We start from the raw sequence: 57,671 nt of genomic DNA on the forward strand, positions 1-57,671 counted from the left end.
ATCAACATCAAATATAACAGCAACATACATGGATGTATGGGATAGCAACATACTTGCTAAAAGTGCTACTTCATTAGATAACATATTAGATACATTATCTGCTGAAACACAAAACGTAAACGAAGAAATTAAAATATTCCCTGGAAAAGTTGTAGTTGCTGCTATGCAAGCTGAATCTTTAAAAGAATTCATAAGTGAAGGTGATATCGCAATAGCTGGTGATAGATCTGAAATACAAGCTGAATTAATAGAATTAAATGTATCTCTATTAATAATAACTGGTGGTCATAAACCTTCAGAGGAAATAATAGCTCTTGCTAAGAAAAATAACATAACTGTTATTACAACTCCTCATGATTCATTTACTGCATCAAGATTAATCGTTCAAAGTTTACCTGTAGACTATGTTATGACTAAAGATGACTTAGTTTCAGTATCTACTGATGATTTAGTTGAAGATGTAAAAGTAACAATGAGTGAAACTAGATACAGTAACTATCCTGTAATAGATGAAAATAATAAAGTGGTTGGTTCAATCGCAAGATTCCACTTAATTTCTACTCATAAAAAGAAAGTTATTCAAGTTGACCATAACGAAAGAGGTCAATCAGTACATGGTTTAGAGGATGCTGAAGTATTAGAAATCATAGATCACCATAGAGTTGCTGACATACAAACTGGTAATCCTATATACTTCAGAAATGAGCCTCTTGGAAGTACTTCAACAATAGTTGCTAAGAGATTCTTCGAAAATGGCATAAGACCGTCAAGAGAAGCTGCTGGACTTTTATGTGGAGCTATAATTTCAGACACATTATTATTTAAATCACCAACTTGTACTCCACAAGACGTGAAAATGTGTAGAAAACTTGCTGAAATAGCAGGAATAGTTCCTGAAACATTTGCTAAAGAAATGTTTAAAGCGGGTACTTCATTAAAAGGAAAATCTATTGAAGAAATATTCAATGCTGACTTCAAACCTTTCACAATCGAAGGTGTTAAAGTAGGTGTTGCTCAAGTTAATACAATGGATATCGAAGGATTTATGCCTTTAAAAGATGAAATGTTAGCTTACATGAATCAAAAAGCTGAATCAATGGGATTAGAAATGATTATGTTATTACTTACTGACATAATCAATGAAGGTTCACAAATATTAGTGGCTGGAAGAAGTCCTGAAATTGCTGAAGAAGCTTTTAAAGTTAAATTAGAGGATTCAACTACTTTCTTACCTGGAGTTCTTTCAAGAAAGAAACAAGTTGTACCACCATTAACTCAAACTATAACAACAAGAGTTAGTAAATAATTTAAAATAAATAAAAAGCAATCTCAAAAAGAGATTGCTTTTTTTATTTCCAATTTAAAATTTTATAATTATCATTCTTCTTCTTGTAATTTATTAAATATGCATTTCCTACTAAGTCTAATAAAGGTTTATCTGATAATGAATCAGAAAACATATATGAGTTTTTATAATCTACTTCTATATTATTTTCTTTTAAATACTCTTTAAGTCTTCTAACTTTCTCTTCTCCCTTACAATTTTCACCTAACATTTTTCTTTCAAATTTTCCTTCATTAAATGAAAATCTTGTTCCTATTATAACATCTACTTCCTTTATATTATAAAGTTCATTTAAATAAAACTCTGGTGAAGCTGATATCAAATAAATTTTATACCCTTCTGACTTTAACTTTCTCATCATATCAATGGAGTCCTTATAAATGATTTTACTTAAAACTTCATCATAATATTTTTTTACAAGAATTTTTAAATCCTTCTCCTCTACTCCATCTATGAATTTAAGAAATGATTGCTTAACTTTCTTCTCATCATAAAACTTTAATCCATACATAAGACCTGAAAAAGCAGCTCTTGGTATAAACTTCAAATTTTTCTTATCTTCTTTTATTAGAAATCTAAATAACTGCAGTAAAGTTTCCTTGTTGGTTAAAGTAAAGTCAACATCAAATATAGCTAATTTTTCCATGTTATTCCCCACGTTTCACGTAAAATTTATCAAGAGTATTATAAACTAAAAAAAAGATGATGTAAAACATCACCTTTTTTTTAATTATTCTGCTACATTTTCTTCGTAGAATTTAACAACTTCATCAAACTCTTCTTCTGAAGGAAGAACTAATTCTCCTTCTTCACCTTGAGATTTGAATAAGTAAACTGATTCATCAGGATGTTGTACTAAAACGTACTCTTCATCTTTATATTCAAAAGCATCAATAACATCACAAGTTATTGTGTTTCCTTCTTCATCTTCTAAGTCTACAACGAAATGCTCTACATGCTCTTCTCCGCATCCGCATCCTTCATGATGTTCATGTCCATGATCGTGACCGTGTCCACCACATCCGCATCCTTCATGCTTTTCTTCTTTTTCGCTTCCACAACCACAGTTGCCTCCGCAGCATTTGTTTAAATCTTTATCTGACATAATCTTTCCTCCCTTGTGGAAAATTTACTTTATACTAATTGTAACCTTAAATACAAAATAATAAAAGTACTTTCTTTATAATATTTAATTATATTCTTAACACAATACAAAATTATAATCAATAAAAAAAGTTATATTTATTTTTTTTATAAAATTTTAACAAAAAACTCTCTTTAAAGCAATTACTTTAAAGAGAGTTTTCATTAAATCCTAGTGAGTAAATCCTTGTACTCCAGTTTTAGCTTTTTTATTTAAAATTCTTGCATTATCTAAATCTTTTATAGCTGCAGTTAAGTCTCTTATATATAATTCAGCTAAGTTATGGCTAAAGTCTGCACGACAAACAACTCTTTGAATTATTGTATCTTGTAAGTTTTCTGGTAATGGATAAGCAGGTACTTGCCATCCTTTCATTAATAATTTATCTGCTAAATCATATAATGTCCATTGAACATTTGCATCATCTTTTAATTTATAACAAACTATTGGTAAGTTTTCACCTCTGTTGTATATTTCAAATAAACCTGTTTTTTCAAGTTCATCTGATAGATACATAGCAACATCTTTTGTTCTTTGATGTATTTGTCTATATCCTTCAAATCCATATCTTAAGAAGTTATAATATTGACCAATAATTTGGCTAGCTGATCTTGAGAAGTTTATTGCCATTGTTGGCATTTCACCACCTAAGTAGCTTACTTTAAATATTAATTCTTGTGGTAAGTATTCTTTATCTCTCCATAATACCCAACCTATACCAGGATAAACTAATCCATATTTATGTCCTGATGCATTTATTGAAACAACGTTTTTAAGTCTGAAGTCCCATTCTAAGTCTGGTTCTATAAATGGTGCAAATAAACCACCTGAAGCTCCATCAACGTGAATTGGAACTGATATTTTTGCTGTTTTGTTATACTCTTCTAATTTTTTATCTAAAGCTTTTATATCATCATATTTTCCTGTATAAGTTATTCCTAATATACCAACTACACCAATTGTGTATTCATCAACATAATCTAAAACTTTATCTACATTTATGCTCATATGTTCTTCATCTAATGGAACTAATCTCATTTCTATATCCCAGTAAACGCAGAATTTTTCCCAACATACTTGATATCCTGAAGAAATTACTAAGTTAGGTTTTTTTGAATTAACATCCATTCCTAAAGCCTTAGCTCTGTTTCTCCATCTAAATTTCATAGCCATACCACCAAGCATACATGCTTCTGATGATCCTACTGTTGATGTTCCTATGAAACTTTCATCTTTTTGTGCATTCCATAAATCTGCTATTATATTTACACAACGATTTTCTAAATCAGTTGTTTGAGGATATTCTGATTTATCTATAGCATTTTTTTCTAATGTTTCTGACATTAATTTTACTGCTTCGTCATCCATGTATGTTTGACAGAAAGTACATAAGTTTTGACGAGCATTACCTTCATCTAATAAATCATCTTTTATAAGTCTATAAGCAACATCTGGAGCTATTGAGTCTTTAGATAACTCATATTTTGGAATAGATTCGTTACTAGCTACTGTTCCAAATATTGGTGTTGTGAAATTTTTTCCTAATCCTTCATTTCCATTTTTTCCAAAAAGCATTTCAAAAACCTCCTAAGTTCACCTAAAAACCATTCTTAATTTCTTCAACGTGACCTCAAGAAATTAAGATTAATTTTTAGTAACCATTCATATTATTTTTTCTTTTGATGATTGCCTCATCAAGTTATTTATATAATACACCTTTTATTAATTAATTAAAATTCTTTAATTCGTTACATTTTGTTAATATTTTATTATCTTTTTGTTCATTTTTAAATTACCTCGTTAGTTCTTTAAATTTCTAATTATTTCTTCATTTTTCTTCATAACATAATGAACTTTTATTTTTATTAGTATAATATTAATAAAAGCTCTATCTTTTTATTAATATCATTTATAATAGTATATTTTTTTGTATTTATATCAAAATGATATTATTAAAATTCAATATATTTTACTAATAAAAAAATAGAATCACAAAAAATAGCACACAATTAATTAACATTTTATTCAAAAACTCAAATTAAGAATGTATTTATATTCTTTTACTATTTATAAAATCATTTAATATACTTCTTTTACTTATCTAAATAATAAAAATTCATCAACTTAGATAAAACTCTCCTAATCCATTTGCATAATAAATAGTTTTTCTTAAACAAAAATAAGAGTGAATAAAATTTTTATTCACTCTTATAAATTATAAAACTATATTTAACTTTCTGTACCATCTTCTAGTATTGATACTATTGAAAATAAGGTAAAACATATTGCTCCTAATCCAATCATAACATGAGCTGGCACAAAATATGATACATTAACTAATTCAGCTTCTGATAAATAAACACCTAAAAATAAACATATTAACGCTGTTATAACTGGAATTAGAGGAATTCTTTTAGCTAATTCACTTTTCCTTCTCCAAACAGATGCAAGTAACAAAACTTTACTAGATATACTGTAACAAACTAAGCCTAATCCAATTAAAACATAGCCAGGTGCTATTAATGCTTGATTTTTACTAATTAAAAGAATACATATACCTAGAATTGCATTTATACTTCCTAAAACTAAAACCCATATAGACCATTTCCACCGCTCTTTCTCTGTAAATGTATTTTGTATTTGTCTAGCTACACTAGCCACTAATGATATTAAACTAGCACATACTAATGATATACCAAATACAACAAATCCAGCAACTAAACTAGAAATATTCTTTGTATCACTTAAAAGATATGCTGAAACTGATAATCCAATAATTGTACATACTATAGGAATAGCAATTAAAAATTTTGAAAAACCTTCTGTAAAACATCCATCTGGTTTTTCACCTTCTTTTAAATTTTTACTATTATTAGGGATAAGTAAAAACTTTGTTGATGATAATGCTACTGTTGAAATGCAACAAGAAATTAGACCTATACCAAAGGCTATACTTCCGGATACAAAATATGCAGAATTTCCACCATCATTTAAAGCAAAATATAATCCACCAATCATACTTATAGCTGAAAATGAATATCCTATTGTTGGTAAAATAAATTTAAAAAAAGAATTATATTTATTTGTTAGTTGTCTTATTATTGTTGCAGCTGTAGCAAATAAGGCTATACATATTGCTGTAAAAAATATTATTACATGACTAGCAACTATATATCCTGATCCTAATTTATCTCCTAAAGTATTAATATATAATCCATAAGTAAGACATATGGCTCCCATAAATAGCGGTATAGCTCTGAATAATATACTCATATAGTAGTTCATAACTTTAACCTCATTTCCTACTATAAATAAAATCAAGAAAATTTATTTATAAATTTCCTTGATTTTATTTATATTTATATTTATATTTAATTTGCTTTTCTTAATACTGTTGCTTCATTTAAATCTTTAATTGCAGCATTTAAATCTCTTATGTATAAATCGGCTAAATTATGACTAAAATCTGCACGACAAACTACTCTTTGAATTACTATATTTTCTAAGTCTTTAGGTAATGGATATGCTGGCACTTGCCATCCCTTCATTAATAATCTATCTTCTAAATCATATAATGTCCATTGAACATTTGCATTATCTTTTAATTTATAACAAACTATTGGTAAGTTCTCACCATTATTATATATTTCAAATAAACCTGTTTTTTCAAGTTGATTTGATATGTACATAGCAACATCTTTTGTTCTTTGATGTATTTGTTCATATCCTTTGAATCCATAACGTAAGAAGTTGTAATATTGACCTATAATTTGGCTAGCTGATCTTGAGAAGTTTATTGCCATTGTCGGCATATTTCCACCTAGATAACTTACTTCAAATACTAATTCTTTTGGTAGGAATTCCTCATCTCTCCATACTATCCATCCTATTCCTGGATAAACTAAACCGTATTTATGACCTGATGTATTTATTGAAACAACATTTTTAAGTCTAAAATCCCATTTTAGGTCTGGTTCTATAAATGGTGTAAACATTCCACCTGAAGCGGCATCAACATGAATATGAACTTTTAAATCATGATCTTTATTATATTCTTCAAGTTTCTCATCTAAAGCTTTGATATCATCAAATTTACCAGTATAAGTTATTCCTAGTATTCCTACTACTCCAATTGTATTTTCATCAACATAATCTAAAACTTTATCTACATTTATACTCATATGATCTTTATCCATTGGAACTACTCTCATTTCAACGTCCCAATAAACACAGAATTTTTCCCAACACACTTGATATCCTGAAGAAATTACTAAGTTAGGTTTTCTTGAAGTTACATCCATTCCTAAAGCCTTAGCTTTGTTTCTCCATCTAAATTTCATAGCCATACCACCAAGCATACATGCTTCTGATGATCCTACTGTTGATGTTCCTATGAAACTTTCATCTTTTTGTGCATGCCATAAACCTGCTATTATATTTACACAACGATTTTCTAAATCAGTTGTTTGAGGATATTCTGATTTATCTATAGCATTCTTTTCTAATGTTTCTGACATTAATTTTACTGCTTCGTCATCCATGTATGTTTGGCAGAATGTGGCTAAATTCTGACGTGCATTTCCCTCATCTAATAAATCATCCTTTATAAGTCTATATGCTACATCAGATGCTATTGATTTTTCTCCCATCTTATCACTTGGCATAGATTTGTTACTTGCACTTGTCCCAAATATAGGTGTTGTAAAACTCTCTCCTAATTTTATCTCTTTCTCATCTGTAGATTTCATTTTTAAGTCCTCCTTAGGGTCACTTTAAATATAATTTAATTTTTTTACAATTTAATTTTTCGTTAATATATAAAGATAAATTATTTGAAGTAGTTTAAATTAATAAACTACTTCAAAATAAATTTAATTTGTTTTATTACCATTCCATTTATTATGTAGAGCATATATTATAAATGGAATTAAAACTGTTATTATAAAACTTATTGATAATATAGTTAAGTATTCTGAAACACTATTACCAGTTAATTGTGATGGTGGTACAAATGAAATTACTAAAGCAAATACTGAAACTAAGAATCCAACAATCGCTACTATCATTTTGAATGTTTTACCACCTGGAACTTGATATGCACGTTTTAAATCTGGATGTTTTATTATTAGTGTTAAATATCCAATGAAGAATAATAAATATCCAACTAAGTATATAACAACTGTTAATGATATAGCAGTAAGGAATGAAACGTTATTTCCACCGCCACCGAATGTTAATACAGCGGCCCATATAGTAACAACTAAACCTTGAACTAATACTAATGGTACTGGTACATCATGTTTATTAACTTCTGTTAATTTTTTAGGTAATAAGCCTTTTTTAGCTGCTACATACATACCTTGTGAAGGTCCAACAACCCAAGCACTAACCTCTGCCATAACACCTACAGCTAATAATAATGCAACTACTCTTGTTATCCAATCAAAACCATCTCCAAAGTTAATACTTACTAATTGATGGAATGTTTGAACAACCCCAGCACTTAAGTTTAATTGATCTGCTGGTATAACTGCTGCTACTGTTAATCCACCTATAGTATTAAGAATTATTGCTACTACAACAAGTACAAACATAGCCAATGGATAGTTTTTACTTGCATCTTCTAATTCATTAACATGTGAAGCTGAAGCTTCAACTCCCATATAAGCTAATATAAATGAAACAAATACAACTAATGTATTTACTTTTGAGAAGTCAGGTATAAGAGTATGAGCACTCATATCAACATGTACTGGATTACCTTTTGCTATGTACATTATACCTAATATAAATAATATAATTGCTGGAATTACTACTCCAAATATGAATCCTGCTTTAGCTATCTTAGCAGTATTTTTAGTTCCTCCAAATTGTGAGAATGTTAATCCCCAGAAAATAATTAAAACACCAATGAATTTTATTAATGGATTGCTATTTAATGCAGGCCAATTAAAAACATAAGAAAGGGCTCCTAATATGAAATAAATCATTGTAACGAATCCAACTGTTATTTGGAACCATTGAAAGAATATTGCTGCAAATCCCCATCTTTCACCTAAAGTATTACCTACCCAGGCAAATATGCCTCCTTCTTGCCAACCATCTACAGTTGCCATTTCTGCTGCACATAATGCAACTGGTAAGAACCATAAAATTCCACCAACAATTAAGAAAAATACTAAATGAAATCCTGATGTTGCAAATGTAGGATACTCGTAGACAGTCATTACCATAGATGCTGTCATTGCAAAGAATCCAAACAAACTAAGTTTTTTTGCATTTGCCTTTGAATTATTTGGCATAATAAACGCCTCCTTGTTGTTATTGTTTAAAATAGATTTTAACAATTAACAACTATTATCTAAGACAAAGATTTATTATCTCCTAAATTTTTGTCTTGAATAATAGCTACTAACTATGTATAAATCATAAACCTTGTTAACAATTTATTCAAAACTTTCATTCTTTTATTTTAAGCTATTAACATTTTTCAGTTTAATTTTTAGTAAGTTTTTCTCTTTAAATCTCTCTTTTCCTCTTATTATCTAACAAATTAATTCAATATCAGTGTAAACCGTAAACTTTTTAACATTTCGTTAATAATCATTAATAAAAATATATTTTTATCATATTTTTATTAATAATTTTATTTTTTTTAATAATCTAGTTTTTTATTTTAATTTAAATCTTATTAATATTTTAAATAAAAAATTATCTTTTCTAATAAAAATTCACAAATTTAGTTAGTGATATTTTTTAGCTCTATAAAAATCCCATAACTATTCTGAATCTTAAGATGTTTGAACTATTCAGTCATCAATATACTTTTCTATTTACTCTTCTTAAAAGGTTCTATATGCTTACTTAAGCAACTAGTTCTTGCTTTCTTATATACCTTTCTGCAGTATTAATATAAAATACGCCGGATCAATATATCTATTTCCATACTTGCAATTTTAAATTTTGAAACTGCTTTCATTTCAACAAAGGAAGTTTTTATTACATCACTAAAATCCTTCTGAACACATTTTGATATCAAATAGTTTTCATTAGACAAAAAAATAAGAGCTAGAATATTACTATTCTAGCTCTTATAATTATACTTCAATCTAAATTTATATCTAACCGTAATTAGTTATCTACTATTTCTTACTTTCCAGCAAGTTTTTTGTAGCCTTCTAATCTTTCTTTAGCATCTCTTTCAGTCTTCTCGAATAAAGCTTCAGCAGCTTCTGGGAATGCTTTTGCTAATGCAGCATATCTAACTTCTCCCATTATGAATTCTCTGAAGTCACCAGTTGGTTCTTTAGAGTCTAATGAGAATGGGTTTTTACCAGTTTCTTTTAACATTGGGTTAAATCTGTACATAGCCCAGTATCCACATTCAACAGCTCTCTTCTCTTCTAATTGAGAGTTACCCATACCAGCTTTTAATCCGTGGCTGATACATGGAGCGTAAGCTATTATTAATGATGGTCCTTTGTATGCTTCAGCTTCAGCTATAGCTTTAAGAGTTTGGTTCTTATCTGCACCCATTGATATTTGAGCAACATATACATAACCATAGCTCATAGCCATCATTCCTAAATCTTTCTTCTTAGTTCTCTTACCTGCAGCAGCAAACTTAGCGATAGCAGCAGTTGGAGTTGATTTAGAAGCCTGACCACCAGTGTTTGAGTAGATTTCTGTATCCATAACAAGTATGTTTACATCTTCTCCACTAGCTAAAACGTGGTCAACTCCACCGTAACCGATGTCGTAAGCCCATCCGTCTCCACCGAAGATCCATTGTGATCTCTTAGCTAAGTAGTCTTGGTCTTTTAATATTTCTTTAGCGAATTCGTTAGTTTCACCTTGTAATGAAGCTATAACAGCATCAGCTCTATCTCTAGTTCCTTCTCCGTTATCAACTTCAGCTATCCAAGCTTCTAAAGCTTCTTTAGCTTCTGGTTTAACACCAGCTTCTATAGCTTTTCCAGCAAGATCTACTAATCTTTCTCTTATAGCTTTAACTCCTAAGAACATACCTAATCCAAACTCAGCGTTATCCTCGAATAATGAGTTAGCCCAAGCTGGTCCATGACCATTGTGGTTAGTTGTGTATGGAGTTGAAGGAGCTGATCCACCCCAGATTGATGAACATCCAGTAGCGTTAGCTATCATCATTCTGTCTCCGAATAATTGAGTTATAAGTTTAACGTATGAAGTTTCTCCACATCCAGCACAAGCTCCTGAGAACTCGAATAATGGTTGCTCAAATTGGCTACCTTTAACTGTATTCTTGTTCATTGGGTTTTTCTTAGGTGCTACTTCTTCTACACAGTAATCCCAAGCTTCTTGTTGATCTGCTTGAGTGTGTTGTGGTTTCATAACTAAAGCTTTTTCCTTAGCAGGACAAACTTGAGCACAGTTTCCACATCCAGTACAATCAAGTGGACTTACAGCCATAGTAAACTCCATTGGCTCTTCAGTTTTTAATCCTTTAGCAGGTATTAATTTAGTTGAAGCTGGAGCATTCTTAACTTCTTCCTCAGTTAATAAGAATGGTCTTATTGTAGCATGAGGACAAACGTAAGCACATTGGTTACATTGGATACAATTGTCTGCTATCCATTCTGGTATGTTTATACCAATTCCTCTTTTTTCGTAAGCAGCAGTACCTTGTTGGAAAGTACCATCTTCCATTCCATTGAATGCAGATACAGGAAGTTTATCTCCTTCTAATCTGTTCATTGGTTCAACGATATTTTTGATGAATGCTGGAACTTCTTTAGTCTCAACTACTTCATCTTTAGCGTTAGCCCACTCAGCTGGAACACTGATCTCAACGATAGCGTCGATTCCTTTGTCTATAGCAGCGTGGTTCATGTTAACAACTTTTTCACCTTTTTTACCGTATGAAGTTACAACAGCGTCTTTTAAGTATTTAACTGCGTCTTCTACAGGTATTATGTTAGCTAGTTTGAAGAATGCTGATTGCATGATCATGTTGATTCTTCCACCTAATCCAACTTCTTGAGCTATTTTAACAGCATTTAAAGTGTAGAACTTAATGTTGTTTTCAGCTAAGAATCTCTTATAACTTGCTGGTAAATGTTCAGCAACTTCTTCTGGAGTCCAGATTGTGTTTAATAAGAATGTTCCGTTTTTCTTTAATCCGTCTAAAACGAAGTATTTTTGAACGTATGATTGGTTATGACAAGCAACGAAATCAGCTTTATTTATTAAGTAAGGTGATTTTATTGGTTGTTTACCAAATCTTAAGTGAGAAATTGTTACCCCACCTGATTTTTTAGAGTCATATGCAAAGTATCCTTGAGCATACATATCAGTATGATCTCCGATGATTTTGATAGCACTCTTGTTAGCTCCAACAGTTCCGTCTGATCCTAATCCCCAGAACTTACAAGCTTTAGTTCCTTCTGGAGTAGTATCAACTTCATGAGCTTCTGCTGATTCTTCTAATGAAGTGTTAGTTACGTCATCAACTATAGCTAAAGTGAATCCATTTTTAGGTTCTTCTTTGCTTAAGTTTTCGTAAACAGCAATGATATGAGCTGGTATAGTATCTTTTGATCCTAATCCGAATCTACCACCAACTATTTCAGGAGCATTTTCTAATCCGTAGAATGCATTCTTAACTTCTAAGTATAGAGGCTCTCCTGCAGCACCTGGTTCTTTTGTTCTATCTAAAACAGCAACTCTCTTAACAGTTTTTGGCATTGCTTTTATTAATCTTTCATTTGAGAATGGTCTGAATAATCTTACTTTAACTAATCCAACCTTTTCTCCTTTAGCGTTTAAGTAATCTACAGTTTCTTCTACTAAATCAGTAACTGATCCCATAGCTACTATAACTCTTTCAGCATCTTCTGCTCCATAGTAATCGAAACAGTTGTACTCTCTTCCAGTTAACTTAGTTATTTCTTTCATGTAGCTTTCAACTATTTCTGGAACTACATCGTAGAATTTGTTTACTGCTTCTCTTTCTTGGAAGTAGATGTCTGGGTTTTGAGCTGTACCTCTTGTTACAGGTTTGTTAGGGTTAAGAGCTCTTCTTCTGAACTCTTCTACAGCTTCCATATCTACTAATTCTTTTAATTCATCGTATTGTAAAAGTTCAACTTTTTGTATTTCATGTGATGTTCTGAATCCATCGAAGAAGTTTACGAAAGGTATTCTTGATTTAATAGATGCTAAGTGAGCAACTGCTGATAAATCCATAACCTCTTGAACTGATCCTTCTGCTAACATAGCGAATCCAGTTTGTCTTGCAGCCATAACGTCTTGGTGATCACCGAAGATGTTTAATGCTGAAGTAGCTAATGCTCTAGCTGATACATGGAATACTGATGGTAATAATTCACCAGCTATTTTATACATGTTTGGTATCATTAATAGTAAACCTTGTGAAGCTGTGTAAGTAGTAGTTAAAGCTCCAGCTTGTAATGAACCGTGAACTGCTCCAGCAGCACCTGCTTCTGATTGCATTTCCATTACTTTTACTGTTTGACCAAATATGTTCTTTAATCCTCTTGCACTATTTTCATCAACCCATTCTGCCATTGGTGATGATGGTGTGATAGGGAATATTGCTGCAACATCAGTGAACGCATATGATATATAAGCGGCAGCTGTGTTACCATCCATAGTTTTCATTTTTCTCATTGCCATTGAGATGACCTCTCTTTCATTAATTTTGTAGATATATAAATTAAATATTAAAAATTATAATATATTTAAAGTAATTAATTAAAATTACTTATTAGCATATTGAGTCTTATTTTATTAGTTTTTTTGCTAACTCTTTAGCTGAATTAATTTCATCATCATTTGGTGATTCATTTACAGCTAAGCTACCAACAACATCGAATCCATAATCTTTCATTCTCTCAACCCATGCAGTCATGAATTCTCCATTATCCCAACCATATGATCCAAATAGAATCATCTTTTTATTGTTATTTGGAGTTAATTTAAATTGATTAACAAATGGTTCCATATCGTATTGTTCTATTCTATTATTATCCATTGAAGGGCTACCTAAAGCTACTGCATCCGCTTCAGTTACATCCTCTAATTTAGCGTTTGAAACATGCTTTATTAAAACATCTGCTCCTAAATCAGTTAATTCATCTGCAATAGTGTTTGCTAATACTTCAACATTTCCACCATTACTCCAATATATTACTGATACTTTACTCATAAAAAACACCTCTTATACATGATAATATAGTTTATCTAAAATCCCAATATTATTTAATACAAAACTAATTTTACTCGACATTAATAATTATACTCTTTGGAAAAAATTTTTCAAGCTACATATTTTGATATTTTAAAACATATTTTAATAATTTATTATTATTTGCTATTAAACATCTCTGTTATCCTAAGGATTAGCGATAAAATTTTACATATTTGCTGATTTCTTTATTATATCTATAATATTATCCACTCCATTGCCTATTTTGCTTGTTTTCATAGAGCTTAAATATTTTTCTTTGTTTTTTGTTACTTCTTTAATAGCATTTAGTAAAACTTCTGAAGTTAAATCTTCTTCTTTTATAACCTTAGAAAAACCACTTTTTTCAAATGAATTAGCATTTAAAACTTGGTCTCCTCTTGAGGCATTTGCTGATAAAGGTATTAATATATTTAACTTTCTAAGTGATAATAATTCAAATATAGTATTTGCACCTGCTCTAGATATAACTAAATCTGCTAAAGCCATTAAATCTGGAAGCTCATCTGATATATATTCATATTGTCTATAACCTTCTAATACTGTTAATGATTGATCTAGATTTCCTTTTCCACATAAATGTATAACATTATAATCTCTTAATATTTCCTTTAGAATTTTTCTAACATTATCATTTATAACTTTAGAACCTAAACTTCCTCCAACTATCATAAGAACTTTTTTATCTTCTTTGAAGTTACAGAACTTTCTTCCTCTTTCTTTATTACCTTTTAAAAGTTCTTCTCTAATCGGTGTTCCTGTTAATTCACCCTTATTATCTTTTATATATTTTAGGCTTTCAGGGAATGTAACACAAAGCTTATCACAAAATGGTGAAGCTATTTTATTTGCTAATCCAGGAGTTAAGTCTGATTCATGCGATACTACAGGTATCTTTTTCATTGAAGCTGCCATAACAACAGGAACAGTAACAAATCCACCTTTTGAAAATATAACATCTGGTTTTTCTTTTGATAATATTCTTGAAGCGTCTAAAACACCTTTTAAAACTTTAAAAGGGTCAGTAAAATTTTTTATATCGAAATATCTTCTTAATTTTCCTGATGATATTGAATAATAAGGTATATTTTCTTTAGTTATTATTTCTTTTTCTATACCATCTTTACTTCCTATATACTTTATTTCAAAACCTAATTCTCTTAATTTAGGTACTAATGCTAAATTTGGGGTAACGTGACCAGCTGAACCTCCACCAGTCATCATTATTTTATACTTTTTCAAAAAATCAACTCCCTTATTAATCTATGGTTTTGTAAATATTTTTTTGTAATAACTCCTTTAATTCCCTCTCATATTTTACTCTATTCTGCACAATATATAAATGCAAACTCAATTAATAACTAAGGAGGAATTCAAAATGGCACAATTAGTTCCAGAAGCAAAAAACGGATTAGCAAAATTCAAAAATGAGGTAGCAAATGAAATGGGAGTACCATTCTCAGATTACAATGGTGACCTTAGCTCAAAACAATGCGGAAGCGTTGGTGGAGAAATGGTTAAAAGAATGGTAGAACAATACGAAAGAGGAATTTAATTAACAATTAAATTCTACAACTAAATAAATAAAACTTAATATTGATACTGTATATAATTAATTTATGCCTAATTATATACAAAACACTGGAGCAATATTTTTTATATTGCTCCTTTAATTTTATAATCTAAAATATTTTACATTAGCTTGAATAGTTTTATTCCCATTAAACTCATTTATATTGGGATAATAAATTAAATCAACACTAAAATTACAGCTTCCACCATCTAATACTCTTAACAATTCTTCCTTTCCATACTTATTAGAAAAATCCTCTTTGAATTCCTCAACCTTGTTCCCAAAAGCTATGGCATCTATTGTTTTATAGCTATTTCTTAATTTGCACCTAAATTTAATTACATTCTGTTCCTTTCCCATTATCCATACTCTGCTTACCTTAACGTCCTTCTCTCCAAATAAAGGACTAGAATTTCCTTTTCCAAAAGGTTCTAATCTATCTAAATTATCTATTATTCCATAATTTAAATTCTCCAAAGGTAATTTTACATCAATTCTAACCTTAGGTATTATATCATAATCTGTTAAATTACAGTTTTCTAATAACATATTTCTTAATATAGGTATATTTTTTTCTTCAACCGATAATCCTGCAGCCATAGGATGACCACCAAACTTACTTATGACCTCTTTGCACTTAGATAATTCTTCAAATATATTATATTCCTCAATAGATCTTGCAGATCCCTTTGGCATATCTTTTCCTTTAGTCATTATTATTGTAGGAACATTGTATTTTTCTTTTATTCTTCCAGCAACTATTCCTGCAATACTTTCATGTATATATGGATTATAAACTAAAATTACCTTATCATTTTCCATATTATTATCCTCTATTTGCTTTATAACCATATCTACACTATCTTTAGTTAAATCTTGTCTTCTTTGATTAAGTTCAAAAAGTTCTTTAGCTAACATATCTGCTTTTTCCTCATCTTCTGTCAGAAGCAATTCCACAGATAAATCAGCTGTTTCAAGTCTTCCTGTAGCATTTATACAAGGTCCTATAACAAAGCCTAAATGATATTGTGCGATTTCCTTATCAGTAAGCCCTGTGTACTTCTTTAAAGCTATTAGTCCTTTATTTGATGTGTTGTTTAACATTTCTAAACCTTTTTTAACTATTATTCTATTTTCACCTAGTAGATCAACTACATCACAGACTGTTGCAATAGCGCAAATTTCTAAAAGCTTCAAAGCCTCCTCATGTGGTATTCCTAGCTCCTTATATAAGGCACATATTAATTTAAATGCAATCCCTGCTCCACATAAAGATTCAAATGGATAATTACAATCCTCTTGCTTAGGATTTATAACCGCATAAGCTTTAGGAGTTTCCTTATTAACTTCGCCTTCTTCATTTTTAACTAAAGGAATATCATGGTGATCTGTTAAGACAACATCCATTCCTAAGTCATTTGCTAATGCTATTTCTTCAAAGGCAGCGATTCCATTATCGCATGTTACAATCAATTCAGTCCCTTCTTCTTTTAAAATTCTAACTCTATTAGAATTCATACCATATCCTTCATCTTCTCTATCTGGTATATGATAATTAAAATTAGCTCCACATCTTTTTAATCCCTTATATAATATTGAAGTACTTGATACACCATCACAGTCATAATCACCATATATAGTAATTTTGCTTCCGTTTTCTATGGCCTCTTTTATTCTCATGACTCCCTTTTTCATATCTTTCATTAGATATGGATCATTTAAATTCTCTATTTCTCCAAATAAAAATTCTTTTGCATTTTTTTTATCCCTTATATCTCTATTCACTAAAAGAATAGATGTTAATAAATCTATATTTAATTCTTCTTTTAAATTCTCTATTTCTTCTCTATTTCTTTGTTTAAGTAGCCATTGCTCTCTCACACCATCACCCCTTAATTAATTATTTGCACAATGGATTTTTTTAAAACTCTTTCTATTAAATTTTTCATATCTTTTAAATTTAAATTCTCAATTAAGCTTAACTCTTTAAAAATATAGTCTCCCTTATTAAACATAGTTTCATATATAGACATTCTATTTGCCATAACTATACTTTTTTCTAGATCCAATGAATTTTTAAGCTTAAATCTCTTTATTAGTTTATTTAAACTACCTTTATCCAAGTAATTTTCTATATCTTTAGCCTTTGATATACACTTTTTAATTAATTCTAAAGCTTGCTCCTCCTTATCCTTTGAAGTTCCTAAATAAATTTTAAATAATCTTATTCCTTTTTCATATTTAACTTCACTATAGACTTCATAGGCAAGTCCATTTTTAGTTCTAATCTCATCATATAATACAGAACTAACTCCTTCACCAAACCAAAGATTAAATATTTTAAGCATGGTAACTTCCTCCATACTTAATGAATCTATATCAAATAAACAACATATCTTAGAACCACTGTTTCCTTCTATTTTTTCAGTGAAAACCTCACATTCCATATTTCTTTTTACATGTTCTTTAAAAACTCTTCCCTCTCTAGCCTTACTAAAGTTTTTTTCTACTATTTCTTTCACCTTTTCTATAGGCAGTGAAGTAACAACTGAAACAACCATATTCTCACTAACATAATTTCTATTATAAAAATCTTTTAATTTCTGTAAGTTTATTTTTTCTATGTGTTTCTTCTCTCCTATTATTAAATTTCCTATTCTCTCCTCTGATAATCCATTCATTAAAGCAATATCCTCGACATGTTGCTCTAAATCCTCTTTCCACTCATCACTTTCTTGTTTTATAACATTTAACTCTTCTGAAAATCCACTTTTCTCAAAGGCCGGATGTAGCACTATATCCGTATATAAAGAAAATCCTTCTTCAAAATCTTCCTTAGCAGTAGTACCATAATAAATGACATATGGAAAATTAGTCATAGCATTACTGAAGCCAAATAAATCATCTAACTTTTCATTTATTTCATCTTCTTTAAGTTCTTTAGTACCTTTAAACAAAATGTGCTCTAAAGCATGAGCCATACCAATTTCGTCTTTTCTCTCCGAATTAGCTCCACTTTCTAAACTTATACAAAAAGATGTATGTTCTATGTCTTTAAACTTATATAATAATCTAACTCCGTTATCTAAAGTTATCCTCTTCATATCATCACTCCAAAATAATATTTTAAATAAAAACTCTACTATCTATAATAAAAATATTTTCATTCACTCTAAATCTCATTATATTTTAACATATATAATTAATTTTTATAAAACCTTATTGAATATAAAAAAAGTGTATTTCTACATACTAGAAATACACTTTTTAAAGTTATTTTTAATTAATGCTGATTTTTAGATAGAACTGTAAGATTATCTTAATTATAAATACTTTGTGAAATTAAGTTAGGTCTGAAGGACTAGCCAAAAATCAATATTTAACTTAAATAAATCTTATTAAAATATTATTTTTTTCTTTTTCTAAGAAAAAGTTAATAAGCATTCCTTCTCTTATTTCATCTGCTTCTTTTCCATATCCTAATTGCTTTAATATTTCTAATCCAAATACTAATGCAGTTGCAGGCCCTCTACTTGTTATTATGTTTCCATCAACAACTACTGTCTCATCTTCAACATAATTAACATTTCCAAGTTCCTCTTTAAATCCAGGATAACTTGTAATTGTTTTTCCTTCAATAATTCCAGCCTTAGCTAATGCTATTGGTGCTGCACATATTGCTGCTACAATTTTATTTTCTTCATTATATTTTTTAATTAATGATTGTACTTTTTCATTATCTCTAAGATTTCTTGAGCCTGGCATACCACCTGGAAGTACTATTGCATCATATGTTTCTAAATCTGTATCTGATATTAACTTATCACAAAGTACCATTGTTCCATGAGCACTATTAACGGCTCTGTTTTCTGTAAGACTACATGCATGACAAGTTACATTAGCCCTATTACAAACATCAACAACAGATAAAGCTTCTATAGTTTCAAAACCTTCTGCTAAAAATACTAATACTTTTTTCATGACTATACCTCCTATTTAATAATTACATCCTTGATATAGTCTTCTAATACTACAATCATTAAACTACTTCCTCTTCCCGCTCTATTTTGCAGTTTAATATCATCAATATTAACATCAGCTTTTTCTTTTTGCTTAGACTCTAAAACAAGTTTTTCGTAATTATTAGATAATTCTTTTTTATAGTCATTATACGCCTCTAAAGTTGCACTATCAACACCTTCACCTGAAGATATTGCCTTACCAAAAATAACTTTGTTATCATCTTTTAAGCTTATTCCTGTTACTCCAGAAGCCACTTTCCCCATTGGATTAATAGACGTAGCTGAGAATTTAATTCCCATACCATTTTTAGTCACTAATATTATTGTGGCATCCTCAAAATTGATATCTACGTTCACTAATTCATCATTTGAAGTCTTAAATTTATATGCAACTTGATTGCTAAATTCTCCTAAGAATTCTCTTAAAGATGTTTTCTTAACTAAACCTTCCCTTGAGAAGAAGTAAACAAATAAATCTTCGCCTATTCTTCCAAACTCATTTATAGAAGCAACTTTTATTATATTTTCATCTTTTTCAAATCCATCTACTAAATCTGAAATATTGCTTTCCTCTGTATTTTGAAGTAGATATGATGGGAACTTATACACTTTTCCTTTATTTGAAAAAGCAATTATATTCCTAAATGAATTAACTTTGACCTTTTCATAAGCACTACTATTCATATTATTGAAGGTCTTTATACTTCCTTTTTTCTTTATACCTATAATAAACTCTTTGTATTCATAGTTATCTACAAACCTTATGCTCTTAATTTGATTATCACTCTTTAATGGAACTAATTGAACTCCCATTATATTTCTATCTGTGAACTCTAATTCTGGCTCTGAAACAACGAAGTTTAATCCATTAGTTGTCTCAATCTCAACAAATCTTTCTTCATCCTCTGAATCTATTAAAGATACACTTGCTAAAGAATCATCGTTTTTAAGTTTTAAAGCCATAAGTTTTGAGTAGGCTGTAACAAACTTGTCTAAAGTTGTTTTCTTTATTAATCCATTAGCCGTTATAAATTTAAAGCACTTATTTGGAAGGAAGTTTTCAATTGATTCCATTGCAACAATTTTTTCGTCTTCTAAATTTAATCCTCTGATTAAATCTTCTAGTCTTTCTCCTTTATCCTTCCACTTTTTATCTACTACAGAGTTACATTTTATTTGATAAACAGTTCCTTTATCAGTGAATATAGCTAAAGTATCTTTAGTATTTGATTTAATAAGGAATCTTAAATAATCTCCCTCTCTGTACTCAATCTCATTTTCATCAACATTTGAACGATTATAAGTTTTAAGTGGTATTTTCTTTATGAATCCTTCATTGGATAGAGTAACCATAACATCTTCAGCTACTATAAGTTCTTCTAAATCTATTTTAGCTTCGCTTTCATCCTCAACTAAAGCTGTTCTTCTCTCATCTCCATAAGTTTCTGCCACTTCTTTCAACTCATCTTTTATAACACCTAAAAGAACTGATTCATTTTCTAAAATTCTTCTAAGTTCTTTTATTTTCTTTGATAATTCCTTATGCTCTTTTTGGAATACTTTTATTTCTAAACCAGTTAATCTATAAAGCATTAACTCTAGAATTGCTTCTGCCTGTAAATCAGTAAATCCAAACTTAGCAACTAGGTTTTCATGAGCATCTTTCTTTGATTTTGAAGCTCTGATTGTAGCTATAACTTCATCCATTATTCCTATAGCTTTTATAAATCCTTCAACTATATGGAATCTTTTTTCTGCAACCTCTAACTCTCTTTTTGTTCTTCTTATAACAACTTCTTTTTGATGATTTACGTAGTGAGTTATTATTGTTTTTAATCCCATAGTTTCTGGTTTTCCATCAGCTAAAGCCACCATATTAAAGCTTATATTTCCTTGAAGATCTGTTTTCTTATAAAGATATTTAAGAATCTTATCAGCCATATCGTGATCAATAGCCTTCTTAAATTCTATAACAGCTCTTATACCAGTTCTATCAGACTCATCTCTAATATCAGCAATTCCATCTAAAGCTTTTGCATGTCTCTTATCACCAGTCATATCTGAGATAGTTTGAAGTATTCTGGCCTTATTTCTTCTATAAGGGAACTCTGTTATAACTATTCCTAGTCTTCCATTTTCTAACTTCTCTATATTAGCTTTTGCTCTTAAAGTAACTTTACCTTCTCCTGTTTCATAAGCAGATAAAAGAGTTTTTTGTCCAATTAAAACTCCTCCAGTTGGAAGATCTGGTGCCTTTATATAATTCATTAGTTCTTTAGTAGTTATTTCATTATTATCTATATAAGCTAATGTACCATCTATAACTTCTCTTAAGTTATGTGGAGGTATATTAGTTGAAAGTCCAACAGCTATTCCAAAGGTTCCGTTTACTAAAAGATTTGGATATCTAGCTGGTAAAACCTTAGGTTCCATTTCTGAATCTGAATAGTTAGGAACCATATCTACTACATTTTTTTCTATATCTCTAAGCATCTCCATAGATATACTTGAAAGTCTAGCCTCAGTATATCTCATTGCAGCTGCACCATCTCCATCTATAGACCCCCAGTTTCCATGTCCATCAATTAAAGGAGCTCTTGTACTAAAGTTTTGAGCTAGAATTACCATAGCGTCATAAACTGAACTATCTCCATGAGGGTGATATTTACCTAGTATATCTCCAACTATTCTAGCTGATTTGTAATAAGGTTTATCTGGAAAAGCCTTTAACATATAAGCTCCATATAAGATTCTTCTGTGTACTGGCTTTAATCCATCCCTTACATCTGGAAGTGCTCTATCCTTAGCTACTTCTACTGCGTAGGGTAAATAGTTATCAGGCATAACCTCTTCAAGAGGCATTCTGACAATATTATTATCCTTAGGTATTTCAATATTTTTCTTAGCCATTTAATCTCCTCCTTTAGAACTCAGCATATTTGTACATGTAGTTCTTTCTCGGTTGAACAACATCACCCATTAATAAAGAAACCATTTTTTCTGCCTTAGCAGCATCCTCTATGGTAACTTGTACTAAAGTTCTTGTTTCTGGATTTAAAGTTGTTTCCCATAATTGATCTGGGTTCATTTCTCCAAGTCCCTTAAATCTTTGAATTGTTGCTCCCTTTCCAATTTTCTTCTTAACTGCCTCTAATTCATCATCACTGTAAGCATAAAGTATTTTATCCTTACCTTTTCCTGATTTTGCAACCTTATAAAGAGGTGGTTGTGCTAAGTATAAGTGACCATTAGCTATAAGAGGCCTCATATATCTATAGATGTATGTCATCCAAAGAGTTCTTATATGATATCCATCTACGTCAGCATCACTCATTATTATTATTTTGTCATATTTTAAATCATCTTCATTATAATTATCTAGTATTCCTGTACCTATAGCAGTATTGAATATTTTAAGTTCCTCAGAAGCTATAACATTTTCTAACTTCTGCTTTTCTGTATTCATTATTTTACCCTTTGAAGGCATTATTGTTTGGAATCTTCTATCTCTAGCCTGTTTAGCTGAACCACCGGCAGAATCTCCCTCAACTACTATAAACTCATTAACTTCTTTATTTTTAAATGTGCATACAGCAACCTTACCTGCTAAAGGGGCTGTTCCTTTTCCTATTTTTTTTCTCTCTGCATCATTAATCTTTTTAATTTTCTCTCTTCTCGCAGCTGCATCTAAAGCATTATTTATAATCATAGTTGCAACTTCTTTATTATCTTCAATCCAGTTACCAAACTTAGTATAAGCTAAATCGTTCATCATTGTATAAGCTTCATTGTTTCCAAGCTTAGTCTTTGTTTGTCCTTCAAAGACAGGATTTGTGATTTTTATTCTAACAATAGCTGTCATACCTTCTCTTAAGTCATCACCTTCAAAATCCTTATCCTTTTCTTTCACAAGATTAAGCTTTTTAGCCCATTCTTTGAAAGCACGAGTCATACCTGTTTTAAAACCAGTTTCATGAGTACCAGCCTCTGTTGTAGGTATGTTATTTACATAACTTACTATATTTTCTGTTGTTGAATCAGTAAATTGAAGACATATTTCTCCATACATTTGTATGTTGTTTACTTCTCTTTCTCCTTCAAATAAAACAGGAACTGGGTGAAGAGGTGTCTTGCTTTCATTTAAATAATCTATAAAATCTAAAAGCCCTCTTTCAGAATAATATTCCTTACATACGCTTTCTTCTTTTCTATTATCAATAAGCTCTAATCTTATTCCTTTATTTTGGAAAGCTAGTTCTTGTAATCTTTCATCTATTATGTCAAATTTAAAATCAGATGTTGAAAAAACTTCTCTGTCCGGTAAGAAAGTAACCTTTGTACCAGTTTCATCTGATTTTCCTACAACTTCTAATTGAGTTACAGGAGTTCCTGGCATATCTTTTTTAAGCTCTTTATCATAGGCATATTCAAATCTTTCTCTATATATCTTACCGTTTTGCTTTACCTCAACCTCTAACCATCTTGATAAAGCATTAACAACTGCAGCTCCAACACCATGGAGACCACCTGATGTTTTATAGTTTTGGTTATTAAACTTTCCTCCTGTATGAAGTTCAGTAAATACCATTTCAACACCAGTCTTTTTCTTTATTGGATGCATTCCTGTAGGAATTCCTCTTCCATTATCTATTACAGTTACACTTTTATCTTTATTTAAAATAACTTTAGCTTTATTTCCATATCCATTTGATATTTCATCTATAGAGTTATCTAGTATCTCCCATATGCAATGATGAAGTCCTTTGCTTCCAGTAGAACCTATGTACATTCCTGGTCTTACTCTAACTGGCTCTAACTTTTCTAAAGAAGTTAAAGAAGTAACATCATAATTGTTATTTCTACTGCTCATATACATCCTCCCTTAATTCTTCTGAAATCTCTTTGTATATTTCCTCTAATTTAAATAATTCATTATCTATATCATTTATCTCTAATTCATTTCTAAAAGCTTTTTTCTTTGCACTTGTTCCGTATCTAGGATCATAATATTTTTCCATAAGCTCTAAGGCTACTTGCTTATAATCTCCCTTAGCTACCAAGCATTTATATTGTTCCACTCTTTCTGGACTTATATGCTTTTTAAGAACACCTAAGGCTTCATCTAGTTGTTCATTTACATTTTCAAATGCAGTATATTCTTTAACTAATCTTTCCGCTCTCACATCAGGATCTGCAGTTATTTTTAACTTAGAGCCCTCATACATTTTTTCAAATAAAGTATCTGGAATTAAAATTCTTCCTATTCTCTTACTTTCTCCTTCTATAAATACAATGTTAGATTTTCTGTGTCTAAGTTTATCGTAAACCAATGCATCAAACCTCTTTTGAGTGTTACAATCACCTAAACCAACACCACCTAAAATGGATCCTCTATGATTTGCACATCCTTCTAAGTCTAAGACATCATAGCCTTTTTCTTCTAATTTATATAACATTTCTGTTTTTCCTACACCAGTGTTTCCATATAGCACTATAAAATCAATTTCCTTTGAGAATTCTCCTATTTTATTAATAATAAAACTTCTATATGATTTATATCCACCTTCTAATTTGTAACAATTTATACCTAAACTATTTAGTAATGAATGTAAACTTCCACTTCTCATTCCGCCTCTTGCACAGAAAAGAACAAGTTTCTTACCATGTTTATTTCTATAAAGCTCTTGAACTTGTTTAAATATCTCTGGTAATCTTCTAGAGATAAATTCTACTCCTTGCTCTTTCGCAGCTTCCGTACTTTCTCTAACATATAAAGTTCCGACTACATCTCTTTCCTCATCTAAAAGCACAGGAATATTTATAGCTCCAACCATAGGCTCTTGAAATGATTCCTTTTGGCTTCTAACATCTATAAAGATATACTCGTCCTCATGTCCATATATCTCCTCGCAACTTATTAATCCAAACATTTATATATCATCCTTTCAATTTACTAAAATAGTATAATTCTTTAAAAATACATTGTCAAACATTTGTTCCCATCTATTGAACCTTCATAGTACTTCACGATTATTAATTATATCAAAAGATTTTAAAATACAAAAATATACTGTGTCCAAATGAATACTCTCTAATAATATTGTCAACTTTTTATAGTCATAATCATTGTTTTATGGCAAAAATATAAGACATCCGAAAAAGGATGTCTTATAATAATTAAACTTCATATATTCCAATTTGTCTAACGTGTTTAGTGTGTGACCATTCTTTTTTATCTTTATCTATTATACCTTGGATTGTTATTGGTATCCAAGTTAATATATATAATGGATAAATTAAATATCTATAGAATATTTGGAAATTTCTCTTTCCTAGGAATAATAATGTTCCTATTAAAAATATTCCTATATAAGCCACATTGAATAATGTTAATAACATTACATTATCTAATATACCTAATTGAGTTATTAAGTATGGTTGTATAAATACGTTACATGCATATAGTCCTAAAACTACGAATAATTTTCCGCTCATCTTCTTATCAAATAGTAAAGCAAATGGTGTTAATAAGAATTGGAATACACAGAATAACTGCCATGCTGTCGCATTAAATAAATAACTTACAACGAATATTCCAAGACCGTCTACCGCTCTTATTTGTATGAATGTTAATAATCCAGCTAATCCCATTGCTAAAGTAACAAATGGTTGCATTACGTATAAAGTACAGTCAAAAGCAACAAAGCTTCTATCTTTTATAGATTTCTTTAAAAGTTTCATTCCATATCTAGTAGCTACATCTGCAAATCCTTGCATCCATCTCTTTCTTTGATTCCATGAAGCTTTTAAAGTTAAAGGTTTTTCATCATATATTATAGCATCATGTGCCCAACCTACTTTTTCTCCATTTAATATAAGTTTACAACTGAACTCTAAGTCTTCTGTTAAGCAAGTTGCTCCCCATCCTAACTTCTTAAGAGTTGCAGTATCTATAACGAATCCTGTTCCACCTATTTGAGCTGATAAACCTATATTACTTTTAGCTAATTGAAGCATTCTGTTTGCTGATGTGAATGCTATTGCATAAGATTCTGTTATCCATGAATCTTGAGGATTTTTAGAATCTATGTATCCTTGAACAACCTTAAAGCCTTCACACATCTTATTATTCATTTCTTTTAAGAAGTTTTTATCTACTAAGTTATCTGCATCGAAAACCGCTATTCCATCGTAATGAGTTTCCATTTTAAATATTTTATCGAACATCCATTCTAATGCGAATCCCTTGCCTCTTTTTTCTTTATTAAATCTCTCAAATACATTTGCTCCTGCTGCTCTAGCAATCTTAGCAGTATTATCAGTACAGTTATCTGCAATAACAAATATATCATATAATTCTTTTGGATAATCTAAATGTTTTAAACTCTCAACTAAATTTTCTATAACTACTTCTTCATTATGAGCTGCTACAAGCATTGCAAATTTCTTTTGAGGTTCAAAAACCTTTTTGTCTTTTTTCTTATAAAATCCAAATAGCGCTATGAATAAATAGTATAGCATTAGAGCAAATACGCCTACTTGAAAAATAGCTGTTACCCAAAATATATACTTTTCCATAAATTCCACTCCTATAAATTAAATTAACCTTTGACATTATAACAGTTGTTTATACATTTTGTAAAATATATTTTTTGTTATTTCTTTAATAAACTATCAAAAAAACTTTAAAGTGGAATAAACTTAATAAGTTAGAGTTGATATTCTTTGTAAAATCTTCATAGCAATTGATTCATAAAATACAATTTATTTTATGAATCAATTGCACCAAAATTTAAAATATTGTATATAATCAACTCATCATTATTCTTAATTCTTTTCCAACCTTTTCAGTTTCATGTTCTTTTCTCTGATAGCATTTAATTTTTATTTACCTTGTAAATTTTCTAACAACCAGTTTTTTGCAAAAGTTCCATCTTGAATTGTCCTAAGAATATTTTTATTTTTTCTTAGTGTTGTCTGTTATTCTGCTTTACTAACCATATAATCGCCATATTCTGCAGTATTACTTATTGAATATCTTATGGTGATTAATCCATCTTAACAAATTAAATCTACTATAAGTTTCATTTTGTGTAAACATTCAAAATAAGCATTTTTCGGAGCATATCATACTTCAAATCCTGCCTTACTTGAAGGTCATAAAACATCTAAATAATACCACCTATTTTCCCAAAAGATCAGTTTCAGTTTCATCTTTGAATGTTGTTTCTAGAACACCTACTCTGGTGTTTCAATTTATCCATAATTGGTATTAAATCCATGAGCAAAAGCTAACGCTTTGCCTTTTGATAAGTTTTCTTTTACTTCTTCATTATAAAGTTTTGCTTATTTTTCATCTTATACTAAGATCACTATAACGCAATTTTTAAATAAATCACTAACCTTTAAAACTTTTACCCCTTCTCTTTCAGTCTCTTCCAAAGACTTACTTTCTTAATATAACCATACGGTTATATTAACACCACTATCCTTTAGATTTAAATCATATGCACATCATTGACTACCATAACCAATTATTGCAACTTTTTTATCCTTTATTAAATCTAAATCTGTATTCTTTTCATAATATAATTTTGCCATATAACACCCTCCTCAATTATTACAAAATTCTTAATTTATAATTTAAAAATACTTTACACATATCATTTATGACTTTACATTATATCTTAAATTAAACAGATTCTATAAACCTTTGTTAAAATAATTATAATATTTTCAGTATAAGTTATTTTATAAAATAGTTTTTATTTATTTTCTTAACCTGTTTAAACTAAATAGAGATTTTCTATTGTATTTTTTATTTAATTGTAAAAAATATAATTAATATTTTTAGTAAAGGATTGATTAAATGAAAATAGGATATGCTTGTACACCTTTAACCACTAATGCTCGTATAAATCGTAAAATACTTTTAAAAGACTTTTCTTACCCTAGTTTATTTTCTGTCATAGATAAAAACTTAAATGATTTATATAAAATATTAGAATGGAATTTTAAAAACGATATTTTTCTTTTTAGAATAAGTTCAGACATAATTCCTTTAGGTTCTCATGAAATAAATAATTTCAACTGGCAAAAAGAATTTAAAGACCAACTAAACACTATAGGAAAATTCATAAAAAAAAATAATATACGCGTTTCAATGCATCCTGGGCAATACACAGTAATAAATTCTCCTAAGAAGGATGTTTTAGAAAAATCTTTAAGGGATATTGAATATCATTGTGCATTCTTAGATTCCTTAAACTTAGATTATAAAAATAAAATAATCCTTCATATAGGAGGTGTTTATGGAGATAAGCCTTTGGCAAAAGAAAATTTTATACAAGGATTTAATAAGCTCTCGTCTTCCTGCCAAAAGCGCTTAGTTATTGAAAATGATGAAAAAAGTTTTTCTCTTGATGATGTATTAGAAATAGCTAATAAAATTAATATTCCTGTAATATTTGATAATTTACATAATATATGCTTCAGAGATAATTCATACACCTTAAAAGAAATTTACTCCTTAGTAATAAATACTTGGAATAAAGATTTAGATGGAAATATAAAAGTTCACTATAGTGAACAAGATATGTTTAAAAAGAAAGGCTCTCACTCCTCTTCAATTTCTATAAATGAATTTTTGAATTATTATAATAATATCAAAAATTTTAATCCAGATATAATGCTAGAAGTTAAAGATAAGGATATATCCTCTATTAAATGTATTAACGCTTTAAAGGAAATGAATAATATCCTACCTTTAGAAGCTTTTATAAAAGAAGTAGAAAACTATAAACTACTTCTATTTCAACATGATAAAAACTTTCATCATACCATTGAAAAACTATCTAATAACATAATAGATTTTTATATTTATATAGATAATCTTCTTTTAAAACCCAATGATAATGTAGGTTTTAACTACTCTTTAGACTTAGCCTTTAATATACTTAAAAACTATATGAGCAAAAGAGAAGTTTCTCACTTTAAAGCTCTTATTAAAGGAAAAGAATTAGAAAAAGCTAAGCTTTACTTAAAAAAAATCACAAATAAAATAGAAATTCCACCAATGGAATTATCTTATTATTTTTCTAGAAATTAATCTATTTTTGTCTCCAGTATTGTCACATTTTATATGTAATTAAAATATATTAGGATTAACAGTAAAATTTTGGAGGCAAAAAAATGAGCTTTTTAAGCATAATTCTTTTTGTAGTTGCTGCAAGTTTAGATATACTTGTTGTTTCCTTTGCATATGGTTTAAAAAACATAAAAATAAATTTTTCAAGTACCCTTGTAATAGCGATTATCTCGGCTCTAGGAACATTAATTTCCATGATATTAGGAAAACTATTTTTAGGTGCAATACCTTTAAAGTTAGGTGATATTATAGGTGGATTAGTTTTATTAGGAATAGGTTTTTATTCTATATACTCTTATTTTAAAGAGAAAAAAGCTTTACCGCCAAATAATAGTGACAGTACTCCTTCACCAATATTTATATTAGAAAACCCAGAAATAGCTGATAAAGATAAATCTGGTACTATAGATTTTAAAGAATCTCTAGCACTTGCAATAGCTTTATCAATAAATAATTTCGGTTTAGGAATAGGTGCTAGTCTTTCAGGACTAAATATTCCATTTACAACTATAACAACCTTTTTTGTTTCCCTAATATTTATTTCCTTTGGCTTCTACCTCTCTAAAACAATAAAGAATAAAAAGGTAGCTGATAATAGTAATCTAATTTCCGGGGTAATAATAATCTTATTAGCTCTATTTATTATTTTTTAAAGAGTTTTTCAAACAGCTTAATATATTTTAATATAACAAAAAAGGTGTTGCTTCAGTATTAACTTACTTAAATCAACGCCTTTTCATAATTTCTTAGAATTTAATCTAATTCTAAATTATCTATTTTTAATAGCTATTAAACTCTTGTTATATCTACTTCTTGTGAGTAATCTACACCCTCTAAGCCGAATCCAAATAATTTGAAGAATTCTTTTCTAAAGTCCTCTGCATCACTTAATTCATAGATATTTTCACTGTTTATTTGTGGCCATATTTCTTCAATAGCTTTTTGTACATCTTCATCCATTTCTAAATCATCTATTCTAATTCTGTTTTCTGAATCTAAATTTAGTTCTCCTTCATAAAGATCTTCAAACATTCTATATATTTGCTCAATACAACCCTCATGAGTTCCTTTTTCCTTCATAACTTTATAAAGTATTGAAATATATAAAGATACTATTGGAATGGCTGAACTAGCTTGAGTTACTAAAGCTTTGTTCACAGATACATAACCTTCTCCATTTAATGATTTTAAAACTTCAGTTATTTCTCCTGCAGTTTTTTCTAAATCATTCTTAGCTCTTCCTATTGTACCTTCTCTATATATTGGATATGTAACCTCTGGTCCAATATATGAATAAGCAATAGTTTTAACACCATCTTCTAAAACATCAGCTTCTTTTAAAGCTTTAATCCATAGCATCCAGTCTTCTCCACCCATTACTTTTCTAGTTCCCTCTATTTCTTCTTCTGTAGCTGGGTAGATAGTAACATCTTGGATTTCACCTGTATGGAAATCTAAAGTTTTACTAGTAAAAGGTTCACCCACAGTTTTTAAGCAAGAACTATAAACTTCCCCTGTAACAGGATCCTTTCTTTTTGGAGCTGCTAATGAATATATAACCAAATCTATTTTTCCTATATTTTCCTTTATTAAATCTATAACTTCATTTTTAACTTCATTAGAAAAAGCATCCCCATTTACTGATATAAATTTCTTATCTTCATTTGATGCAAATTCTTTTAATGACTCTATATTATACCAACCTGCTGAAGCTGTTCTTTTACCTGAAGCTTCTCTTTCAAATGCGACGCCTAAAACCTCAGCATCACATGCTTCTGAAGCAACTATAGCACTTGCTAATCCGTATCCAGTTGAAGCCCCTAAAACAAGTACTCTTTTAGCTCCCTTTATCTTACCTTTTTCTTTTACATACTCTACTTGATTTTCAACATTCTTTTTACATCCCGTTGGATGAGAGGTAGTGCATATGAAACCTCTGAACTTTGGTTCTACTATCATTCTGATTTCTCCTTAACCTTTTTGTTTGATTATCAAAATATATTGTACTTTACATATTAACATATTTAATAGCTTTTGTCATTACTATTAGGCCATCTTACTTGAAAATATTAGGTTTTTATACAATTAAAAAAGGCACTCTAAAAGAGTGCCTATATTTTAACTATTTATTTTCCATTTTTGTTGCCGCAGCTTCTCTTACTGCATCATCATAGTCTTTACCATTAGTTTTCTTAGCTATCTTAGGTAAAATTAAACCTAAACCTATTAATACAAATGGTGTACCTACGTTCATTGCTAATAAGAATATCCAGTCTTTTGAGAATGCTGGAACATTTGTTGGGAACATACCTAATATACAAGCAAATGCTGTAAATACGAAACACCATGCTCCTATTATCATTGCAAACTTATCATTTTTAACAAATTTGTAATCTGATTTGAACTTTCCTTTTATAGCTTTTCTTAACATAATGTAAGCTAAGAATACCCATAAATATCTCATTGGCATTACAACAGCATTTAATTTTAATAACCAAGTAAATAATGCGTTAACATCACCAATTCCTAAAGCTGGAACTACTATTAATATACCAACTAATATTGTAGTCATAATGTATCCATTTATTGGTGCGCCATGTTTATTAGTCTTAGTTAATGCTTTTGGTACATATCTTGCATCAGTATCTGATAATAGAACCTTTAATGGAGCATCTATTGAGAATGCTAAAGCTGATATTTGAGCCGCAAAGTTTGCTAATGCATATAAAATTAAGAATGTATTACCTATTCCATAATAATTTCCTAATTCTTTGAAAGCATAATAAGCACCATTCATCATTAAGTCATCTGGAATATTGTTCGCATCAAACATCATACCCATAGCTACTGATCCAAGTAACGCAGTTACTGCAACCATTACAGCTAATGCTATCATACCTTTTGGGAATCCCTTTACAGGATCTTTCATGTTATTTACATATGGTGATATTTTTTCTGCTCCACCAACTGCAAATACTAACATTGCTATTGTTGTGAAATATGTAAAATCAAATTTTGGTATATATGTACTAATTGAAGTCATATTAGGAGTAGCTATATGAGTTCCCCTCATAGCTGGTGCTGTTAAAACTAGCAATATATAAAGTAATGACATAACGAACATTGCTGTTCCTGCTACTGTTCCTATCTTACCTAAAGAATTAACCCCTCTTGATGAAATCCATACAAAGAATAAGAATATTAATAAACATAATCCTTGCATAATTAACGGATTCATGTTATTTATAGTACTTCCATCTTGGAAAATTGCCCACCCTAAAGAAATTATTACACCTTGTGGCTTTTGTGCTAGGTATGGAATATGTACTACCCAGTATGTCCATCCTGCTAAGTAAGCTAATGTAGGTCCCATTGTTTTACCTATCCATGAACTTACTCCACCTTTACTGTCTTTGAATGTTGAACCTAATTCTCCAACCATAAGTGCATATGGTACGAAGTATAAAGCTATTATTAATATCCATGAAGTTACTACAGTTAATCCTTGAGTTGCAAAGTTGTTTACGATATTACCGAAACCCCAAACTGACACGAAGGCCATTAAACCAAGGTTATACCACATAAGCTTCTTTCCATCGTTGTTGTTGCCCATGCTTTTCTCCTCCTCATTGTTTCTTTCACAATAATTCCCCTATAAATCTTCTTAAAAATACTTGTCCATTTTTAAAACAATTCATAGAAAATCTTTTACAAATTATTTTAACGTTAAATATTACCCTTTAATTTTAACACTCTATTAAATTTTACGCAATATCGTTAAAATTCTTTATCTAACTAAATTTATAAAGTTTATTATTAATTACCTTATTAATTCTTTTATATTCTCCTTTTTTCTTGTTTTTCTTTTGAAAACACATGTATTTTTTGAAAGTTTTTTAATATATTTATTCATATTTCTAAAAACTTTCAAAAATTTTCTACTAAACAATCCTACTTAAGAAGAATTTTTTTATACTAAATAGTTTAAATAACGAAAATTACCCTAGTATTTAATTCATAAAATTCAATACTAGGGTAAAAAACTACTTGATTATCTCAATTTCAATCCCTTCTTCTTTATAACTGTTATTTATATACTTTAACTCTACCTCTCCATTTGCCACTTCTATATCTATATAATTATATGTTCCTTCTATATATTCCATAGTATGTCCATCATCATTATAATGAAATCCCTTAGCATTTTCACCAAATACCTTAATAAGTATGCTGTCTGGTCTTTCCTTAACATTTCTGAATTTCTTATTATAAGTAGGAATTATTGCTCCTTCCTTAACAAAGACAATAATTTCATCTAACTCACAAGGAAGCTTGTACCATTTTCCACCTTTAAGTTTTTCCTTAGTAAAATAGTTAAACCAAGTTCCTTTTGGTAAATAAACAGTTTTATTTCTTTCACCTTCATATAAAACTGGAGCCACAATCATATTTTCTCCAAGCATAAATTGCTCTCTAATATTTAAAACATTCATATCTTTCTCGTACTCCATTACCATTGGTCTAAATATAGGTAATCCCTCTTTATGAGATAAATAGTATAGATTATATATATATGGTAAAAGTTCATATCTTAATTCAATAGATTTTTTAGCTATTTTTTCTGCTCTTTGTCCAAATGCCCAAGGTTCTTGTCTTCTAGTGTACATATTTGAATGATTCCTGAATATAGGAATAAATGGTCCCATTTCCATCCATCTTATGAATAATTCTTCACTTGAATCTAATCCAAATCCTGAAACATCGTTTCCAACAAAAGAGAACCCACTAATTCCTAAGTTAGCATTCATTGATATAGACATTCTCATTTGACTCCAAAGACTCATATTATCTCCAGTCCAAACCGAAGAATATCTTTGTCCTCCAGCATAAGTAGCTCTAGTCATTGAAAATCCTCTTTCATTAGGATGTAATTCTTCTTGAGCTTCTTTAGAACATCTACTCATTTCGAATCCATATCTATTATGGAATTCTTTATGTTCTATAATTCCATTATCGCTATTATGAAGACAAGTTTCTAACATTGTTTTATGATCATTATTGAACACACATGGTTCATTCATATCATTCCAAATTCCGTCCATCTCATATTCACTTATGAATTTCTTAAGTTCACTCTTCCACCATTCTCTACATTCCTTATTTGAGAAATCTGGGAAAGCACTGTCTCCTGGCCAAACTGCTCCAATAAACATTTCTCCATCTAACTTCTTAGTAAAATGATTTCCTTCTTTTCCCCTTTTGAATACATCATACTCTTCATCTACTTTAACGCCTGGATCAATAATTGTAATAGTTCTTATTCCTTTTTCTTTTAAATCACTTATAAGGCCTGCCGCATTATCAAAGTTAGGCGTTTTAAAAGTCATAACTCTAAAGCCATCCATATAATCTATATCTAAATACACAACATCTAATGGAATCTCTTTTTCTTCAAAAGTCTTTACTAATTCTCTAACCTCTTCTTGACTAAAATAACTAAATCTACATTGTTGATATCCTAAACTCCAAAGAGGAGGCATTTCCATTCTTCCTGTTAAAGTTGTATAATTAGTAACTACTTCTTTAATATTTCCACCTGGAATGAAGTAATATTGGATTTGTCCACCTATTGCTCCAAAGAATATTCTATCTCCCATCTCTTTTCCCATGTCAAAGTAACTTCTAAAACTATTGTCAAAAAACAATCCATAAGTAAATTCTTCTTTTAAAGCTATATAAAATGGAATTGTTTTATAATATGTTACTGATTCATCATCGGTTTCTGGATCATCAGTGTTGAAATTTTCCGTATAACACCCTTTTTTATTTAAATCTCCACCTTTTTCTCCAAGCCCATAATAAGCTAAACAATCATTAACCTTTGATATGTACACATGCCCTTCTTCATCTTTAAAACTAGGCTGAAAATCCTCACATATTGTATTGTCATTTAAATCTTTAAAGCTTATTTCTGTTGTATTTTTATTTACAAAAGTTAAAATATTCTTTCCTTTTATAATTATAAAATTTGAATCCTCTTCTATAGAAAACTCACCTTTTCCTAACTTATCTATTACTCCATTTGTTGGGATACTTTCTTCATATTTATCCCCAATAAAAACCTTAACTACATCATTTTCTAATATAGTAAGAGCTATTTTCATATTTGAAAAATAAATATCTACATTATTATCATTAATCTCATAATTTTTGAAGACTCTTAACCCTCCATTATAAGCCTTAAACTTCTTATTTAAGTTTTCTCTATAATTTAATTGTGGCATAATGCTCTCCCCTTTATCTATATCGTTTTCAATTTAAATTGTAAATAATATGAATTTATTCTTAAAGTGTAAAAGTTATAGTAAACTAAGATAAATTCTAAAAACGATTAAACTATTCAAAACAATTTTTTATTAAGTTTTCTATATTCTCTAGGAGTAATTCCATAATATTTTTTAAAACTTCTATTAAAATATCCAATATTATTAAATCCGCAATTTAGAATTATATCTATAATAGGTAATTCACTTTGAATTAAAAGGTTAGTAGCCTTCTCTAATCTTAATGAATTTATATATTCTGATGGACTTACATTATAATATTTTCTTAACTCCCTAGTTAAATGTTCTTGTGTTTTTCCACTTAAAGCAACAAACTTCTTTATTCCTTCTAAAAAATTTTCTTTTTGCTTCATTTCTTCATATGATTTTTTTAACCAAATTGGTATTTTACTATCTGAAGATACATCTAAAAAAGCATTTATAATAAGATCACTAAATAAACTTTCCATTATGTATCTTTTTTTACTCTCTTCCACATCAATTAACATTTTACTTTTATAATTAAAACTATTAACCACAAAATCATTTAAAGAATATATAGAGTTTTTCTTTTCCATATCAACCAAATTATTATTTTTGAGAGAATAATAGTACTCTGAGCGAATCGCTATATTTCTTAAAATATTTTTTTCTCCATTCCCAATAAAATAATGTTCATCCTCTGGATTTATTATTTTAAATTGTCCCTCTTTCAAAATTTCAATTTCTCCATTATAACTATGTCTAAAATTCCCCTTTAAAATCACAAAAAGCTCATAAAAATCATGACTATGTAAAGTTGTAGATTCATTTCTAACTAATATTAAATCTGCTACATGTATATTATTCTTATCATTGCAAAGCTCCGAAAATTGAAGAACTTTCATAACCCTTTTCTCCCTTTAATCTATTTTAAATAATAAAAATGGCTTTGCTAAAAAAACTTAACCCAAATTAACTTTTTATAAAAAGTATAAGTTCATTAAGTAATATTAAATCACTTAATAGCTTGTTTGAATCAAGTTTTCAATTTTAGCAAAGCCTATATTCTAATTTTAAATCTTATTTACTAACATAAAGGAAATGATATAGCGCACCTATTAAATTCGAGTCATTTTCAAACTTACATTTTTCAACCCTTATATCTAATGTTGCTATATCGCTCTTTAATAAAGCAAGTTTTTCATTTATTTTCTCATCAAATCCTTCTCTAGCACTTATAGCTCCCCCAACTACTATTTTCTCTGGGTCAACTATATACTGAATGTTGTACATTCCTCTTGCAAGATCCATGTACCATGATTCTATCTCATTCTTAACTGCTTCATCTCCATTTTCAGCCATTTCAAAAACTTTCTTTCCATCAAGTTCTGACTTCTCTATTCCTTTAAGTTTTGAAACTCTTGTAACTAAAGCATTTGTAGATGCAACCTCACTCCAGATTCTATCTGTTAATCCCTCACTATCTCTAGTGAACATATATCCAAATTCTCCTCCATGAAGGTGCTTTCCTCTAAGAATTCCTCCATTTATAACAATGCATCCTCCTATACCTGTACCAACTACAACACATGCATAGTTTTCAACATCCTTAGCTGCGCCAATCCATCCTTCGGCTAATCCAGCACAGTTAGCATCATTTTCTATAGAAACTTTTAAATCACATCTTTTCTCTAAAAGATCTTTTATATTTGGTCCATGTATGCAAGGTACTGCACTTCCTCCACCTATAAAACCAGTTTTAACATCTACAGCTCCTGGCGAACTACATGCAAGGCCATAAATCTCGTTATTTTCTTTATATGAGTCAACAACTTTTCCAATTGATTCTATGAATAAATTTATGTCATTTCCTTCTGTTTTTATACTACCCTTTTCTAAAACATCTCCATTTTCAGTCATTAAAGCATGCTTTATGCTTGAACCACCTATATCGATGACAACATATTTTTTCATAAAAACACCCTCCCTGTCTATATATATCGTTCTATAATCTCTCCATTAGATTATGTAAGAATACTTTCAGTTTTTTATTTATATGTTTTTTTGTTACTGTTTTGATAAAAGTAAACTCTATGCGAAGCATAGAGTTTACACTTATTTACAAGTTATATTATTTTCCGTTTTCAGCTTTCCATGCATCTATTTGACTTTGCATTTCTGAAATAACTTCATCTATTCCAACTTCTTTTAACTTCTTGTTCATCTTATCTATGTATTCAGCTTCATTAACTGATCCACTGTATACAGTTGCCTTGAACTCTTCAAGAACGTTGTTTATAGCTGCAATTTGGCTACTTACTTTTTCAGTGTTAAACTTGAATCCTAAAGCAGGTGATTCTACTGAAGCGTCGTTGAATGCTTCGAATTCTTTCCATTTATCAACTGGCTCATTATCTAAAGTATAAGTTATGAATAAGTTACCTAAAGTATAGTATCCAACTGAGTAATCTTTAGCTTTATCAGTTAATTTTATTTGAGTATCACCAGTTTTTTCATAGTGAGTTCCTTCTATACCATAGTTAAGTAAGTTTCTTAAATATACATCAGTATTTAATAAGTTTAAGAATTCCATAGCTTTTTCTGGATGCTCTGAAGTCTTAGAAATAGCTATCATTGAACCTGTAGTTGAACCGTTTGTGATATGAGTATCCATTATTGGTGATGAAACTACTTCATATCCTAAGTCTTTTGACCATAATCCATCAGCATAAGGTTGTCCATCAGCTTTAGTTACAAATCTCTTAACTGCCTTATCATCCTTAGCTGTAGCTGAGTCAAGATTTATATATCCAGCTTCATAGTACTTTTGTAAAGTTTCTAATTCACTCTTCATTTTATCTGTTTCAAACATATTTTGAATCTTTAAGCTTTCGTCTCCATACTCAACTCCTACTGGATCAACTAATTGATCGAAGTAAGCTGGTGCTGAGAATCCTTTAGTTATATATAAAGGTGTAACGTTTGGCTCATTTTCTTTTATTACTTTTAACCATGGCTCTAAATCTTCTAAGCTATGGATATCTTGGTATGGTATGTTATATTTATCAACATACTCCTTAGTGAATACCCACATAGGTGCAACTCCGATTTCCTTTTGGTTTGGAACTGCATATGTTTTACCATCAATCTTAGCTCCTGCCCAGAATCTTTCATCTATAGTCTCTTTCATTTCCTTACCTTTTGAATCTATTAAATCATCAAGTTCTAAGAAAGCACCTTTTCTAGCATTTTCTAAGTATGGGTTAGCCCATGAGCAAGTAAATGCTAAATCATATGGTTCACCTGAATTTATTATAACTCCCATTTTTTGAGTGTAATCACCGTAATCAATAAATTTCATATCAATTGTAACATTGATCTTGTCCTTTAAATACTCGTTAGCTTTTTCTTGAACCATCTCTAAATCTTTTGGTGTTTGTCCTATTGTGTACCAAGTAAGATTTACAGTTTCCCCTTCACCAGCGCTAGCTGTTTTATCAGCTCCACACCCAGTTAATGCTACTGAAGTAGTAAGCATTGCACATGCAGTCAAAGCAATTAGTTTCTTAAATTTTAACATTTCGTTTTCCTCCCTCTCAAACCTTTGTTTTTCAAATCCCTTAACATCGTTTACAAGTTTATTATATAGTCCATTTAAACATTTTCATAGTGGAGTTTTTTTATATTTATTTGACATTCTCTATGTATATTTTTTACACCTTTATGGATTTTATTGTCTTCTATGGAATATTTAACGCTTTGATTTAGAAATAAAGATTAAACAAAAATATTTTTATTTTTTTTTACCTATCTATTATAATATGTCAAATTTATCAGCCTATTTAATAACATCTGATAAAAATTAAAATGTGAACATTCTTTAAACAAATGGTATTATTCTATTATAGTAATAATTCAAATATTTCTTACAAATATTAAATTAATTATAAAGGAGTGATTTCTATGGAAAGAGAAAGTAAATCCTTCTGTATATTAGAAGGAATTTTAATGGCAATAGTAGGAGTATTATTCTTTATTAAACCTATGTATTCACTACTATATTTCACAATCATAGCTGGTATATTAATAATAGGATCAGGAATATTTAGAATAATAAGAGCCTTCAAATCTTCAAGAAAAGGCTTATATATATTTACAGGTATAGTAGCAATATTATTTGGTTTAACATTATGCTTCATACCAATGGAGAGCATTGATGTATTAATTATATTCTATGGTGCATGGGCATTAGTGAATGGTATATTTATGTTTATTGGTGAATTTACTTACAAAACATTTGGTTTCAACATATCCACACTTTACTGTGTATTATTAATAATCTTAGGATTACTAATATTATTTGAACCTATTTCATTCTTAATAGCAACACCTTATATAATAGGTATCTACTTCATAATATTTGCTATATTTGAAATATACTTAAGCTGCAAATTATAAGGTTAAAATATAGAAAGAAAAAAAGTCCAAATTAAAAATTTGGACTTTTTTATATATTATTATTTTAATTTTACTTTAAATGTTTTTATTTCAAATGGATTTATAGTGAAGTTTATTTTATTTCCATCAATATTAGCCTCTTCTAAATTTCTTTCCATTAAGTTACATTCAAAAGCTTCTTGTATTTCTCTTGAGAATTCTAAGTTTGCCTTAGTTCTACTATTATAAAATTCATACATTCTTACAATTAAATGATCTGTATCTTCAGCTTTCTTAATAACCTCAATCATAATATTATCTTTATCAACCTTAACTAAGCCTAGAGAAGTCTCTAACTCTCCATCATTCTTCTCACAAACTTTAGTATATAAAGGTTGATTAAGTTCATAAGCTTTTTGAACTGTATCAGCATCTTTCCATGTACCCATATGAGGATAGATAGAATATGTGAAGAAATGTTCTTCTTGGTCTGTTTCAGTCCATGGATGTGTTCCTGATTTAAGAAGAGTAAGTCTCATATCACCATCTTGTATATCATGACCATACTTACAGTTGTTTAATAATGATACTCCAAAATCCCCTTCTGAAAGATCAGCCCATTTTTGACCACAAACTTCAAATCTAGCTTCATCCCATGATGTATTACTATGAGTAGGTCTCTTAACATTACCATATTGAATTTCATAAGTTGCTTCAGTAGCATTTAAATCTATTGGGAATGAAGTTTTTAATAAGACCTCATGCTCCTTCCAATCAACATATGAGTTAAAGTCTATTCTATCTAAATCCTTATAAATATAGATGTTTTGAATTATAGTAGACTCTAAGAATTTTCTTTCAATTCTTAATGTACTTCTTACTGGTCCTTCTTCAACAACCTCAATGCTTTGAACGTCGTCAACATTCCACATTTTTTCTTTATAATAAACATCTATATCCCAGTTGCTATATTCCATAGGTTTATCTTCGAAAGCTTGAATTTGGTTACCTAAAGCTCCTTCTTTCAGAACTTCTCTTCCTGCTCTCTTATCAAATAATGAAACTATATTTCCAGCTCCATTAAATTTGATTCTTAAGAATTCATTTTCAGCTTCTTTTTCACTTAAAGAAATATTCTCTACTTCTTCATTATTGCTAGCTTCAACTATAGCAAAGCTCTTATATCCATTTGCAGGTATTCCTTTAGCAAAGAATATTGCCTTTTTACCATCATCTACTCTTTGACAAATAATTTCTTCTTCTCCATCTAATACAGCAGGATTTTCTATATCTTCTGGAACCTCAAAAGTAGCTATGTCATCTCTTTCAAATCCTAAAGAGTTAAATACAACAACACTTCTCTCTTTTAAGGTTATTTCTGATGTTATATTATCTACTGCTAAACTTACAAAATCATTTCCTTTTTCAATTAAATCCTTATACTCTTCCTTAGTTACATCATAGACTTCTTTGATTGATGAACCTGGTAAAATATCATGGAATTGATTTAAAAGTATTGTTTCCCATGCAGCATTTAAATCAGCTAAAGGATAATTTTTTCCTAAAAGCATAGCCATTGAGTTAAACTTTTCTGCTGAAGTATATAAATTTTCACAAACTCTATTATCTCTCTTATTTCTTCCCATTGAAGTATAAGTTCCTCTATGGTACTCAAGATATAATTCTCCAACCCATTTTGGAAGCTTATTATTATCCTTAACAGTATCCTCTAACTTATTGAAGTAATCCTTAGCTTTACCTATTTTAACCTTAGGTGCTCCTGGTATTCCTTTAGCAAGTCTCTTTCCATTTTCAAGCATCTCATAAGTAGCTCCACCGCCACCATCTCCAAATCCAAAAGCAACTAAAACATCATTATTTATATTTTTTTGTTGGTATCTATTCCAAGCACCCATTATTGAACCTGGATGAATATTTCCACAGTATGTTGTCATTGTTTCTTTAAATGGATCTTGATCTGGATAAGTTGTTGTTATAAAGTGAGTTAATATTTCTGTTCCATCTATTCCTTTCCACATAAATGTGTCATAAGGCATTTTATTAATTTGGTTCCATGAAATCTTAGTTGTCATAAAGTAGTTAACATCTGATTTCTTCAATATCTGAGGAAGAGCTGCTGAGTATCCAAAAACATCTGGAAGCCAAAGTATTTCATTATCTACATTAAACTCTTCTTTAAAGAATCTTTTTCCATGTAATATTTGTCTTATTAATGATTCACCTGAAGTTACATTACAATCAGCCTCAAGCCACATAGCTCCTTCTGGTTCCCAAACACCTTCTCTTACTTTTTCCTTAACCTTCTCATAAACCTTTGGATGATCTTCCTTTAAGAATTTATAAAGTTGAGGTTGAGAAGACATAAATATATACTCTGGATATTCTTCCATAAGCTTTAACACTGTTGAGAAACTTCTTGCTACCTTTTCTCTTGTTTGAGCTACGGTCCAAAGCCAAGCTACATCTATATGAGTATGTCCAACACAAGTCGCTACCATATCTTCATGTCCACACATTTTATCATAGAAATTTTCTTCTATATATTTATTAGCAACTTTTAAGCTTTCATTATACTCTTTAGTAAAAGGTCTTCTTAAATCAATTAAGTTTATTGTGTCATTTAACACAGTTAGCATATCTATTCTTCTTTTATCTTCTTCATGTAACTTAGTTGCTACTATATGAGGAACACTTAGGTTAAAGTATAATTTTCTAGCTTCTTCATCTATTGTTACTAACTTACCATGTAAAGTTGATTTTTTACCTTCAATTCTTCCTATATGAGCATGTAAGTCTATGTCATAAACTTCTCCTGCTACAGCATTATGAGTTAATATTGTCTCTTGGTGATTTACATCTAACCCCTGAATATGTTCTCCATTTACATAAAGAATAAATTGTGGATTTGTTGTATTATCCCAATCACCTAAAAAAGTATGGAAACTTAAAGCAATAGTTTGTCCTGCAAACTCTTCTGGAACTTTGACAGAAGTTTTGAACCATCCATGACTTTCTTCTCCCCAAAGATCTCCTGTTTTAAAATCTACCCATCCATCTTCAGGTGCATTTTTTATTTCATCTATATTATTGTATTTTCCTGCTATAAATTTATAATCGTCTATGTTCAAAGTATTAGAATAAACATATCTTCCTATTTCTTCATAAGTTTTTCTTATTCTTTCTGATATAAATCTCATAATCTTTCTCCTTATCTATAAATTATGTAAATTATCTTAAATCCTAATAAAAGCACCTATAAAACAGAGTTGATTTATAGGTGCTTTTTTAAACTTAATTATCTTTATTTAATTACTCTTTAACTGCCCCAATTGTTAATCCATTTACAAAGTATCTTTGGAAGAATGGATAAGCGAAAATGATTGGTAAAGTTGAAATAACAACTATTGCCATCTTAGCAGTATCTTTTGGCATGTTCTTAGTAGCCTCTATAGCATTTGCACCAAGTGAAGTTGCATTGTTTGCTAAGAACTCCATTGAGTTTTCTAATCTTATTAATAAGTACTGTAATGGTATTAAGTTTGGTTCATCGATGTATAACATAGCATTGAACCAATCATTCCAGTATCCTAAAGTTAAGAATAATCCTATTGTAGCTATACCAGGAAGAGAGATTGGTAATACTATTCTTAAGAATAATCTCCACTCTGATGCTCCATCTATCTTAGCTGATTCTATGATAGCGTCTGGTACTGATGTTTTAAAGAATGTTCTTAATATGATTATATGGAATGAACTTACACACATTGGGAGTATAAGTGCCCATATTGTATTCTTCAAGTTCAAGAATCTTGTAACTACTAGGTATGAAGCAACCATACCACCTGAGAATAACATTGGTACAAAAATTACTTTAGTAAAGAATTTTCTGTAAGCAAAACTCTTTCTTGATAAAGCATATCCATACATTGACATTATACTTAATCCAATTAAAGTACCAACTATTGTAACTATAATTGTAACCCCATATGATGTCATAATTTGGCTACCTGATGAGAAAATATATTTGTAAGCTTCTAAGCTCCATTCTTCTGGTATAAATTTATATCCATTTAACTGTAATGATTGCTCACTAGTTAATGAGATAGCTATAACGAATACGAATGGCATTATTGCTAAGAAAGCTAATATTGCGAATAAAACATTTAATAAAAAGTTACTCTTTTTTGAGACAGCATTAAACTTGCTTACCTCTTCTTTCGGTTCCGCTTTTTTCTTAAGTCTTTTTTGTTTAATAGTTTCTAACACACATTACACCACCTTTTTTTAGAAGAATGCGTTTTCTTCATCTACTTTTCTTACTATAGCGTTAGAAGTTACGATAAGTATTAATCCTACAAATGATTGATATAAACTTGCTGCAGAACTCATACCGATATCTCCTAAGTTCATAAGACCTCTATATACATAAGTATCGATTACGTTTGTTACTGGATATAAAGCACCTGAATCTTTCGGTAATTGATAGAATAGACCTAAGTCCCCTCTGAACATACCACCGATTGAAGTTATGAACATTATGATCATTACTGGCTTTAATAATGGAACTGTTATATATTTTATTTGTTGGAACTTGCTTGCTCCATCTATCATTGCTGCTTCATAGTAACTCTTATCTATACCACATATTGAAGCTAAGTAAACAACTGTTCCGTATCCAACTGCTTTCCATTGACTCATAAAGATTATAATAAATGGCCAATATTTAGGTTCTGTGTACCATGAAATACCACTGCCACCCATTGATGTTATAATACTGTTAACATATCCTTTATCAGGGCTTAAGAATGCATATAAGCAATAACTTACAACAACCCATGATAAGAAATAAGGTAAGAACATACTACTTTGATAGAACTTAGCTAGTTTTTTATTTAATAACTCATTTAATAAAATTGCTAATGTTACTGGAAGTACTATTCCTAAAATTATAAATACAAGATTGTATAAAACTGTATTCTTAGTTATTAACCAAGCATCACTACTTTGGAATAAGAATTTAAAGTTGTCAAATCCAACCCACTCACTCTTCATTAAACTCTCAAAGAAGCCACCATGAATTCTCCATCTCTTAAATGCTACAACTACTCCAAACATTGGTAAGTAAGCAAATGCTAAGAACCATATTGCTCCCGGTATAGTAAGTAGTAAAAGTTCTTTATTGTTTTTAAAACGTTTCATTCTATCTTTCATTGTAAGCTTCTCTTTTGGAAGCTTTTTAGCTTTACTCTTCACACTTCTTCCCCCTTTTGTTGTAAACGTTTCTTACATTTAAAATATTAACACCATATACAATTTGGGAAAAGTTGAAAATATTTAGTTTTACTGTATAAATTTCAATTACCAACAAGTAAATAGCATTATATCCATAGAAAATCCAAATAATATATAATTTATATACTTTTTTATGGAATAAAAAAGAGCTAAAGAATACTCCCTAGCTCTAATTTTTTTTCATATTATTTCTTTAAAAATTAAATTCTCCACTTTTTCCACCTAGTTTTTTAACTAAATGTATATTTCCTATAACCATTCTTTTGTCCACAGCTTTACACATATCATAAATTGTAAGTGCAGCAATAGACACTCCAGTAAGAGCTTCCATTTCAACTCCTGTCTTATGAACTACCTTTGTAGTGGCAGTTATTATGATTTCATTTTTTTCTGAATCAATTTCAAATTCAATACCAGATCCTGTAATCATCATTGGATGACACATAGGTATTAAATTGCTAGTATTTTTCATTGCCATTATGCCTGCGACCCTAGCAACGCCTAAAACATCGCCTTTTCCTATCTGGCCTAATTTTATTAACTCTATGGTCTCACTAGATGCTTTTACAGTTCCTGTTGCAATGGCAACCCTCTCTGTTTCATTTTTATTACTTACATCTACCATAACTGCATTTCCTTTATTATCAAAATGAGTTAGTTTATTATCCATACTTATACTCTCCTATCCAATAAATATTTCCGTAAAAATTTCTATTTTATTCTCTTGATTATTTTATTATAAAAAAAAGTTAAAACTACTGAGATCACTACTATAAGTATTAATATCTTGTTTGCTAATCCTGAATCACCATTTTCAATGGCATAATACATAGCCATAGGAATTGTTTGAGTCTTTCCTTGAATATTTCCAGCAACCAAAATAGTTGCTCCAAATTCTCCAAAAACTCTTGCTATACTAAGTACAATCCCTGTATACAATCCTTTTTTAGAAAGAGGTAAACTTATAAGTCTGTATAATTTAAAGTCCGTTGCACCCATTTCTCTTGCAGCATTTTTTACATCCTCATTAACACCAATCAATGAAGTTTTTAAACTCTGATACATAATTGGTATTGAAACAACTATTCCAACAACAACTGCTCCTATCCATGTGAATATAATGCTCATGTCAAAATTATTATATAGAAACTCACCAATTATTCCCTTCTTGCCTAAAATCAAAAGAATCAAATATCCAACAGCAGAAGGAGGGAGAAACATAGGAAATATTATTATTGTTTCAACTATATTTCTAAATTTAAAATTCTTCTCTATCATTAAATAGCCAAGCAATATCCCTAAAATACAACTTAACAATACAGATACAAAAACAACCTTTAAAGATATTAAGAAAGCTTCTAATATCATTCTCTAGTTCACCTCAAAACCATACTCACTAAATACCTCTTTACTTTTACTATTTTCTAAGTAATTAATAAATTTCTTTGCCTCTTCACTATTTTTACTATTTTTTAGTAAGCATAACTCATATTCTATAGGTTTATGATAATCATTTGGTACTTCATAAATTATTTTACTATTTTTTAAGTCTAAAGCATCAGTTTTATAAACAAATCCAAGATTAGCTTCTCCATTTTCCACATATGTTTTAACACTTGTTACGCTTCTAGCAAAAACCAACTTACTTTCAATATCCTTAAAAATCCCTAATTTCTCTAAGCTCTCTTTAGCATATTGACCTGCTGGAACTGTGGATACATCACCCATAGCAATTTTACCTTCTGCAGTTTTAAGATTTTCTAATGAATTTATTTTCTGGTTATAATCATTATTTTCAATTAAAACTAGTTCATTCCTTAAAATTTTATAAGATTCATTTTTATTTACTAAACCTGAATCTATAAGATCTTGTGCATATTTAGTATTAGCCGAGAAGAATAAATCTACATCTGCTCCATCATCAATTTGTTTTTTCAATGTTCCTGATCCACCAACATTATATTGAACCTTTACTCCATATTCTTTTTCAAAATCTGCTCCTATTTTCTCCATAGGTTTTTGAAGACTTGCTGCAATACTTACAGTTAAGGTTTTATCACCATTATTCTTCGTACATCCTACAAATAATAATGATAACACTCCTATTACCATTATTATTGCTAGGCTCATTTTCTTGCACATTCACTTGCATCTCCTCTCAGAATATCTATTCCATGTTTTAAATCATCTAAAATATAATCCATAACTTCTCTACAGGCTTTTGGACTTCCTGGCATATTAACTATAAGAGTGTCTTTTCTTATACCAGCAGTTGCCCTAGAAAGCATAGCTCTTTTAGTTATTGTCATACTATAACTTCTTATTGCCTCTGGAATTCCTAAGGCTTCTTTTTCTATTACATCTTTAGTAGCCTCCGGAGTAATATCTCTTTTACTAAATCCAGTTCCTCCAGTTGTAAGTATAAGATCAACCTTTAATTCATCTGCCATATGAATCATCTCATCTCTAAGCATCTCTCTTTCATCTGGAAGCACTATGTATTTTTCTACTTCAAATCCTTTTTCTTTTGCAATATGAGCTATTACTAAGCCACTCTCATCTTTTCTTTCACCAGAATATCCCTTATCGCTACTAGTTATTATTCCTAATTTATACATCTTTAAAAAACACCTACCTTACTTTTATAAGTTTAATTTTAATATAATATTTTTCCTAAAACCACTTCAATTGTTTAAATTTTATCATTCAAAAACCTTGTAAAATGTGATTTTTATCACATATTTTCTAAACTTAAATATGAATCTTAATTACTTATTGCAGTTGATTTTCTTATTATTTACTTAATTTTAATTAAAAATATTATTTTTTTAACAAAGTTTATATAAAAAAGGCTGTACTCAAATTTATATATTTGAATACAACCCTATATCTTACTCTACTTTTAATTATTGTTGATTCTTAGATAGAACTCTAAGACCATCTTAATGAGTAGCTAGTATTGCATTAATAATTTTTTATATTTCTTAATGTTGATGGACAAACTCCATAATACTTTTTAAACTTTCTATAGAAATAACTAGTATCTAAATATCCAACCTTCTTAGCTATATCATTTATTTTCATATTTGTATTTAATATAAGTTCCTTAGCTTTCATATTCTTTGTTCTATTTAAATACTCAGAAAATGAACATCCTACTTCCTTAGTGAATATTTGACCTAAATAAGATGTATTTATATGATATTTTTGTGCTAGAGTTTTAAGGCTAACCTCTTCATAATAGTTTTCATTTACATAACTTATTATTTGTTGAATTACAGGACTATATTTTATAGTAGTTGGATGCATAAGTTCTATAACTTCTCTAACCTCACTGCATAATAAAGTTTTTATATCTTCTCTTGTATCCTCACTACAAAGTGCAATAATTTCTTCTCCTAAGCTATTTCCTGAATATTGTTTTTCAACTTTAAACTCTTCAACAACCTTGTCTAATAAGAATAATATTTTTACTGCTAAGTCATAGATATTTCTTGGAGTTAGATTTTTATCCTCAACAGTTTCTTCAATTATCTTTTCTGCTTCATCTATATCTTTAGCAATTATTCTTTTATTTAGCTTATCTAAAACTCCACTAAAGTTAATATTTTGCTCATTAATATCCTTAACATCCTCTATTGTTATACATTTGTTGTATCCTAAAGTAAGAACATATTTTTTTAGATTATTTGCTTCTTTATAGCTTTCACTAATTTTATAAAGACTCTCTACTGGCTCTCCTATACTTAAAAATACATCTATACCATACTCATTTATAATTCGTTCTTTTAAGGTATTATAATATTTCTTTATTGCCTCTTTATTTAAAGACTTATCCCAAGAATTTATTAAAATAAGCTCCTCGTCTAATGTATATATTATTTCGAAATTATTTTGAGTATTTTCTTTTATTACATCAACTATATTATGTAACACTTCTTCACTATCATATCTACTTCTAGTGTTTATAATACATAACGAATACATCTTGGAATCTAAATCAATATAAAAACTTTCTTTATTTTCCTCTATTTCTCCTTGATCTAATTTACCTTTAATAAGTTTAATAAGTAAATTATGCTTACTTAAGCTTGATTTATTTTCTTCTTTTTCTTGGTTTATTTTATTTATAGTATTTCTTAGAGTTTTCTCTAATTCTTCTTCATCTATAGGTTTTAATATATAATTTTCAACCCCTAATTCTATTGCTTTTTTAGCATAAGAAAAATCGTCATATCCACTTAATATTATAAATTTTACATCTGAATTAATTTTCTTTAATTCTTTTAATAGTTCTAATCCTGTAACCTGTGGCATATTTATATCAGTTACAACTATATCAACTGGATTTTCATTAAACTTATCTATGGCTTCTTGTCCATTACTTGCCTTATTTACAATCTCTAAGCCAAGTTCTTCCCACTCAATAATATTCTCTAGTCCTTGTAAAATTAAATTCTCATCATCAGCTAGCATAACCTTGTACATATTACTATTCCACCTCTCTAAGTGGGAACCTTAAAATCATATTAGTTCCCTTATTCTCTTCACTAGTAACAGTTAACCCATAAGGCTCCCCATATTTAATTTTAATCCTTTCATGAACATTTAGCATCCCTATCGATTTACTAGAATGATCACATTCTCTAATTCTCCTATTTATATCATCTAATTTTTCTTTAGGAATCCCCCTACCATTGTCTATAACCTCGACAACTATGTCATCTAAATGTTTATAAATATATATTCTAAGTTCATTATCATCTCTCTCTAATCTTATACCATGAACAAAATAGTTTTCGATTAAAGGTTGAAGAGTGAACTTAACAATCCCCTTATCATATAAATCTTCTTCACACTCTATACTAAATTTAAATTTTTCATCATATCTAAATTTAAATAACTCTAAATACTTATTACAATATTTTATTTCTTGATCAATTGAAACTATGAGCTTACCTTTAACTTGATTCCTAAACAAAAAGGCTAAGCTATATAGCATTTTTCCAACTTCCTTATCTCCATTACAAATAGCTTTCATCCTTATAGACTCTAATGTGTTGTAAAGGAAATGCGGATTAATTTGATTTTGAAGTGCTACAATCTCAGCTTCTCTTTGATGAAGTTCTGCTAAATAGCTTTTTCTTATATGATCATTTAACCTTTGACACATTTTATTAAAGTTATCAGCAATAAAAGTTATCTCATCATTTTCATGTCCTAAAGGAATATGTGTGTCTATCTCTCCATTTTCAACTTTTTCCATAGCTAAAATAAGTTCATCCATTCTTTTACTTAAATTTTTAAATTTTAGGTAAAGAACACACTCTGCAATTATGAATAAGAAAAGACTAACTAAAAAAGCCGATATCTTAAATACTAAAGGAATTTTAGTTGCATCACTTGTTTTTATTCTAACTACAGATATTAATCCATTATTATCAGGTAACATGTCAACATAATAATTTTCTTCTAGAGTTACTTCTTGATTTCCTATTTTTAATCTATCAAAGTATGGATAATATTCATAATCATATTTATTTTCGGAATCATATAAAACCATACCATTTTTATTTAATATAAGAACCTCTGAATCAGTATCTCTATATTTCTTTATTATATTTCCAATTGAACTTATATCATAAGTGGTTATAAGCATTCCCTCTGATTTTAAAGATGCTGAATCTCTTATCTCATTACTTATGTTAATCTCATCTTTTTTATAAATTGTGTTTTCAAGCTCACCATTATTTAATAACTTATTTGAATTAAAAGGATAAGTCTTTATTTCACCTTTTCTATTGAAAATTGATATCTCATTTCTTGAATAACTAACAAAAGATATATTCTTTAAAAAATTATTTAGTTGAAATGAACTCTTAACAAAATTTTCTATACCATTATAATAAAGTTTATCACTTGCACTATAATAATCTAATTTTCCTTTTATATAGTCAACTAAATCCGTATTTAAATAATTAATAACATCATTTAATCTAAATTCATCTTCATAAAGCATATTCATTATTGTTTTAGATGTGCTGTTATTATATTCTAAAGTTTCATTTACATCTTGCAGTATTTTCTCATTTATATAAAGAGTATTTCTCTTAACCTCTTCTGAAGTCTTAGTTAAGAAATATAAATATAAAATGCTTACTACAGATAATATCACTATTGTGTACGTTACAAATAACCTTCTGTAAAGATTTGATTTGCTAAATCTCATTTAAATCCCCTTTTCCCCTATATTATCTTAGTCAATTTTTATTAAATCACATTCCCATCTATCTGAAAAGCTTATCAAATTATGACATTTTATTGTTTTCATGTATTTTTTATGGTTTCCTTTAAAATTAATGCATATTTAATTGTTTTTATATATTACTTATCTTAAACTATAATTAGAAAATAGTAAAACCATTACATTATTTTATGGAGTGATAAAAATGAGTGAATTTTTTAATCTTGAAAAACTACTTACTTTTTTTAATTATATCTTTTGGTTTTTTATGCTAAATATATTTTTTTCTATATTGAATATACCTGTAATCTTGTTCTTCCTATTTGTAGGAATTAGAAATGTAACAACTTACTTACCACTGTTTTTAATTTCTTTAATTCCTTTTGGAGCGAGCTTTACAGCTTTACTTTATTGCATGAGAAAACTTGTAAAATACAAAGATTTAGACTTGTTTAGTGACTTTATTAAGGGACTAAAATACAACTGGAAGCAATCTACTTTAATGTGGTGTGGAGAATTAATTTTAATATTCCTTTTCAGCTTTAACTTAAGAATATTCTCAACAGTTTATTATAATTTAATTCTTAGTTGTGTATTTATAGTTTTAATTGTACTAACTTTATTAGCTACAACTTATATGTTTGTATTAATTTCGAGATTTTCTATGAGTCCAATGGAAATTTTAAGAGCTAGTGTAATATTAACTTTTACTAAACCAATTATTTCTATAGGAAATATAGTAGTATTTTTATTTGCACTTATGCTATTTGAAATTAATCCTGGAACAACAGTAGTCTTTATGGCAAGCATAGTATCTTATTTAGTAATGTTTTTAAATAAAAATCTTTTAGAAAGCTTAGAGACAAAGAGTTCTCAAGCATAAATAAAAGCCAACCTATGTTGGCTTTTATTTTTTTATAAATTTTACACAAAGCCGTAATATTCCTATATAATAACAATGTTGTACTTGAACAGAAAATTATTTCATATTACAATATACTTATTATGTCTTCATATATATGTTTAGAACTGATGAAGTTTAAGGAGGAAACTAAATTGTATAAATTTGTAGAGATAAATTCATCAGAAATTGATAAATTTAATGAATCTAATAGAAAAGGTCACATATTTCAAACATCTTATTGGGCTGAATTAAAGAAAGATTGGAAATCAAAATTCGTAGCTGGGTATGATAATGATAATAACGTAGTTATAACTGCTACTATTCTTTTAAGAAAAGCTCCATACATAAATAAATATATGGGATACATTCCAAGAAGTTTTACATGTGATTATAATAATAAAAAATTATTAATAGAATTTACTGAATATCTAAGAGATTTTGCTAAAAAGAATAATATAAGCTTTATAACAATAGATCCAGATATACACTTAAACGAAAATGAAAAAGAACTTACAGAAGGTGCTGAAATAAAGAACTTCTTAAAGAGCTTAGGTTACAAAAATACTGATAGTAAAAACTTTGAAGCTATACAACCTAACTTTGTATTTAGACTTCCACTTCCAACTGAAGGGGATAAGATGGACATTAAAAAGGCTGTATTCAAAAAGTTCTCTAGTAAAACTAGATATAATATAAAGGTTGCTGAAGAAAGAGGTTTATCAGTTGAAGTTTATGACAAAGAAACTTTAAACGAAGATGTCTTAGATAGATTCCACGAAATAATGGTTACAACTGGTAAAAGAGATAACTTCTTAGTAAGACATAGAGAATATTTTAAAGACATGATAGATTACTTATACCCACATTGTAGATTATATATGGTTAAGTACAGCTACGAAAATGACTTTAGTAGATTATCAGAAAAATTAAAAAAACAAGAAGATGCTAAAGTTAAAGCTCTTAAGAAAATAGAAGAGCTTAAAGTTAAATTCGATGCTGAGACTGATGAAGATAAGAAGTCTAGAGTTGAAAAGAAATTAAATGACCAAGATAAGAGACTTAAAGAAGCTGAAAGACAAATAGAAGGATTCCAAAAGAAAATTGCTGATATAGAACCTTTCAAAGGACAAGAAATATATCTTTCAGGTTCAATATACCTATACTATGGAAATAAAGCATGGTATCTTTACGGTGCTTCAGAAAATATCTTAAGAGATACAATGCCTAACTTTGCTATGCAATGGTCAATGATTTGTGACTCTATAGATTTAGGTTGTGATGTATATGACTTTAGAGGTGTTTCTGGTGATTTAAATCCTGAAAACCCACTATATGGACTTTATAAATTCAAAAAAGGATTTAATGGAAATTTCGTAGAATTCATAGGAGAGTTTGATATTGTTGTTGATAACGGAATATATACACTTTATAAAAAAGCTTTCCCACAATTCAAAAAAATCAGAAATGCTATAATGAATAAAAAACAATAATAAAAAGAGTGCTACTGCACTCTTTTTTGTTATTTTAAAGTGAATATATGTTTTTTAACTAATATGAATTTTTAGATATAACTATAAGGCCATCTTAATGAGCGATTATTTTTTTGAGGAAATAGCCTAAATTTAAATTCACCTAAAACAGAACTTAAATTAATTGATGTTTTTCATTGAAGAATGTTTTATAACCTTGTTGAACTAATATTATTACGCTTAGAGATACACTTCCTACAATACCAAGCATTACGGCTATTTGATACATGATAGCTGTTATAGGATTTATTCCAGCTAAAATTTGTCCTGTCATCATTCCAGGCAAGAAAACTATTCCCATACCTATCATTGAATTTATTGTAGGTAAAATAGCTGCATCAAATGACTTATTAACTAATCCTCTACATGCCTCTTTAGTTGTTATCCCTAGCATCAATAATGTCTCTATATTTTCACGCTCTGATTCCATACCATTTATTAAAGTTGTTATCCCTAAAGATATTCCTGTCATAGAATTACCAATTAACATACCAGCTAAAGGTATTACATAGCTTGGATCATACCAAGTTGGTAACTTTATAACAACTAAAATAAAATAACTTAAACTACTTAAAGTTCCTATAATTATTGAGTATGAAATTATTTTTTTTAATCTCTTATCTTTAATCTTACATTTTTTTATTATATTATTTATAGCAAAGCATTCCATGAGTAATATTGCAATAACTGTATATATTGGATTTATGTTTTCAAATAAATATGTTAATATATATCCCATTGCTATAAGTTGCAAAGTCATTCTGATTGAACTTATAAGAATTTCTTTTTCTCTATTTATCTTTTTAACCTTAACTATTAAAAGTAATATTAATATAAATACATAAGCACTTATTATTTGAAGCAAACTTAAATTTACATAGCCACTATCCATAGTATTCTCCCTTACTCCCCTAAAACTTTTCCCTTTATAACTTCTATTGTTCTTTCAGAATAAATATTAGCTAACCTTAAATCATGAGTAATTATTATTAATGAAAGTTCTCTTTCCTTTGCAAAACTAATTATATTCCTAAAAACCATCTCTGAGTTTTTTTCATCTAATGATGCTGTTGGTTCATCAAGCATTAATACATCACACTGTAAAGCTAATGCTCTTCCTAATATTAATCTTTGTTTTTCTCCACCAGATAACTTTTGAGCTTTTTCATCTAAACTCTTTTCTAAACAAACTACCTTTAATATATTCTTTAAAATCTCATCATCTACTAAAGTTTCTTTTCTAAGTTCAAGTCCTTTTAATAAATTTTCTCTAATAGTTCCATCAAAAATAATTATATTTTGAGGCACCATTACTACTTTTTTTCTAAGATCTATAGGATTTATTTTATTTATATTTTTTCCCTTATAAAATATATCTCCATTATTGGCACTTATCATATTATTAATTAACTTTAGCAATGTACTCTTTCCACTTCCACTTTCCCCAACAATAAAAGTTATCTTCTTTTCTTCAATATTTAAGTAATCTACCGATAATATTCCCTTATATCTTACCTTCTCTAAGCTAATCACCTTAATTCCCCCTAATCCATTAAAATTTAAGATTAATACAGCATATTTATTTTTGATTTTTAAAAAATAAATAGTATAATATAATAGAAAACATTAATAACAATCGATTTTCGATATCGCATTTATATATATTGTATTATAGGAGATGACCCCATGCAAGAAAAAGTTTTAAGAAAGCTATTTTTAGGTTTTATACATATTCATATTTTACATCATGCAAAAGTTGAACCCTTTTTCGGCTCAAAGATGATTGAAGAACTTCGTGAACATGGATATTCTATGAGCCCAGGAACTCTTTATCCAATACTTCACAATATGGAACGTGATGGTCTACTACTGAGAAAAGATAGACTAATTGATGGTAAGATAAGAAAATATTATAGTATTACAGTAGAAGGTAATGAAATATTAGAAGAAGCTAAAAAGAAGGCCTTTGAATTATTTACAGAAATAAAATAAAAAGCTTTTGAAGTAAATGTTAATTTTTAGCTAGTTCTTCATATCTAGCTTACAGTTCTATCTAAAAATCAATACTAGTTTAAAACAAAGTAAAAAAACTATAGTGGCATAGAAACTTTGCTCTAAGCCATTATAGTTTTTATTTTTGATTAGTCTCTATTTAATTAACTATAAATCTTTCAAGAAACTGTTTTGTTCTTTCATTCTTAGGATTTTTAAATATTTCCTCAGGAGTTCCTTCTTCAACAACAACTCCTCCATCCATAAATATAACCCTATCTGCTACATCTCTAGCAAAACTCATTTCATGAGTTACTATTATCATTGTTTTATGTTCTTTAGCTAAGTCTTTTATAACAGCTAAAACTTCTGCTACTAATTCTGGATCTAAAGCTGATGTAGGTTCATCAAAAAGAGTAACATTAGGATTTATAGCCATAGCTCTTGCTATACTAACCCTCTGTTTTTGCCCTCCAGATAAAGTACTTGGATAATTGTCTTTTTTATCAACCATTCCTACTTTCTTTAAGTTCTGTAAAGCAACTTCCTCAGCTTTCTTCTTATCCATTTTATCTACTACAATTAATGCTTCCGTAACATTTTGTAATACTGTCTTATTATTAAATAGATTGTAATGTTGAAATACCATTGCTGATTGTTTTCTTAAAGTATTTATTTCTTTTTTAGTAACTTTTTCAGCATTAATTTTAACATCTCCAACTTGGATTTCTCCTTTATCTGGTGTCTCTAAGTAGTTTAAGCATCTTAAAAATGTTGATTTACCAGAACCAGACGGTCCAATTATAACAACTACTTCGCCTTTTTTAACCTCCATATTAATATCCTTTAATACTTCTAGGTTACTATAGCTTTTTTTAATATTTTTAACCTTTATCATGACTTCTCTCCCCCTTTACTAATAAACTGAAAGTTTCTTTTCTAAAATCTTTTGTAGATAGTTAAAGAAGCCTATGATTATCCAGTACATAATCGCTACAACTACGTAACTTTCAAAGAACTTGTAACTAGCCGCAGCTTCCATTTGAGCCTTAGCTAAAAGTTCTACAACCCCTAGAGTAAATGCTAAAGAAGAACCTTTTACTGTATCTACAAAGATATTTCCTAAAGGTGGTACAGCTATTCTAAAGGCTTGTGGTAAAACAATTCTTCTTAAAGCTTGAGCTCTTGTCATACCTAATGAAAGACATGCTTCCATCTGTCCTTTATCTATAGCATCTATTGATGATCTTAATATCTCTGCTATATATGCAGATGCATTAAGTCCTAATCCTATTAATGCTGCAGTATATGCACTCATATTTTGAAGTGCAGGAATTACCTGTGGTATACCAAAATAAAGTAGGAATAATTGTACTAAAAGAGGAGTTCCTCTAAAGAATGATATGTAAATCTCAGCTATTTGCTTTAGTACAGGAATTTTATAAATTCTTATCATTGCAAGAGCTATTCC

Annotated in this window: 43 protein-coding genes and 1 pseudogene (2 of these 44 only partly in view); 8 read left to right on the top strand and 36 right to left on the bottom strand. The window is 29.0% G+C overall.

Annotated elements, in window-relative coordinates:
* A protein-coding gene (locus AC2A4K_RS13795; RefSeq protein ID WP_322503066.1) for a putative manganese-dependent inorganic diphosphatase crosses the window boundary here: on the top strand, positions 1 to 1,306 show its 3' portion. The gene continues 344 nt to the left of window position 1, outside the view; only the last 1,306 of its 1,650 coding nucleotides appear in the window; its start codon lies off the left edge, out of view; the stop codon is at positions 1,304 to 1,306.
* Positions 1,307 to 1,349: 43 nt separating this feature from the next.
* On the opposite strand, the gene AC2A4K_RS13800 is transcribed toward AC2A4K_RS13795, so the two are convergent.
* From AC2A4K_RS13800 to murG, 9 genes are all read right to left on the bottom strand, one after another.
* Complete coding sequence (locus AC2A4K_RS13800; protein ID WP_322503067.1) at positions 1,350 to 1,991, bottom strand: HAD-IB family hydrolase; 642 nt, start codon at positions 1,989 to 1,991, stop codon at positions 1,350 to 1,352.
* A gap of 84 nt (positions 1,992 to 2,075) precedes the next feature.
* Positions 2,076 to 2,450: a DUF1292 domain-containing protein gene (locus AC2A4K_RS13805; RefSeq protein WP_322503068.1), complete on the bottom strand. Its 375-nt coding sequence runs from the start codon at positions 2,448 to 2,450 to the stop codon at positions 2,076 to 2,078.
* A gap of 210 nt (positions 2,451 to 2,660) precedes the next feature.
* Entirely contained in the window at positions 2,661 to 4,064 is a 1,404-nt protein-coding gene (gene gad, locus AC2A4K_RS13810) for a glutamate decarboxylase (protein WP_322503069.1), read from the bottom strand.
* Between the two features lie 654 nt (positions 4,065 to 4,718).
* A complete protein-coding gene (locus AC2A4K_RS13815; protein ID WP_322503070.1) occupies positions 4,719 to 5,774 on the bottom strand; it encodes a DUF2776 family protein in 1,056 nt (351 codons plus the stop codon).
* An 86-nt stretch (positions 5,775 to 5,860) separates the two neighbouring features.
* Positions 5,861 to 7,237, bottom strand: coding sequence for a glutamate decarboxylase (gene gad, locus AC2A4K_RS13820; RefSeq protein WP_322503071.1), 1,377 nt, complete (start codon positions 7,235 to 7,237; stop codon positions 5,861 to 5,863).
* A 123-nt stretch (positions 7,238 to 7,360) separates the two neighbouring features.
* Positions 7,361 to 8,791, bottom strand: coding sequence for a glutamate/gamma-aminobutyrate antiporter (gene gadC / locus AC2A4K_RS13825; RefSeq protein ID WP_322503072.1), 1,431 nt, complete (start codon positions 8,789 to 8,791; stop codon positions 7,361 to 7,363).
* Between the two features lie 847 nt (positions 8,792 to 9,638).
* On the bottom strand, positions 9,639 to 13,157 hold the full coding sequence (nifJ, locus tag AC2A4K_RS13830) for a pyruvate:ferredoxin (flavodoxin) oxidoreductase (protein WP_322503256.1): 3,519 nt from the start codon (positions 13,155 to 13,157) through the stop codon (positions 9,639 to 9,641).
* 112 nt (positions 13,158 to 13,269) lie between these two features.
* Positions 13,270 to 13,695 carry a flavodoxin gene (locus tag AC2A4K_RS13835; RefSeq protein WP_322503073.1) on the bottom strand — a complete coding sequence of 142 codons (426 nt, stop codon included), beginning with the start codon at positions 13,693 to 13,695 and terminating at the stop codon, positions 13,270 to 13,272.
* Positions 13,696 to 13,902: 207 nt separating this feature from the next.
* Entirely contained in the window at positions 13,903 to 14,976 is a 1,074-nt protein-coding gene (murG, locus tag AC2A4K_RS13840) for an undecaprenyldiphospho-muramoylpentapeptide beta-N-acetylglucosaminyltransferase (RefSeq protein ID WP_322503074.1), read from the bottom strand.
* A 136-nt stretch (positions 14,977 to 15,112) separates the two neighbouring features.
* On the opposite strand from murG, the gene AC2A4K_RS13845 reads away from it, so the two are divergent.
* Positions 15,113 to 15,289 carry an alpha/beta-type small acid-soluble spore protein gene (locus AC2A4K_RS13845; protein ID WP_322503075.1) on the top strand — a complete coding sequence of 59 codons (177 nt, stop codon included), beginning with the start codon at positions 15,113 to 15,115 and terminating at the stop codon, positions 15,287 to 15,289.
* Positions 15,290 to 15,409: 120 nt separating this feature from the next.
* Here AC2A4K_RS13845 and recJ read toward each other — a convergent pair whose 3' ends face one another.
* From recJ to AC2A4K_RS13885, 8 genes and pseudogenes are all read right to left on the bottom strand, one after another.
* Positions 15,410 to 17,188: a single-stranded-DNA-specific exonuclease RecJ gene (gene recJ / locus AC2A4K_RS13850; RefSeq protein ID WP_322503076.1), complete on the bottom strand. Its 1,779-nt coding sequence runs from the start codon at positions 17,186 to 17,188 to the stop codon at positions 15,410 to 15,412.
* Positions 17,189 to 17,199: 11 nt separating this feature from the next.
* A complete protein-coding gene (locus AC2A4K_RS13855; protein WP_322503077.1) occupies positions 17,200 to 18,411 on the bottom strand; it encodes a M16 family metallopeptidase in 1,212 nt (403 codons plus the stop codon).
* Positions 18,412 to 18,691: 280 nt separating this feature from the next.
* Positions 18,692 to 19,288, bottom strand: a complete 597-nt coding sequence (locus tag AC2A4K_RS13860) for a DJ-1 family glyoxalase III (protein ID WP_322503078.1) — start codon at positions 19,286 to 19,288, stop codon at positions 18,692 to 18,694.
* A gap of 11 nt (positions 19,289 to 19,299) precedes the next feature.
* A complete protein-coding gene (locus tag AC2A4K_RS13865; RefSeq protein WP_322503079.1) occupies positions 19,300 to 22,239 on the bottom strand; it encodes a DNA topoisomerase IV subunit A in 2,940 nt (979 codons plus the stop codon).
* A 13-nt stretch (positions 22,240 to 22,252) separates the two neighbouring features.
* The gene (locus AC2A4K_RS13870; protein ID WP_322503080.1) at positions 22,253 to 24,199 is read right to left on the bottom strand and encodes a DNA gyrase/topoisomerase IV subunit B; all 1,947 of its coding nucleotides are present in this window, start codon (positions 24,197 to 24,199) and stop codon (positions 22,253 to 22,255) included.
* Positions 24,189 to 25,259 carry a tRNA 2-selenouridine(34) synthase MnmH gene (gene mnmH / locus AC2A4K_RS13875; protein WP_322503081.1) on the bottom strand — a complete coding sequence of 357 codons (1,071 nt, stop codon included), beginning with the start codon at positions 25,257 to 25,259 and terminating at the stop codon, positions 24,189 to 24,191. The genes AC2A4K_RS13870 and mnmH overlap by 11 nt, the downstream gene beginning before the upstream one ends.
* A gap of 247 nt (positions 25,260 to 25,506) precedes the next feature.
* Positions 25,507 to 26,907 (bottom strand): glycosyltransferase family 2 protein, encoded by a 1,401-nt coding sequence (locus AC2A4K_RS13880; RefSeq protein WP_322503082.1) that lies wholly within the window; start codon positions 26,905 to 26,907, stop codon positions 25,507 to 25,509.
* Positions 26,908 to 27,139: 232 nt separating this feature from the next.
* Positions 27,140 to 27,930: pseudogene (locus tag AC2A4K_RS13885) on the bottom strand (ketol-acid reductoisomerase).
* A gap of 268 nt (positions 27,931 to 28,198) precedes the next feature.
* Here AC2A4K_RS13885 and uvsE point away from each other — a divergent pair.
* Positions 28,199 to 29,437 (top strand): UV DNA damage repair endonuclease UvsE, encoded by a 1,239-nt coding sequence (gene uvsE, locus AC2A4K_RS13890; protein WP_322503083.1) that lies wholly within the window; start codon positions 28,199 to 28,201, stop codon positions 29,435 to 29,437.
* An 83-nt stretch (positions 29,438 to 29,520) separates the two neighbouring features.
* Entirely contained in the window at positions 29,521 to 30,129 is a 609-nt protein-coding gene (gene ytaF, locus AC2A4K_RS13895) for a sporulation membrane protein YtaF (RefSeq protein WP_322503084.1), read from the top strand.
* 136 nt (positions 30,130 to 30,265) lie between these two features.
* Here the strand turns inward: ytaF and fabV are convergent, their stop codons facing one another.
* The 6 genes from fabV to AC2A4K_RS13925 form a co-directional block, all read right to left on the bottom strand.
* Positions 30,266 to 31,435: an enoyl-ACP reductase FabV gene (gene fabV, locus AC2A4K_RS13900; RefSeq protein WP_322503085.1), complete on the bottom strand. Its 1,170-nt coding sequence runs from the start codon at positions 31,433 to 31,435 to the stop codon at positions 30,266 to 30,268.
* Between the two features lie 163 nt (positions 31,436 to 31,598).
* Positions 31,599 to 33,089: an amino acid permease gene (locus AC2A4K_RS13905; protein ID WP_322503086.1), complete on the bottom strand. Its 1,491-nt coding sequence runs from the start codon at positions 33,087 to 33,089 to the stop codon at positions 31,599 to 31,601.
* A gap of 430 nt (positions 33,090 to 33,519) precedes the next feature.
* The gene (locus tag AC2A4K_RS13910; protein ID WP_322503087.1) at positions 33,520 to 35,760 is read right to left on the bottom strand and encodes a glycoside hydrolase family 31 protein; all 2,241 of its coding nucleotides are present in this window, start codon (positions 35,758 to 35,760) and stop codon (positions 33,520 to 33,522) included.
* Between the two features lie 116 nt (positions 35,761 to 35,876).
* Complete coding sequence (locus AC2A4K_RS13915) at positions 35,877 to 36,686, bottom strand: AraC family transcriptional regulator (protein ID WP_322503088.1); 810 nt, start codon at positions 36,684 to 36,686, stop codon at positions 35,877 to 35,879.
* A 175-nt stretch (positions 36,687 to 36,861) separates the two neighbouring features.
* Positions 36,862 to 37,755 carry an ROK family protein gene (locus tag AC2A4K_RS13920; RefSeq protein ID WP_322503089.1) on the bottom strand — a complete coding sequence of 298 codons (894 nt, stop codon included), beginning with the start codon at positions 37,753 to 37,755 and terminating at the stop codon, positions 36,862 to 36,864.
* A 157-nt stretch (positions 37,756 to 37,912) separates the two neighbouring features.
* Entirely contained in the window at positions 37,913 to 39,361 is a 1,449-nt protein-coding gene (locus AC2A4K_RS13925; RefSeq protein ID WP_322503090.1) for an ABC transporter substrate-binding protein, read from the bottom strand.
* Between the two features lie 383 nt (positions 39,362 to 39,744).
* Between AC2A4K_RS13925 and AC2A4K_RS13930 the strand changes: the two genes are divergently transcribed.
* Positions 39,745 to 40,239, top strand: a complete 495-nt coding sequence (locus tag AC2A4K_RS13930; RefSeq protein WP_322503091.1) for an HdeD family acid-resistance protein — start codon at positions 39,745 to 39,747, stop codon at positions 40,237 to 40,239.
* 59 nt (positions 40,240 to 40,298) lie between these two features.
* Here AC2A4K_RS13930 and AC2A4K_RS13935 read toward each other — a convergent pair whose 3' ends face one another.
* The 9 genes from AC2A4K_RS13935 to AC2A4K_RS13975 all read right to left on the bottom strand — a co-directional run bounded on the left by AC2A4K_RS13935 (position 40,299) and on the right by AC2A4K_RS13975 (position 51,760).
* Positions 40,299 to 43,436 (bottom strand): alpha-mannosidase, encoded by a 3,138-nt coding sequence (locus AC2A4K_RS13935; protein WP_322503092.1) that lies wholly within the window; start codon positions 43,434 to 43,436, stop codon positions 40,299 to 40,301.
* Between the two features lie 112 nt (positions 43,437 to 43,548).
* Complete coding sequence (locus tag AC2A4K_RS13940) at positions 43,549 to 44,505, bottom strand: carbohydrate ABC transporter permease (protein WP_322503093.1); 957 nt, start codon at positions 44,503 to 44,505, stop codon at positions 43,549 to 43,551.
* Positions 44,506 to 44,523: 18 nt separating this feature from the next.
* A complete protein-coding gene (locus AC2A4K_RS13945) occupies positions 44,524 to 45,492 on the bottom strand; it encodes an ABC transporter permease (RefSeq protein WP_322503094.1) in 969 nt (322 codons plus the stop codon).
* Between the two features lie 232 nt (positions 45,493 to 45,724).
* The gene (gene moaC / locus AC2A4K_RS13950) at positions 45,725 to 46,201 is read right to left on the bottom strand and encodes a cyclic pyranopterin monophosphate synthase MoaC (RefSeq protein WP_322503095.1); all 477 of its coding nucleotides are present in this window, start codon (positions 46,199 to 46,201) and stop codon (positions 45,725 to 45,727) included.
* 41 nt (positions 46,202 to 46,242) lie between these two features.
* Positions 46,243 to 46,899 (bottom strand): molybdate ABC transporter permease subunit, encoded by a 657-nt coding sequence (gene modB, locus AC2A4K_RS13955; protein WP_322503096.1) that lies wholly within the window; start codon positions 46,897 to 46,899, stop codon positions 46,243 to 46,245.
* A gap of 3 nt (positions 46,900 to 46,902) precedes the next feature.
* Positions 46,903 to 47,673 (bottom strand): molybdate ABC transporter substrate-binding protein, encoded by a 771-nt coding sequence (gene modA, locus AC2A4K_RS13960; protein ID WP_322503097.1) that lies wholly within the window; start codon positions 47,671 to 47,673, stop codon positions 46,903 to 46,905.
* Positions 47,658 to 48,149, bottom strand: a complete 492-nt coding sequence (locus tag AC2A4K_RS13965; protein ID WP_322503098.1) for a MogA/MoaB family molybdenum cofactor biosynthesis protein — start codon at positions 48,147 to 48,149, stop codon at positions 47,658 to 47,660. Before AC2A4K_RS13965 ends, modA begins: the two co-directional genes overlap by 16 nt.
* Positions 48,150 to 48,495: 346 nt before the next feature.
* A complete protein-coding gene (locus AC2A4K_RS13970; protein ID WP_322503099.1) occupies positions 48,496 to 50,019 on the bottom strand; it encodes a response regulator transcription factor in 1,524 nt (507 codons plus the stop codon).
* 4 nt (positions 50,020 to 50,023) lie between these two features.
* On the bottom strand, positions 50,024 to 51,760 hold the full coding sequence (locus tag AC2A4K_RS13975) for a sensor histidine kinase (protein WP_322503100.1): 1,737 nt from the start codon (positions 51,758 to 51,760) through the stop codon (positions 50,024 to 50,026).
* 220 nt (positions 51,761 to 51,980) lie between these two features.
* Here AC2A4K_RS13975 and AC2A4K_RS13980 point away from each other — a divergent pair, with 220 nt between their 5' ends.
* Together AC2A4K_RS13980 and AC2A4K_RS13985 are read left to right on the top strand one after the other, a co-directional pair.
* On the top strand, positions 51,981 to 52,658 hold the full coding sequence (locus tag AC2A4K_RS13980) for a DUF624 domain-containing protein (RefSeq protein ID WP_322503101.1): 678 nt from the start codon (positions 51,981 to 51,983) through the stop codon (positions 52,656 to 52,658).
* Positions 52,659 to 52,831: 173 nt separating this feature from the next.
* Positions 52,832 to 54,169, top strand: a complete 1,338-nt coding sequence (locus AC2A4K_RS13985; protein WP_322503102.1) for a lipid II:glycine glycyltransferase FemX — start codon at positions 52,832 to 52,834, stop codon at positions 54,167 to 54,169.
* A 154-nt stretch (positions 54,170 to 54,323) separates the two neighbouring features.
* Here the strand turns inward: AC2A4K_RS13985 and AC2A4K_RS13990 are convergent, their stop codons facing one another.
* Entirely contained in the window at positions 54,324 to 55,100 is a 777-nt protein-coding gene (locus tag AC2A4K_RS13990) for an ABC transporter permease (protein WP_322503103.1), read from the bottom strand.
* A gap of 11 nt (positions 55,101 to 55,111) precedes the next feature.
* Complete coding sequence (locus AC2A4K_RS13995) at positions 55,112 to 55,741, bottom strand: ABC transporter ATP-binding protein (protein WP_322503104.1); 630 nt, start codon at positions 55,739 to 55,741, stop codon at positions 55,112 to 55,114.
* A 153-nt stretch (positions 55,742 to 55,894) separates the two neighbouring features.
* Here AC2A4K_RS13995 and AC2A4K_RS14000 point away from each other — a divergent pair, with 153 nt between their 5' ends.
* Positions 55,895 to 56,200: a PadR family transcriptional regulator gene (locus AC2A4K_RS14000; RefSeq protein WP_322503105.1), complete on the top strand. Its 306-nt coding sequence runs from the start codon at positions 55,895 to 55,897 to the stop codon at positions 56,198 to 56,200.
* A 160-nt stretch (positions 56,201 to 56,360) separates the two neighbouring features.
* On the opposite strand, the gene AC2A4K_RS14005 is transcribed toward AC2A4K_RS14000, so the two are convergent.
* Positions 56,361 to 57,098 carry an amino acid ABC transporter ATP-binding protein gene (locus tag AC2A4K_RS14005; protein WP_322503106.1) on the bottom strand — a complete coding sequence of 246 codons (738 nt, stop codon included), beginning with the start codon at positions 57,096 to 57,098 and terminating at the stop codon, positions 56,361 to 56,363.
* An 18-nt stretch (positions 57,099 to 57,116) separates the two neighbouring features.
* Positions 57,117 to 57,671: the 3' portion of an ABC transporter permease subunit gene (locus AC2A4K_RS14010; protein WP_322503107.1), read on the bottom strand. Its footprint extends 963 nt past the window's final position; the window shows 555 of its 1,518 coding nt (coding positions 964-1,518); the start codon falls outside the window, past its right edge — the gene reads right to left on this strand; the stop codon is at positions 57,117 to 57,119.

Source organism: Clostridium sp. LIBA-8841, assembly GCF_057782475.1.

Coding starts and splice junctions, on each gene's coding strand:
- AC2A4K_RS13975 (WP_322503100.1), bottom strand. CDS start 51,760: ATGAGATTTAGCAAATCAAATCTTTACAGAAGGTTATTTGTAACGTAC.
- AC2A4K_RS13805 (WP_322503068.1), bottom strand. CDS start 2,450: ATGTCAGATAAAGATTTAAACAAATGCTGCGGAGGCAACTGTGGTTGT.
- AC2A4K_RS13925 (WP_322503090.1), bottom strand. CDS start 39,361: ATGTTAAAATTTAAGAAACTAATTGCTTTGACTGCATGTGCAATGCTT.
- AC2A4K_RS13910 (WP_322503087.1), bottom strand. CDS start 35,760: ATGCCACAATTAAATTATAGAGAAAACTTAAATAAGAAGTTTAAGGCT.
- uvsE (WP_322503083.1), top strand. CDS start 28,199: ATGAAAATAGGATATGCTTGTACACCTTTAACCACTAATGCTCGTATA.
- ytaF (WP_322503084.1), top strand. CDS start 29,521: ATGAGCTTTTTAAGCATAATTCTTTTTGTAGTTGCTGCAAGTTTAGAT.
- AC2A4K_RS13860 (WP_322503078.1), bottom strand. CDS start 19,288: ATGAAAAAAGTATTAGTATTTTTAGCAGAAGGTTTTGAAACTATAGAA.
- AC2A4K_RS13915 (WP_322503088.1), bottom strand. CDS start 36,686: ATGAAAGTTCTTCAATTTTCGGAGCTTTGCAATGATAAGAATAATATA.
- modB (WP_322503096.1), bottom strand. CDS start 46,899: ATGATATTAGAAGCTTTCTTAATATCTTTAAAGGTTGTTTTTGTATCT.
- gad (WP_322503071.1), bottom strand. CDS start 7,237: ATGAAATCTACAGATGAGAAAGAGATAAAATTAGGAGAGAGTTTTACA.
- modA (WP_322503097.1), bottom strand. CDS start 47,673: ATGTGCAAGAAAATGAGCCTAGCAATAATAATGGTAATAGGAGTGTTA.
- fabV (WP_322503085.1), bottom strand. CDS start 31,435: ATGATAGTAGAACCAAAGTTCAGAGGTTTCATATGCACTACCTCTCAT.
- AC2A4K_RS14005 (WP_322503106.1), bottom strand. CDS start 57,098: ATGATAAAGGTTAAAAATATTAAAAAAAGCTATAGTAACCTAGAAGTA.
- AC2A4K_RS13870 (WP_322503080.1), bottom strand. CDS start 24,199: ATGAGCAGTAGAAATAACAATTATGATGTTACTTCTTTAACTTCTTTA.
- AC2A4K_RS13905 (WP_322503086.1), bottom strand. CDS start 33,089: ATGGGCAACAACAACGATGGAAAGAAGCTTATGTGGTATAACCTTGGT.
- gadC (WP_322503072.1), bottom strand. CDS start 8,791: ATGCCAAATAATTCAAAGGCAAATGCAAAAAAACTTAGTTTGTTTGGA.
- AC2A4K_RS13800 (WP_322503067.1), bottom strand. CDS start 1,991: ATGGAAAAATTAGCTATATTTGATGTTGACTTTACTTTAACCAACAAG.
- AC2A4K_RS13970 (WP_322503099.1), bottom strand. CDS start 50,019: ATGTACAAGGTTATGCTAGCTGATGATGAGAATTTAATTTTACAAGGA.
- AC2A4K_RS13845 (WP_322503075.1), top strand. CDS start 15,113: ATGGCACAATTAGTTCCAGAAGCAAAAAACGGATTAGCAAAATTCAAA.
- AC2A4K_RS13990 (WP_322503103.1), bottom strand. CDS start 55,100: ATGGATAGTGGCTATGTAAATTTAAGTTTGCTTCAAATAATAAGTGCT.
- AC2A4K_RS13815 (WP_322503070.1), bottom strand. CDS start 5,774: ATGAACTACTATATGAGTATATTATTCAGAGCTATACCGCTATTTATG.
- mnmH (WP_322503081.1), bottom strand. CDS start 25,259: ATGTTTGGATTAATAAGTTGCGAGGAGATATATGGACATGAGGACGAG.
- AC2A4K_RS13920 (WP_322503089.1), bottom strand. CDS start 37,755: ATGAAAAAATATGTTGTCATCGATATAGGTGGTTCAAGCATAAAGCAT.
- nifJ (WP_322503256.1), bottom strand. CDS start 13,157: ATGAGAAAAATGAAAACTATGGATGGTAACACAGCTGCCGCTTATATA.
- AC2A4K_RS13880 (WP_322503082.1), bottom strand. CDS start 26,907: ATGGAAAAGTATATATTTTGGGTAACAGCTATTTTTCAAGTAGGCGTA.
- AC2A4K_RS13965 (WP_322503098.1), bottom strand. CDS start 48,149: ATGTATAAATTAGGAATAATAACTAGTAGCGATAAGGGATATTCTGGT.
- AC2A4K_RS13935 (WP_322503092.1), bottom strand. CDS start 43,436: ATGAGATTTATATCAGAAAGAATAAGAAAAACTTATGAAGAAATAGGA.
- AC2A4K_RS14000 (WP_322503105.1), top strand. CDS start 55,895: ATGCAAGAAAAAGTTTTAAGAAAGCTATTTTTAGGTTTTATACATATT.
- moaC (WP_322503095.1), bottom strand. CDS start 46,201: ATGGATAATAAACTAACTCATTTTGATAATAAAGGAAATGCAGTTATG.
- AC2A4K_RS13835 (WP_322503073.1), bottom strand. CDS start 13,695: ATGAGTAAAGTATCAGTAATATATTGGAGTAATGGTGGAAATGTTGAA.
- AC2A4K_RS13930 (WP_322503091.1), top strand. CDS start 39,745: ATGGAAAGAGAAAGTAAATCCTTCTGTATATTAGAAGGAATTTTAATG.
- AC2A4K_RS13855 (WP_322503077.1), bottom strand. CDS start 18,411: ATGAAGAGGATAACTTTAGATAACGGAGTTAGATTATTATATAAGTTT.
- AC2A4K_RS13865 (WP_322503079.1), bottom strand. CDS start 22,239: ATGGCTAAGAAAAATATTGAAATACCTAAGGATAATAATATTGTCAGA.
- AC2A4K_RS13980 (WP_322503101.1), top strand. CDS start 51,981: ATGAGTGAATTTTTTAATCTTGAAAAACTACTTACTTTTTTTAATTAT.
- gad (WP_322503069.1), bottom strand. CDS start 4,064: ATGCTTTTTGGAAAAAATGGAAATGAAGGATTAGGAAAAAATTTCACA.